The organism is Paenibacillus sp. fava2, assembly GCF_058313675.1.
The window spans coordinates 7,130,978-7,188,648 of record NZ_CM177755.1 but is presented as its reverse complement, the minus strand read 5'-3'; the positions used below and the strand labels follow the sequence as shown (position 1 = coordinate 7,188,648).

43 protein-coding genes and 1 riboswitch (2 of these 44 running past the window's edge) are annotated in these 57,671 nt (G+C 53.8%); of the genes, 18 read left to right on the top strand and 25 right to left on the bottom strand.

All coding sequences use genetic code 11. From position 1 onward, the window contains the following. From AC4G46_RS31645 to AC4G46_RS31630, 4 genes are all read left to right on the top strand, one after another. Positions 1 to 42, top strand: partial view of an L-ribulose-5-phosphate 4-epimerase gene (locus tag AC4G46_RS31645; RefSeq protein ID WP_068729466.1) — the final stretch only. It extends 654 nt beyond the left edge of the window; only the last 42 of its 696 coding nucleotides appear in the window; the start codon falls outside the window, past its left edge; the stop codon is at positions 40 to 42. 54 nt (positions 43 to 96) lie between these two features. Next, complete coding sequence (araA, locus tag AC4G46_RS31640) at positions 97 to 1,524, top strand: L-arabinose isomerase (RefSeq protein ID WP_491126120.1); 1,428 nt, start codon at positions 97 to 99, stop codon at positions 1,522 to 1,524. Between the two features lie 382 nt (positions 1,525 to 1,906). Continuing rightward, entirely contained in the window at positions 1,907 to 3,127 is a 1,221-nt protein-coding gene (locus AC4G46_RS31635) for an MFS transporter (protein ID WP_491126119.1), read from the top strand. A 145-nt stretch (positions 3,128 to 3,272) separates the two neighbouring features. Beyond that, positions 3,273 to 3,352: riboswitch (glycine riboswitch) on the top strand. Positions 3,353 to 3,491: 139 nt separating this feature from the next. Continuing rightward, on the top strand, positions 3,492 to 4,877 hold the full coding sequence (locus AC4G46_RS31630; protein WP_491126118.1) for an amino acid permease: 1,386 nt from the start codon (positions 3,492 to 3,494) through the stop codon (positions 4,875 to 4,877). 78 nt (positions 4,878 to 4,955) lie between these two features. Here AC4G46_RS31630 and AC4G46_RS31625 read toward each other — a convergent pair whose 3' ends face one another. From AC4G46_RS31625 to AC4G46_RS31610, 4 genes are read right to left on the bottom strand one after another with little or no spacing between them, the layout of a single operon-like run. Continuing rightward, entirely contained in the window at positions 4,956 to 5,771 is an 816-nt protein-coding gene (locus tag AC4G46_RS31625) for an ABC transporter ATP-binding protein (RefSeq protein ID WP_491126117.1), read from the bottom strand. After that, positions 5,771 to 6,808 carry a FecCD family ABC transporter permease gene (locus AC4G46_RS31620; protein WP_491126116.1) on the bottom strand — a complete coding sequence of 346 codons (1,038 nt, stop codon included), beginning with the start codon at positions 6,806 to 6,808 and terminating at the stop codon, positions 5,771 to 5,773. Before AC4G46_RS31620 ends, AC4G46_RS31625 begins: the two co-directional genes overlap by 1 nt. Further along, on the bottom strand, positions 6,805 to 7,845 hold the full coding sequence (locus AC4G46_RS31615) for a FecCD family ABC transporter permease (protein WP_491126115.1): 1,041 nt from the start codon (positions 7,843 to 7,845) through the stop codon (positions 6,805 to 6,807). Before AC4G46_RS31615 ends, AC4G46_RS31620 begins: the two co-directional genes overlap by 4 nt. Continuing rightward, complete coding sequence (locus tag AC4G46_RS31610) at positions 7,838 to 8,935, bottom strand: iron-siderophore ABC transporter substrate-binding protein (protein WP_491126114.1); 1,098 nt, start codon at positions 8,933 to 8,935, stop codon at positions 7,838 to 7,840. The genes AC4G46_RS31615 and AC4G46_RS31610 overlap by 8 nt, the downstream gene beginning before the upstream one ends. 241 nt (positions 8,936 to 9,176) lie before the next feature. Between AC4G46_RS31610 and AC4G46_RS31605 the strand changes: the two genes are divergently transcribed. Next, entirely contained in the window at positions 9,177 to 9,902 is a 726-nt protein-coding gene (locus AC4G46_RS31605) for a 3-ketoacyl-ACP reductase (protein WP_491126113.1), read from the top strand. Positions 9,903 to 9,977: 75 nt separating this feature from the next. Here AC4G46_RS31605 and AC4G46_RS31600 read toward each other — a convergent pair whose 3' ends face one another. The 16 genes from AC4G46_RS31600 to AC4G46_RS31525 all read right to left on the bottom strand — a co-directional run bounded on the left by AC4G46_RS31600 (position 9,978) and on the right by AC4G46_RS31525 (position 30,437). Further along, entirely contained in the window at positions 9,978 to 10,217 is a 240-nt protein-coding gene (locus tag AC4G46_RS31600; RefSeq protein WP_491126112.1) for a hypothetical protein, read from the bottom strand. Between the two features lie 475 nt (positions 10,218 to 10,692). Then, positions 10,693 to 12,087: a HAMP domain-containing sensor histidine kinase gene (locus AC4G46_RS31595; protein WP_491126111.1), complete on the bottom strand. Its 1,395-nt coding sequence runs from the start codon at positions 12,085 to 12,087 to the stop codon at positions 10,693 to 10,695. Next, a complete protein-coding gene (locus AC4G46_RS31590; protein ID WP_491126110.1) occupies positions 12,075 to 12,737 on the bottom strand; it encodes a response regulator transcription factor in 663 nt (220 codons plus the stop codon). Before AC4G46_RS31590 ends, AC4G46_RS31595 begins: the two co-directional genes overlap by 13 nt. Before the next feature lie 51 nt (positions 12,738 to 12,788). After that, positions 12,789 to 13,547 carry a lantibiotic immunity ABC transporter MutG family permease subunit gene (locus AC4G46_RS31585; RefSeq protein WP_491126109.1) on the bottom strand — a complete coding sequence of 253 codons (759 nt, stop codon included), beginning with the start codon at positions 13,545 to 13,547 and terminating at the stop codon, positions 12,789 to 12,791. A 1-nt stretch (position 13,548) separates the two neighbouring features. Beyond that, complete coding sequence (locus AC4G46_RS31580; RefSeq protein ID WP_491126108.1) at positions 13,549 to 14,277, bottom strand: lantibiotic immunity ABC transporter MutE/EpiE family permease subunit; 729 nt, start codon at positions 14,275 to 14,277, stop codon at positions 13,549 to 13,551. Next, complete coding sequence (locus AC4G46_RS31575; protein ID WP_491126107.1) at positions 14,270 to 14,986, bottom strand: lantibiotic protection ABC transporter ATP-binding protein; 717 nt, start codon at positions 14,984 to 14,986, stop codon at positions 14,270 to 14,272. The genes AC4G46_RS31580 and AC4G46_RS31575 overlap by 8 nt, the downstream gene beginning before the upstream one ends. Positions 14,987 to 15,121: 135 nt before the next feature. Beyond that, positions 15,122 to 16,114 (bottom strand): carbohydrate ABC transporter permease, encoded by a 993-nt coding sequence (locus AC4G46_RS31570; RefSeq protein WP_491126106.1) that lies wholly within the window; start codon positions 16,112 to 16,114, stop codon positions 15,122 to 15,124. A gap of 3 nt (positions 16,115 to 16,117) precedes the next feature. Continuing rightward, on the bottom strand, positions 16,118 to 16,993 hold the full coding sequence (locus AC4G46_RS31565) for a carbohydrate ABC transporter permease (protein WP_144027102.1): 876 nt from the start codon (positions 16,991 to 16,993) through the stop codon (positions 16,118 to 16,120). Between the two features lie 4 nt (positions 16,994 to 16,997). Then, complete coding sequence (locus tag AC4G46_RS31560) at positions 16,998 to 19,361, bottom strand: DUF5696 domain-containing protein (RefSeq protein WP_491126105.1); 2,364 nt, start codon at positions 19,359 to 19,361, stop codon at positions 16,998 to 17,000. A 15-nt stretch (positions 19,362 to 19,376) separates the two neighbouring features. Continuing rightward, positions 19,377 to 19,991, bottom strand: a complete 615-nt coding sequence (locus AC4G46_RS31555; RefSeq protein ID WP_491126104.1) for a Yip1 family protein — start codon at positions 19,989 to 19,991, stop codon at positions 19,377 to 19,379. Beyond that, the gene (locus tag AC4G46_RS31550) at positions 19,991 to 21,481 is read right to left on the bottom strand and encodes a hypothetical protein (RefSeq protein ID WP_491126103.1); all 1,491 of its coding nucleotides are present in this window, start codon (positions 21,479 to 21,481) and stop codon (positions 19,991 to 19,993) included. The genes AC4G46_RS31555 and AC4G46_RS31550 overlap by 1 nt, the downstream gene beginning before the upstream one ends. Before the next feature lie 11 nt (positions 21,482 to 21,492). Beyond that, positions 21,493 to 22,353: a carbohydrate ABC transporter permease gene (locus tag AC4G46_RS31545; protein WP_491126102.1), complete on the bottom strand. Its 861-nt coding sequence runs from the start codon at positions 22,351 to 22,353 to the stop codon at positions 21,493 to 21,495. Between the two features lies 1 nt (position 22,354). Beyond that, entirely contained in the window at positions 22,355 to 23,320 is a 966-nt protein-coding gene (locus AC4G46_RS31540; RefSeq protein WP_491126101.1) for a carbohydrate ABC transporter permease, read from the bottom strand. Further along, a complete protein-coding gene (locus tag AC4G46_RS31535; RefSeq protein WP_491126100.1) occupies positions 23,317 to 26,310 on the bottom strand; it encodes an extracellular solute-binding protein in 2,994 nt (997 codons plus the stop codon). The genes AC4G46_RS31540 and AC4G46_RS31535 overlap by 4 nt, the downstream gene beginning before the upstream one ends. 98 nt (positions 26,311 to 26,408) lie before the next feature. Continuing rightward, positions 26,409 to 27,830: an ABC transporter substrate-binding protein gene (locus tag AC4G46_RS31530; RefSeq protein WP_491126099.1), complete on the bottom strand. Its 1,422-nt coding sequence runs from the start codon at positions 27,828 to 27,830 to the stop codon at positions 26,409 to 26,411. Between the two features lie 72 nt (positions 27,831 to 27,902). Continuing rightward, positions 27,903 to 30,437, bottom strand: a complete 2,535-nt coding sequence (locus AC4G46_RS31525) for an alpha-L-arabinofuranosidase family protein (RefSeq protein WP_491126098.1) — start codon at positions 30,435 to 30,437, stop codon at positions 27,903 to 27,905. A 698-nt stretch (positions 30,438 to 31,135) separates the two neighbouring features. Between AC4G46_RS31525 and AC4G46_RS31520 the strand changes: the two genes are divergently transcribed. Together AC4G46_RS31520 and AC4G46_RS31515 are read left to right on the top strand one after the other, a co-directional pair. Continuing rightward, positions 31,136 to 33,241 carry a TerD family protein gene (locus AC4G46_RS31520; protein WP_491126097.1) on the top strand — a complete coding sequence of 702 codons (2,106 nt, stop codon included), beginning with the start codon at positions 31,136 to 31,138 and terminating at the stop codon, positions 33,239 to 33,241. A gap of 63 nt (positions 33,242 to 33,304) precedes the next feature. Then, positions 33,305 to 33,730, top strand: coding sequence for a hypothetical protein (locus tag AC4G46_RS31515; RefSeq protein ID WP_491126096.1), 426 nt, complete (start codon positions 33,305 to 33,307; stop codon positions 33,728 to 33,730). On the opposite strand, the gene AC4G46_RS31510 is transcribed toward AC4G46_RS31515, so the two are convergent. After that, complete coding sequence (locus tag AC4G46_RS31510; protein ID WP_491126095.1) at positions 33,716 to 35,362, bottom strand: type 2 periplasmic-binding domain-containing protein; 1,647 nt, start codon at positions 35,360 to 35,362, stop codon at positions 33,716 to 33,718. The two genes, AC4G46_RS31515 and AC4G46_RS31510, sit on opposite strands and share 15 nt — an antisense overlap. Positions 35,363 to 35,405: 43 nt before the next feature. Continuing rightward, positions 35,406 to 37,700, bottom strand: a complete 2,295-nt coding sequence (locus AC4G46_RS31505; protein WP_491126094.1) for an AraC family transcriptional regulator — start codon at positions 37,698 to 37,700, stop codon at positions 35,406 to 35,408. A gap of 207 nt (positions 37,701 to 37,907) precedes the next feature. On the opposite strand from AC4G46_RS31505, the gene AC4G46_RS31500 reads away from it, so the two are divergent. The 3 genes from AC4G46_RS31500 (at position 37,908) to AC4G46_RS31490 (ending at position 41,772) form a co-directional block, all read left to right on the top strand. Beyond that, positions 37,908 to 40,484, top strand: coding sequence for an S-layer homology domain-containing protein (locus AC4G46_RS31500; protein WP_491126093.1), 2,577 nt, complete (start codon positions 37,908 to 37,910; stop codon positions 40,482 to 40,484). Between the two features lie 150 nt (positions 40,485 to 40,634). Further along, entirely contained in the window at positions 40,635 to 41,417 is a 783-nt protein-coding gene (locus AC4G46_RS31495) for a GNAT family N-acetyltransferase (protein ID WP_491126092.1), read from the top strand. Between the two features lie 172 nt (positions 41,418 to 41,589). Continuing rightward, positions 41,590 to 41,772, top strand: a complete 183-nt coding sequence (locus AC4G46_RS31490) for a hypothetical protein (RefSeq protein ID WP_491126091.1) — start codon at positions 41,590 to 41,592, stop codon at positions 41,770 to 41,772. Positions 41,773 to 41,797: 25 nt separating this feature from the next. On the opposite strand, the gene AC4G46_RS31485 is transcribed toward AC4G46_RS31490, so the two are convergent. Continuing rightward, positions 41,798 to 42,589 (bottom strand): AIM24 family protein, encoded by a 792-nt coding sequence (locus tag AC4G46_RS31485; protein WP_491126090.1) that lies wholly within the window; start codon positions 42,587 to 42,589, stop codon positions 41,798 to 41,800. Positions 42,590 to 42,777: 188 nt separating this feature from the next. Between AC4G46_RS31485 and AC4G46_RS31480 the strand changes: the two genes are divergently transcribed. Further along, the gene (locus AC4G46_RS31480; RefSeq protein ID WP_491126089.1) at positions 42,778 to 44,532 is read left to right on the top strand and encodes an Imm51 family immunity protein; all 1,755 of its coding nucleotides are present in this window, start codon (positions 42,778 to 42,780) and stop codon (positions 44,530 to 44,532) included. 186 nt (positions 44,533 to 44,718) lie between these two features. Then, positions 44,719 to 46,230: a malate:quinone oxidoreductase gene (locus AC4G46_RS31475; protein WP_491126088.1), complete on the top strand. Its 1,512-nt coding sequence runs from the start codon at positions 44,719 to 44,721 to the stop codon at positions 46,228 to 46,230. 459 nt (positions 46,231 to 46,689) lie between these two features. Here AC4G46_RS31475 and AC4G46_RS31470 read toward each other — a convergent pair whose 3' ends face one another. Then, a complete protein-coding gene (locus AC4G46_RS31470) occupies positions 46,690 to 47,733 on the bottom strand; it encodes a PocR ligand-binding domain-containing protein (protein ID WP_491126087.1) in 1,044 nt (347 codons plus the stop codon). A 231-nt stretch (positions 47,734 to 47,964) separates the two neighbouring features. Here AC4G46_RS31470 and AC4G46_RS31465 point away from each other — a divergent pair, with 231 nt between their 5' ends. Together AC4G46_RS31465 and dhaK are read left to right on the top strand one after the other, a co-directional pair. Then, a complete protein-coding gene (locus AC4G46_RS31465; protein ID WP_491126086.1) occupies positions 47,965 to 49,101 on the top strand; it encodes a glycerol dehydrogenase in 1,137 nt (378 codons plus the stop codon). A gap of 1 nt (position 49,102) precedes the next feature. Beyond that, a complete protein-coding gene (gene dhaK / locus AC4G46_RS31460; protein WP_491126085.1) occupies positions 49,103 to 50,866 on the top strand; it encodes a dihydroxyacetone kinase subunit DhaK in 1,764 nt (587 codons plus the stop codon). A gap of 84 nt (positions 50,867 to 50,950) precedes the next feature. Here the strand turns inward: dhaK and AC4G46_RS31455 are convergent, their stop codons facing one another. After that, on the bottom strand, positions 50,951 to 52,609 hold the full coding sequence (locus tag AC4G46_RS31455; protein ID WP_491126084.1) for a histidine kinase N-terminal 7TM domain-containing diguanylate cyclase: 1,659 nt from the start codon (positions 52,607 to 52,609) through the stop codon (positions 50,951 to 50,953). Between the two features lie 227 nt (positions 52,610 to 52,836). Here AC4G46_RS31455 and hprK point away from each other — a divergent pair, with 227 nt between their 5' ends. The 4 genes from hprK to AC4G46_RS31435 all read left to right on the top strand — a co-directional run. Continuing rightward, the gene (hprK, locus tag AC4G46_RS31450) at positions 52,837 to 53,754 is read left to right on the top strand and encodes an HPr(Ser) kinase/phosphatase (RefSeq protein WP_491126083.1); all 918 of its coding nucleotides are present in this window, start codon (positions 52,837 to 52,839) and stop codon (positions 53,752 to 53,754) included. 264 nt (positions 53,755 to 54,018) lie between these two features. Continuing rightward, the gene (locus AC4G46_RS31445) at positions 54,019 to 55,755 is read left to right on the top strand and encodes a sensor histidine kinase (RefSeq protein WP_491126082.1); all 1,737 of its coding nucleotides are present in this window, start codon (positions 54,019 to 54,021) and stop codon (positions 55,753 to 55,755) included. Between the two features lie 6 nt (positions 55,756 to 55,761). Continuing rightward, positions 55,762 to 57,342 (top strand): response regulator, encoded by a 1,581-nt coding sequence (locus AC4G46_RS31440; protein ID WP_491126081.1) that lies wholly within the window; start codon positions 55,762 to 55,764, stop codon positions 57,340 to 57,342. Positions 57,343 to 57,488: 146 nt separating this feature from the next. Then, a protein-coding gene (locus tag AC4G46_RS31435; protein WP_491126080.1) for an ABC transporter permease crosses the window boundary here: on the top strand, positions 57,489 to 57,671 show its 5' end (the start). It continues 738 nt past the right edge of the window; 183 of the gene's 921 nt are visible here — the first part of the coding sequence; its start codon is at positions 57,489 to 57,491; its stop codon lies off the right edge, out of view.

The following is a 57,671-nucleotide window of genomic DNA, read 5'->3' as shown; positions in this document are numbered from 1 at the left end:
CTGCGCAAGCACGGCAAGGATGCTTACTACGGCCAGAAATAATATTGGGTACGGATTAGCCTACCATCACAATTTAAGAGAAGAGGATGAATATAAATGACAACAGTTAGTGACAAGCAGTTCTGGTTCGTTGTTGGATCTCAGCATCTGTACGGAGAAGTAGCTCTTGGAGAAGTTAAAGCCCACGCCCAGGAAATGGTTGATGCCCTGAATAACAGCGGCGTTCTGCCTTACCCGCTCGTGCTGCAGCAGGACCTGGCAGTTAGCGCGGACAAAATCACTTCTATTATGAAGGAAGCTAACTACCGTGACGAGGTTGCGGGTGTAATCACCTGGATGCACACCTTCTCCCCGGCCAAAATGTGGATCCGCGGCACCAAGCTGCTGCAGAAGCCGCTTCTGCACCTGGCTACCCAGTACAATGAGAGCATTCCTTGGGCAACCATCGACATGGATTTCATGAACCTCAACCAGGCTGCGCATGGTGACCGTGAGTACGGCTTCATCAACGCCCGCCTCAAGAAGCAGAACAAAGTGGTAGTAGGCTATTGGCAACGCCCTAATGTCCAGAAGCAGATTGCTGAGTGGATGGATGTTGCGGTGGCTTACAACGAAAGCTTCAACATCAAGGTTGCCCGCTTCGGCGACAACATGCGCAATGTAGGGGTTACTGAAGGCGATAAAGTAGAAGCGCAGATCCAGTTCGGCTGGACCGTTGACTACTTCGGCATCGGCGATTTGGTTGCTTATGTAAACGAAGTAACGGAAGAAGAGATCAATGCCCTGTTCGCTGAATATGCAGAGCAGTACGATTTCGATTACGGCAACTACAGCAAGGAAGCATGGGAAGCAAGCGTTAAGGTTCAGGCCAGCTACGAAATCGCCCTGAAGCGTTTCCTGGATAACGGCGGCTACAATGCGTTCACATCGAACTTTGAAGACCTGCACGGCATGAAGCAGCTTCCGGGTCTGGCGGTACAACGCCTGATGGCGCAAGGCTACGGCTTCGCTGGCGAAGGCGACTGGAAAACCGCAGCTCTTGACCGCCTGCTGAAGGTAATGGCCCACAACGTAAACACCGGCTTCATGGAAGATTACACATATGAAATGGCAGAAGGCCAGGAAGCGATTCTGCAGTCCCACATGCTTGAGGTTGATCCAAGCCTGGCAAGCAACAAGCCGAAGGTTCTTGTATCACCGCTCGGTATCGGCGACCGTGAAGATCCGGCCCGCCTTGTATTTGACGGCAAAGCCGGCGAAGGCGTCGTTGTATCGATGGCTGACTTTGGTACACACTACAAGCTGCTGATCAATGAAGTGGAAGCATTTGAGCCAGAGGTTGCAGCTCCTAACCTTCCTGTAGCGCGTGTTCTGTGGAAGGTTAAGCCTAACTTCCAGGACGGAGTGAAGGCCTGGATCGAGAACGGCGGCGGCCACCACACCGTGGTTTCCCTGAACCTGACTACCGACCAGATTGTCAGCTATGCTAAGCTCGTAGGATTGGAATATGTAATTATTAAATAATGCAGTCATAATTGAAGGGCGGGTAAGCGGTAGCTTATCCGCTCTTTTTTGGCGTTTTTAGGTTTGACAGTTTTTACTGCCGATGGTAAGATACGGCTAACTATGAAAAGGAGGCTTGCGGCTATGACCCCATCCATGCGCTTGAGATGAGTACCCGAAAGAGCAAAATTCACCGTTAAGGTGGGCTTTTTTGGGTTGCTTATCTATACGTATGGACATAGGCCGTAATCCTGACGGTTTATATGCAGAGCCTTATTTGGCTATGCCCTGTTCCGACACGTAAAGCAAGCAGACTCAAGCCCACTGGACTTGAGTCTGTTTTTTGATTAACGGCTTGGCTGCTTGAGATATGAAATCCATTTACTTTTGGGAGGTACAAATTATGAATCATATGCACTGGAAGAGGACATTCGCCTTCATCTTCAGCGGCCAGATCTTTTCGATTCTGACTTCATCGATGGTGCAGTTCTCTATTATCTGGCACTTAACAGAAACGACAGGGTCGGCCTCCGTGCTGATGATTGCCGGACTCGTCGGCTTCCTGCCTCAGGCCATCCTGGGACCGTTCATCGGCGTCTGGCTGGACCGCTGGAACCGCAAACTGACCATGATCATCTCCGACAGCATGATTGCTGTCACCAGTCTGATTCTGGGCGCTTATTATCTGTGGGGCGACCCGAGCCTGTGGGTCGTATATGTCGTGCTGTTCATCCGCTCCGTAGCCTCCTCGTTCCACGCGCCGTCGTTCCAGGCAGCTGTCCCGCTGATTGCCCCGGAGGATCAGCTGACCCGGGTGGCAGGCTGGCAGCAGATGGTCTTCTCCGCTTCCAGCATACTGGGACCCGCGCTGGGTATCGCCGTATATTCGGCAACATCGCTGGGAACGGTGCTGCTGCTTGATGTAGCGGGAGCGCTGATTGCAAATGTCATGCTGCTGATGGTGAAGATTCATCAGCCGAAGCCGGAGGTGGTGCAGGCACCCTCGTTCCGGCAGGAGTTCATTCTCGGCTGGAGGACCTTTGTTTCCTCTAAGCCGATCGTATTTATCACCATTGCCATGGCCGGCTTCAGTATCGTTTTTATGCCGCTGGCCATGCTGTTCCCGCTGATGACGCTGGAGCACTTTGGCCGAGGCGGATACAGTGCAAGTATCATAGAGGCGGTATTCGGCATCGGCATGATCCTGGGCGGTGTGCTGCTGTCCGTACTGGGCTCGAAGTGGCGTGACTCCACCTATATGAGCGTAAGCCTTGTTATTATCGGCCTGACCTGCCTGCTGAGCGGGGTTGTCGGCAGCGGAGCCTTTGTAGCCTTTGCCGTGCTGTCGTTCTTCATGGGTGCTGCTGCGCCGCTGTTCAACGGCCCCTATATGGCCATGATCCAGAAGGCTTACGAGCCGGAAACGTTGGGGCGTGTAATATCGCTCGTCTCCAGCATGGGTATGTTGTCTTCGCCAATCGGGCTGGCTCTGGCCGGGCCGGTCGCTGACCGGTATGGAGTACAGGTGTGGTTTTTCTGGTCAGGCATTGTTGTAGCGCTGATCGGTATCGTTGTTTTTCTCAAGTTCTACGGGAAGGCCGGAGAAGAACAGGTACAGGGCTAGGCTGTAAGGATAAAATTGGTATTGAGACTTTTTTCACAGCCCGGATACTCACATCGCGAGTAATATGTTAGAATATTAAAATGCATTAACGCTTCACCAACTTAATACGCTACAGGCTATGAATGCTATGGATCACACTATAGCAGGAGCAGCTTCTGGAGAGACTGCGGGTTACCGCAGCGCCGAAGGGTTCACAATCTCAGGCAAAAGGACAGAAGAGTACTGAATATTTATCTGCCTTGCGGGCTGCTGCCCGCAGGGCGGATAGTGTTTGATATTCTTATGAGCCGGGAGATTGGATGATAGTATCCAGTCTCTTTTTTTATTGGCAGCAACAGGCTGTAATCATAAGGGGGAAACAGGCATGGCAGAGTTAAAAAGAGAGCTGGCCAACCGGCACGTTCAGTTAATCGCAATCGGAGGAACAATTGGAACAGGATTATTCCTGGGATCAGGGCGGGCAATCGAAAAGGCGGGGCCGTCGATCATGTTCACTTATCTGATTGTAGGGATCGCTGTATTTTTTGTTATGAGGGCACTGGGGGAGCTGCTGCTGTCCAAGGCGGGGTACCAGTCCTTTACAGATATCGCTGAGGATTATTTAGGGCCGAAGGCCGCTTTTGTCACAGGCTGGACCTACTGGTTCTGCTGGATTATGACGGCGATGGCCGATGTCATTGCAGTAGGGGTCTATGTGCAGTACTGGTTCGATATTCCGCAGTGGGTACCAGCGGTGATCTGTCTGATTATTCTGCTGGGGCTTAACCTGCTGACCGTCAAAAGCTTCGGCGAGCTGGAGTTCTGGTTCGCACTGATCAAGGTAGTAACGATTCTTGCCCTGATCGGGCTCGGCATTGTGCTGCTCGTCATGGGCTTCAAAACAGATGCAGGAACGGTAACGGTCCGCAATCTGTGGCAGCACGGCGGGGTGTTCCCGAACGGCATCACAGGCTTCCTCTTCTCGTTCCAGATGGTCGTGTTCGCTTATGTCGGTGTAGAGCTGGTAGGGGTGTCGGCGGCAGAAACGGCTGATCCTGAGAAAAATATCCCGTCAGCGATCAACAAAATCCCGCTGCGGATTCTGTTCTTCTACGTAGGCGCGCTGTTCGTTCTGCTGTGTGTTAACCCGTGGACTCAGCTTAGTCCTGCCGAAAGCCCGTTTGTCAGAACCTTCAGCCTGGTCGGCATTCCGATTGCTGCGGGAATTATCAACTTCGTCGTATTGACCTCCGCCGCATCGGCCTGCAACAGCGGAATGTTCTCGACCAGCCGGATTCTTTATAATCTGAGCCGCAAAGATCAGGCCTCAGCCCGGTTCGGCAAGCTGAACAAAAATTTTGTACCTGCCAACTCGTTGTTTGTGTCTACGCTGGTAATCTCGGCAGGGGCGCTGCTGAGCAAGCTGGTTCCGGAGCAGGCCTTCGGCATTGTAACTACGGTCAGCGCCATCTGCTTTATCTGGGTCTGGGGCGTCGTGCTCGTATGCCATATCAAATATAAGAAGAACCGCCCGGACCTGCAGGCAGCCTCCAAGTTCAAGGCACCGTTCACCCCGGCAGTTAACTATATTGTTCTGGCGCTGTTTGCGGCAATTCTGATCATTATGCTGATTGCCGAGGAGACCCGTCCGGCGCTGCTGTTCACTCCGGTTTGGTTCATTCTGCTATTCATCCTGTATTCGGTGAGAAGCAGGAAGCAGAAGAGCAGCCAGGAGATCAGTATTAAGACTGAGGCAGGGAACCAGATCTAGCCTTCCTTCGGAACACAAATAAAACCACTCCGTTAACCGGGGTGGTTTTTAATTTGCATAATAAGCGGTGTACGCTTTTTAAGGAACAGGCACATAATCCGCATGATAACGGCCCTTAGGCACGATCATCGGGGAGCCGGCAACCGGGTCCTTGATTACCGCACAGTCCAGTCCAAAGATGTCTTTGACCAGGGTGCTCGTAATCACTGTATCCGGCGTGCCTTCAGCGACCAGCTTGCCGGAATGAAGGGCAAAGATATGGTCCGCATACCGGGCGGACAGGTTGATATCATGCAGCACCATGACGATGGTAGTGCCGTGCTTGCGGTTCAGGTCTGTCAGCAGATCCAGAATCTCGACCTGGTAGGTGATATCGAGGAACGTTGTCGGTTCATCGAGGAACAGGATATCGGTCTGCTGCGCCAATGCCATAGCGATCCAGACACGCTGGCGCTGGCCGCCGGACAGCTCATCAATATGATGATTGGCGAACTCCGTAATCTTCATAATCTCCATCGCTTCGGCAACGGCCGCGTAGTCCTTTTTACTCCAGCTGCCGAAGAGCGACTGATGCGGGAATCTTCCGCGTCCGACGAGATCGGCGACGGAGATGCCTTCCGGCACAATCGGTGATTGCGGCAGCATCCCGACTATGCGGGCCAAAGGCTTAGAGGCGATTTTGGCAAGCGGCTTTCCGTCAATTGTGATGGCACCGGAGGAAGGCTTGATTAACCGGGCCATCGTTTTGAGCAGCGTTGATTTGCCACAGCCGTTCGAGCCGATAATGACGCTGATCTTGCTGCTCGGCAGCACGAGGCTGACATCCTGAATGACTGTTTTATTCTCATAGCCTGCTACGAGGCGTTCAACTTGAAAAGTATGCGCCTGATTCATTATAGTTCTCCCTTCCGGTTCATCTGGATCAGCAGGTAAATCAGATATGGTGCTCCGAGCAGTCCGGTAATGACGCCGACCGGGAATCTGGTTACGAAGGCAAACTGTCCGATCAGATCTGCAGCCAGAACCAGAACAACGCCGACAAGTCCTGCCGGAATGACGCCGGAGAAGCCGACGCCGACCATTCTTTTGGCTATTGGTCCGGCAAGGAAGGATACAAAAGCGATCGGGCCCGTTGTAGCGGTGGCAATCGCAATCATGCAAACCGAGGCTACAATAAGCAGGATTCTCGTCCTGTCGGTCTGCACACCGAGTGAGGATGCTGATTGCTCCCCGAGCTCCAGTATATCCAGATGCTTGCCCAGCAGGGCAATAACAGGTGCACAGATGAATACGGTAATCACAAGCGGCGGCAGCTCGCTCATCTGCGAGCCGTTAAGACTGCCTGTCAGCCAGCGGATAGCGGTAGGGACATCCTTCTCCGAGCTAATCAGCAGAAGATAGGAAATCACCGCATCCAGCATCGCCTGTACGCCAATTCCGACCAGGATCAGTCGCCCGATGGAGAAGGTTCTTCCTCTGGACAGGATATAGATCAGAATGACAGTAGCCAGACCGGCAAGGACAGCGGCCAGAGAGACGACAGCTCCGCCGGCATGAAGGATAACAATACAGAACACTGCAGCCGCACTGGAACCGGACGTAATCCCGATGACGTTCGGGTTAGCCAGCGGGTTACGCAGCATGGTCTGAAACGTATAGCCCGCGACGCCAAAAGCAAACCCGGCAAACAGGCCGGCCAGCATCCGCGGCAGACGGATTGTACTCACAGCAAAGGAGACGCCTTTAATCTGCTCTCCCGAAAGGGCCCGGATTACCTCCGAAAGCGGATAAATGGTATTTCCGAGCAGCAGCATAGCTATACAGAGCGCACAGGCAAGGACGCCTAAAAGGCTCGTAACCAGTATCCAGCGGCGGTGTCTTTGCCGTCTGCCGGCCATGATAAATTCGGTTGAAGGAAGATGATTTGTCATAAGGACCGCACTTTCGATCTCATAGCTAATATGATTAATATCGGTGCTCCGATGAACGCTGTTACAACACCGACTTCAAGCTCTCCGGGGCTGCCGAGCAGCCTGCCGCCGACATCGGCTACGGTCAGAATAATAGCTCCGGCAATCGCCGACATGGGAATGACAAAACGCAGATCAGGACCTAGAATAAGGCGGATTACATGGGTGGATAGAAGGCCGATAAAACCGATCGGGCCTGCAAGCGCCGTTGTTGCACCGCAAAGGACAACCCCTGCGAGAGCGGCGGTAAACCGCAGAAATCCTGTCTTGACACCGAGTCCGGTGGCGACATCATCGCCCAGGGCCAGCGCATTCAGCGCAGGCGCTGTCAGCACGGCAATCAGCATGCCGGCGATCAGAAAAGGGATGAAGGTGGAGATGTTATCCCAGCTTCCTGAACCGACGCTGCCTACCTGCCAGAACCTGAATTTATCCATAACATAGGAACGCGGGATCATGATGGCAGTGACGAGAGAAGAAAGGGCCGCGCTCGTCGCAGCACCCGCCAGAACGAGCTTAATGGGGGTGGCTCCGCCACGCCCTATTGAACCTATTCCGAATACGAATACTGCGGTAAGCGCAGCTCCGGCCAAAGCCAGCCAAATGAATTGGCTGGCTGAGCTTATGTTTAGAAAGGCAATACCGCACACTACGAATAAGGCAGCGCCGGTATTAACTCCCAGTATACTCGGGTCCGCAATAGGATTGCGGGTGACCGATTGCATAAGCGCCCCGGATACGCCGAGCGCTGCACCGCAGAATAAGCTGAAGACCGTCCGGGATATCCGCTTACGGACTACGTTGGCTCCGAAGGACTGCACGTCCGGATGAAATAAACCGTCGAGCAGCTCTCTTAAGCTGGTCACACGCGAGCCGAGGGCCAGCGAGGCAACAATGCATAAGCCAAGCAGAATGAAGCAGATGATCAGGACCAGCGTGAAATTCCGCGGTGTATGCAGGGCTGGCTTCTTGTATTCAGAAGTTTCCTGATTATTCATTTACTTTATCAAGTGCTCCGCCGATCAGCTTCAGATATTCATCGATAGTGTAGGCGATAGGCAGCGGGTTAGGCGTTCCGGCAGCAACAAGCGGTGTATCGCTGTCGATGAAAGCAACGGAACCGCGCTCAATCGCAGGGATTTTGCCCAGCAGGGAATCTGCCTGGAGAGCCTTCAGCAGTTCGTCATTGCCATATCCGATAATCAAATCTGCATCGTTGAGTGCTTCTACGTTCTCGGCGCTCAGGCTCAGAGAGTAGCTTGTCGGATCCGTAATCTGGCTGGTGATGCTTTCCGGATATTCCATTCCCAGCTCGTACAGGAAGGAGACGCGGGAATCAATTGGCGCATAGATATGCAGCTTGGACAGGTCGTCAGCGGAGAAGTTAACCCATACGACTTTTTTGCCGGCGATTTGCGGATAGGCAGTCAGCTTTTCTTTTACCAAGTCCTCGGTATCCTTGATCAGCTGCTCGCCTTCGGCCTTCATGCCCATGCCTTCAGCAATCAGGTTAACCTGCTCACGCCATGTGGTGGTCCAAGGGGAAACCGGGTAAGCGACCACCGGAGCGATCTGGCTCAGTGTGTCGAAGTCTTCTTGTGTGATGCCGGAGTAAGCGGCAAGAATGACGTCCGGATCAGCATCGGAGATCGCTTCGAAATCAAGGCCGTCTGTATCCTGGAATACGTTCGGATCGGTTACGCCCAGCTCGTCCAGCTTCTGTTTGGTCCAAGGGAGTAATCCGCTGTCGTCCTGAACGCCGAAGTTTGCTGCCGAGAAGCCCACTGGAACAACACCCAGCGCGAGGGCAACGTCCTGATTACCCCATTGAATGGTAACGACACGTTCAGGCTTGCTTTCGATTACAGCTTCACCCAGCGCCGTTTTGATTGTGATCGGATATTGAACGGCATCTGTAGCAGCAGGGGCTTCGGTAGCCGCCGGTGCAGTAGTTGCCGCAGCGTTCGTAGGGGAAGCAGCGTTGTTTGATGCATTGTTGTTACCGCAGCCTACCAGCGCAAGTGTTAGCGCAAGCGGAGCAAGCAGTGTTCTGAAAGTTAACCTTCGTGTTGTGTTCATGTGTTTCATTAGTGTGACCCCATCCTTTATGTAGTGTATTTAACAATACTTGATAACGATTCTCATTATCGAACAATATATATGGATTTACCGGAAGTGTCAATAAAAAAGTGGTAAATTAAATTTGGATTGATGGCATTTATGACAGATTTAAGTTGTCAATATCAACTGCAGCATTTAGCTCCGGCTGTCCGGACATAGTATAATAGAAGAGGATTTTTTAAAGAAAATTGGAGAGGAGCCTGCTTACATGGCACAATCATTGCAAGGAAAAGTAGCAATTGTAACCGGAGCGGCAAGAGGAATCGGAAAGGCAACAGCTGTTGCGCTTGCCAAGGAGGGCGTCAGCGTCGGTCTGCTGGCCAGAAGTGAAGCTGCACTGCAGGCACTGGCTGCCGAGATTGAAGGTTACGGAGTAAAGGCCGCTTATGCTGTCGCTGATATTTCTTCCAAGGAACAAGTAGATGCAGCGGTTGAAGTGCTCAAGAACGAATTGGGAGCAGCGGATATTCTGATTAACAACGCAGGGATCGCTACGTTTGGCACACTGCTGGAAATGGACCCGGAAGAGTGGAAAGGCATGATCGACGTCAACCTGATGGGTACCTATTATGTAACCCGTGCCGTACTGCCGCAGCTTATTGAAAAAAATGCCGGAGACATCATCAACATCTCCTCAACGAACGGACTTAACGGTGCAGCTACCTCGAGTGCTTACAGCGCCTCCAAATTTGCCATGATCGGTTTGACCGAATCACTCGCCCAGGAAGTCCGCCGCAACAACATCCGTGTATCGGCGCTGACTCCGAGCACCATTGCAACAGATCTGGCACTGGACCTGAACCTGATCAAGGAGAACAATGACGCCAAGTTCGTTCAGCCTGAGGATATCGCAGAGTTCATTATCGACCAGCTGAAGCTGAATCCGCGTGTCTATGTGAAGACAGCGAGCTTTATTGCTACGAACCCGTTCTGATTTATCGTACGGATATATAGTTAAAGGCCATCCCGGGAGGGGTGGCCTTTTCTGCTTATCGGCCTGCTGTACGGCTCAGCCTACCCCATCCTTTTCTAATAAGGAGTAGAAGTTGTCACGATCCCGGTCATTGAATCTGCCGAGTGTACTTACCCTGACGAATTCATGTCCGCCATAGATGTCAATTTCCTCACCGTCTTTGGTATAGAGCGCAATCATGTTCCCCTCCCGGTTGAGCTCCATGTAGCCGTAACTGTCTGTTTGAGGAGTTTCACCATAAAAAAGCGTAAATCTGATTTTGTCGACTCTGTGCATGCAGGTTCTCCTTTCCTGTCTCTAATGATCATCCTGGACTAAATTGTACTAGACGATACAGGTGTTGGAAAAAGCGGACAGGCCGCATATTTTGCGGGATTACTTCTTTTAGCAGAGCTCTAATGGGGAGATCCCTGTACTGACGTTTATTTTCTACTTTTTTCTTGACGGGAGGACATTAGGCGGTTAGTATACTGTGCCGGAAAAGCGGCGGGTTATCACTTGGTATCCTTTATTACGGTAAACCGGAGGGTCCCGGCAATTTAGTTGGATTTTCGCTACTTAGATCCGCAGTTTCTCACAATTTATCAACATTAGGTGGAAAATCGCCACTTATTTGGGCCAAAAGCGCTCCGTGTACCTAAATCGAGCAGAATTAAGTAGCTTTTTTCCACCTATCATCTTCATTCAGCGGTTTCCTTCGGAAATAGATGGCGAATTTCCACTTAGTTTGATCCGGTATGTGCCCGGTGGATTAGTTCGAATTCAGGCTGCTATCCGCTATAATCCTCACCGTCACCTTCGCTCCGCCGGAGGGCGACACATTCTCCAGAGTCAGCTTACCCCCATGCTGCTTAGCAGCCGAGTCTGCAATGTACAGGCCCATTCCGTGATGCTTGCCGGAGCTGCGGCTCTGGTCGCCCATATAGAACTGGCTTGCGGCTTCCCGTAATCCGGCCGGAGAGAATCCGCTGCCCGTGTCTGTAACGGTAAAGGAAATTGCGGCAGCCCCGTCCCATCGGACTTCCAGTGCTACTCGGCCCTGCGGCGGCGTATGCTCCACAGCATTTGCAAGAATATTGACAATTCCCCGCTGGAGCAGCTCCCTATCTATGAATATCAATTCAGGCAGCGGGCTGACTGCGATGACCTGCCCAGAAATGTCCTTGCCTGACGATAAGCCCCGTAGCTGACCCTCCAGCTCGGCCAGGAAATCCGTCAGACGCACCTGCGTCTTCCGGTGCCCTGGAGCTGCCTGCAGACTGGACAGATCAATGACCTCTTGCACGAAGTGTTCAATATCCTCTGCGCTCTGCAGAATATAGCGGTTATATTCCCGCTGGGCTTCATCCTGGACGGTTTCCTGCAGTAGTTCGGCGTTGCCCCGGATAATGGTGAGCGGGGTCTTGATGTCGTGGGCAAGCGCAGAAATCTGCTCTCTGCGGGACCTTTCCAGCTCCCACTGGCGCTTCAGTGAGGCCTGCAGCGCTTCCTTCATCTGGTCCAGCGAGGCCAGCATCTCGTCAATTTCCATGATCCCGCTTGGCTGGACGGTGAACGCCAGATTTTCCTGCCGGATGCTGTCGGTCGCCTCCTGTAAGCCGGCCATTTTCTGTGTAAGCCTGCGGCCAAAGCGGGCGGCCAGCACAGCGGCCAGAATCAGTACACCCAGGATGAAGAGCAGCACGGCCAGCAGCTGCGGATTCGGCAGGGTGCTGCGCAGCAGGGGGGAGGCGAACTGCGGGGTTAGCGTATAGCGGAAGATCCAGAGCTCGCCTCCGTGCCGGGTTGAGGTATAGAAATAGGAGTCCCGGTTTTTGCCTGCTTGTATAAGCTTCCAGGCGTGGGCAGCATCCTTCGCGCTTAGACTGCCCGTAAGCAGCTTCCCTTCGGCTGTAAATATGGCGTAGTCGGCCAGCTTCGGAATGACAGCAGCAGCACCTTCGTCACCCGCTTCAAGCGCGTCCTTAACAGCCCCGATCTCCTTCTCCGCATAATTGGCGGGCAGAATCACATTGGCTGAAAAAGCCGCCGTGAACAAGCCCAGCAGCAGGAGCAGCAGCAGAATGGTTCCGGCACTTAGAATCAGAAGATATTGCAGAAAAAAGGTGCGCAGGCGCATCCCTGGTGCTCTTTTTACAGCTTCCACTTGTAACCGATCCCCCAGACTGTCTCAATGGCTTCAATGTCCGCTTTGTTCAGCTTGGCGCGGATATTCTTGATATGCTCTGTGATGGCGCTGCTGTCACTTTCCCCGTCAAACCCGAAGACCGCTTCATAGATATGCTCCTTGGAGAAGACCTGTCCGCGGCTCTTCGCCAGAAATTCGCAGATGTCGTATTCGCTTTTGGTCAGAGGCACTTTGTGGCCGCGGGCCAGCAGCTCTCTGCCGGAGAGGTTGAAATGAACGAGCTCCGAGTACAGCACCTTCCTCCGTTCCCGGGTCTCGCGTCTGAGGTGGGCGTTAATCCGCGCCCGCAGCGCGCCGATACTGAAGGGCTTCATAATATAGTCGTCCGCACCCAGTCCCAGCCCGTACATCAGGTCGGATTCCAGTGTCTTGGCGGTCAGAAAAAGAATCGGGCAGTCCACCGCCGCACGGATCTCCCGGCACAGTGTAAAGCCGTCTACCCCGGGCATCATCACATCGAGCAGAATGAGATCATACGCACCCAGATCGCTCTGGCGCACAATGGTTGAGTCCTGAATTGCCGTTACCAGATGACGGTCAGCGCCCAGGGCACTGCGGATCAGCGCCAGAATGGCAGGCTCATCGTCGACGGCGAGTATGTTGGCCATATGCATTCCCTCTATTAATAGTAATTGTTTATTAAAAAGCTATCTCTAAATCTAATTATCGGCTGAACGTCCTTCCCAGCGCTGAAACCAGAGGCAGGAGAGAGAGGCAGCCAGCAGCGTTGCCGCTGTGCATACAAGGATTGCGGTGTCTGTCTCTGATGCAGCGGATTCCAGCGGAGTGCCCGAGCTGGTGACTGTCCATATTGAAGTGAAGCGGGCTGCCCAGGCAAAAGGGACATACGGCCAGGGGCCCTCACCGAGTCCGGTAAGCAGCAGGGCCGCGATCAGACTGCCTGTAATGCCCGTTCCTATCGACGGGCCCCGGCCAAACCGCAGGCTGATGAATCCATGCAGCAGATAGAGAAACACCGTGCTTCCCGACAGGATCAATGCGCTGCTCCAGTAAAAAGCCATCCCCAGGCTATCCTGCTCCAGTATGTAACGGAATCCGATGCCGAATATGACGACAGCGAGCAGGACGGCGCAAAAGCCATATACCAGCAAAAGCAGCAGCTTGCTGGCGTAGACCTTGACCCGCCGGGCGGGTAACGCCAGTATCCCCTGAAAATGCCCGGCCAGCGCCTCCTGCTCTGCTGTCATCGAGCAGACCAGGGCAATCAGGGTGGGCAAAGCGCAGCCCAGTGCCTGGAGATATGCCTGCACTTTATCGGCTGTGCTCCATGGAGAGTACGAGTAGTAAGCCAGGAATACGGCTGCCGCGATGAGCGGGGCCAGCAGATGAAGAAGCAAAAACGAAGTGCGGCGGGTTTTGAGCAGGTCAGCTTTGAACAGTCCGAATAAGGAGGCCATTTTACTTCGCCTCCTGCCTGCGGAATTGGCGCACAGTCAGGAAGAACAGGCCGCCAAACCAGGCCAGGGAGACCAGCACATCCCTAAGGATCGTGTCTGTGCCTCTCAGCGGGCTGCCTTCCGGGACCGGCAGGCCGTTCGGCAGAATATGCAGCACCGGGCACATCAGCCGGAACGTAATCGTGTAGGGCATGTAATCCCACAGCCCGCCGGTGTCAAAGGTAACAATGCCTGCAATGTTAAAGACCATATTGATCAGCACGGCGGCAAACAGTCCGAACCGTGCGGCCAGGAACAGGCACAGCGGAATCTGCCACAGGAACGTGATGACGATCAGCAGGCTACCGGCTGCGCTGTGCTGCAGCGGAATCGAAGTGCCAAACAGCCAGCCTCCGGATGAGATGCCGGCGAAGAACAGCAGGCCGGCGGCCAGCAGCCAGCCGGTGACGGCAGCGATTTTGGCCGACCAGAGCATCTGCGGAGGAAGGGGCAGCGCCAGAATAGCGCGGTACTTCATCTTGGTATCCTTCTGCACCGCGAGCGCGCAGACCAGACTCAGTGCACCGGGCAGGAGCATTGTATACCACCAGTTATATGCCCCGGTCTGAAAGTAACTCCCGCCCATCAGGACACCGCAGAGCAGCAGCGTAATCAGCGGGGTGATCCACACCAGCTGCGGAATAAAGGTTCGCCGCCATTTCAGCTGCTCCGCGCTAATAAGTCTAAGCACCGGCTTCACCTGCCCTCCGGCCCGCCGCGGCCACCTGCATGAACAGGGACTCCAGCTCCGCCCCATGCGGTGCAGCCCCCTGATAGCCCAGCTGTCCGCCGGCAATAATTCCGATCTGATCGGCCACCTGCTCCACCTCGGAGAGAATATGGCTCGATAGAATGACTGTGATTCCCTGTCCGGGGAAGGAACGGATCAGCTCCCGCAGCTCCTGAATCCCGATCGGGTCGAGCCCGTTCGACGGCTCATCCAGAATGAGCAGCTTCGGCTGGTTCAGCAGCGCAATCGCAATGCCCAGCCGCTGCTTCATGCCCATGGAGAACTGGCCGGCCCGCTTCTTCCCGGTATGGGCCAGATCGACGACCGCCAGCACCTCGGCGATCCGCGACTCCGGCAGCCCTAGCGCCAGCGTACGGACCTGCAGATTCTCCCGGGCTGTCAGGTTCTCATACAGCGGCGGCGATTCGATCAGGACGCCGATCTCACTCAAATCCTTCCGGTCCCATTCATGGCCCTGAAAGAGAATGCTCCCTGAGCCTGGACGCAGCATGCCTGCGATCATCTTCAGCGTCGTCGACTTGCCCGCGCCGTTCGGACCAAGCAGCCCGTAGACGGAGTTCCGGGGCACAGAGAGCGATACGTTGTTTACAGCGGGCTGTTTTTTGAAGCTTTTGCATAGGTTCCTGGTTTCTAAAATTATGTCCGGCATATTATATCATCCTTTCCACTTAGCAGTGTAAAGGGGAGTTATAAGGAAAGGGTAAGGAACCCTTAAACGGCCTGCTGTACCCGTAAAAAAAGGTGCCCCATTCGCCTTTAAGGCTATGGGACACCCGGATGCAGCTTATTCCCCGGCAATACCGGAGCGTTCCACGCTCTCTACGAAGTGGCGCTGCACGAACAAGTAAAGAATTAGTATAGGCAGGATGGTCAGAATACAGCCGGCCATGACCTGATTGAGCCCGGTCGGCGCCATCCCGATGGAGCCGGAGGTCATCTGCGACATTGTCTCGGCTGCCTGGTTGTTCGTGCCATAGAACATCGCCAGACGCTGGGACAGATTATAGAAGTTCGGCGTCGTCAGGAAGGTGTTCGGCTCAAAGCTATCGTTCCAGTGCCATACCACCGAGAACAGGAAGACCGTCAGCATGGCCGGCTTGGCCAGCGGGAACATGATCTGCCAGTAGGTTCTGAACGGGCCCGCACCGTCGATCCGCGCCGCTTCCTCCAGCACGTTCGGCATTCTGCGGTAGAACTGGATAAAGATCAGGACGAACAGCGCACCCTTCAGGCCATGACCGAACATGGATGGCACCACAAACGGCAGATGCGTATTGATCCAGCCCAGATCACTGAAGAACAGATACAGCGGAACCACGATCGTCTGCGGCGGGACCAGAAAGGTGAACAGCAGCAGCACGAAGCAGAGTGTATAGCCGGGGAACCGGTATCTGGCGAAGCCGTAGCCGACCAGCGAGCAGCTGATAATCTGCAGTATCGCACTTCCAAAGGAGATGATTGCGCTATTGGCGAAGCCGCCCCAGAAATTGAGCGAGCGCCAGGCCAGGCTGTAATTATGGAAGCTGAGCGCCTTGGGAATCCATTGCACGGTGGCGTCAGCCACATCCTGGGCCTGCATCATCGACTTGGACAGCATGTAGAGCAGCGGATACAGGAAGACGAAGGTCAGGCTGAGAATCACCAGATAATAAAAGGCAATATTTATCACCTGCAGCGTCCGTTTGACGATTCTGTCCAGCCCGCCGCTTTTCTTCAGACGTCCGGATACCGCTTCGGGCGGGACAGCCCGGGCAGGGCTTACGCTTTCTTTTAACATCGTCTACTTCCTCCCTTCAGTGGTGCTGAGCGATTTACGGAATAAGAGGAACACCAGGCCGAGAATCAGGAAGATAATAACGAAATAAATCCAGCCCATGGCCGATCCGTAGCCGAAATCATTAGTTTTAAATACGACGTTCAAAATATGGGTCATCATCTGGTTATCCGCCTTGGTGAAGGAGCTGACGATACTGAACAGCGTGTTCACCAGCATCATCGGCATAATCATCGGAAACGTGATTTTCCAGAAGCCCTCCCAGGCGGTTGCACCGTCACATTTGGCGGCTTCGTACAGGGTGATGGAAATGGTCTGCAGGCCGGCCAGGAAAATCAGAATCTGAACCCCGGAATCCCACATCACCAGCGTCAGCGATTCTGCATATTGCAGCAGTGTTTCCAGCAGATCACCGGGGATAAAGGCGCTCAGCTTGCTGTACAGGTTCTCGTTATAAAAAATAGGTAAATTCGCCGCGCCCTGGTCCATCAGCTTACTGAGGATTGCCCCGGAAGCAATGATGACAGGGAGGAAGAAGATGCCGCGGAAAAAGGTTTTGCCTACCAGCTTGCGGTTCAGCAGAATGGCGCAGAACAGCGAGAAGATCAGAATCAGCGGCACCTGGGTCAGCATGGACACCATGGTATCCTTCAGCAGCGGCAGGAAGTTAACATCCGTAGTAAACGCCGCGCGGTAATGATCTGTTCCTACAAAAGAGGCGATCAGGCCGTTCTGGCTGACCTGCAGCTTTTGAAAGGAGTAGTAAAGGGAACGCCCGAGCGGAATGGCCATAAACAGCAGGAAGCCGATCAGCCACAGGGAGATAAAGGAGTACCCTTCCATATAATAGCGGGCGCGCATTGATAATCTTGATTTTTTCACTTTATCATCCTCCTGTCACCGCATATCCGTAGGCTTCCACCTGCTGCCCTCCGGCGTTGACAGCGTGATCGTTATAGTTGGTAATGATGCTTATGCCGCCTTCATAGGTGGTTTTGAAGACTTGCGCGTCCAGCTGCTCGTGACCGGTCATTTGCCGGCCGGACACGCTGTCTAACACAGCTTTCATGTCCAGATAGGTTTCTGCAGAAGGCTTAAGCCAATCGTCCACACTGGAGGTGAACAGTCCATTTTCGAGCGTCCGCTGGAGGTCGCTGGTCGCCGCATAAGTCAGCTTATAGCTCGGCAGTGCCCCGTATTCCAGTGCGCGGAGCAGCTGCTTGCGGGAGTCGTCGAACAGATTGACCGGAGCCGAAGTATACGGGATCAGGCCATGCACCACAAGCTGATAGAACGGGATGGCACGGTCGGTATAGACAAAGCCGCTGTAATCCAGCGGTGCCTGATCGATACGGTCTGCGGCCTTAAGTGTGTAAGCATATCCGTAATCCACGGCAGTACGGAGGCCTTCCTTCCGGTATTGTTCCAGTGTGCCGGTATAAGCCTGCTCTGTCTGGCGCCGGTCTGTCTGTGAACTGTTGTCTTCATCGGAGTACAGCAGGCTGCCAAAATGCTCGAAGGCTACGCCGTCAACCCCAAGCTTGCGATAGCTGTCCAGCTCAGAAGAAGCACGTCCGGCAATGACTTCCGGCTTCAGCAGATAAAAGTAGTTATCTGTGTTCCACCCGGATGATAAATAGTAGATATATTGCTTCAGCACCTCGCGGTTAATCCCGCGGACTGCTTCCTTGCCCGCTTTAACGGAGCTGCTGTCCTGATAAGGTTTAACGTAGTTGGCTTTCAGATACAGGCTTACGCCCTTTTCGGCGGCATAGGCCTGCAGCTCCTGGAGTGCTTTGCTGCCTCCCAGATGCTTATCCGCCGGGAAGTGATCCGGCTGGTTGCCCAGCAGCCCGTTCTTGGACCAGCCTGTAACTGTAATATCGAGTTCGCTGATCCCCTCGGCGTTGTAACGGTCAATGATTTCCCGGACTTGCCGGAAGGTCGTCATTTCAACAAAGGTGGAGCCGATGATTTCATCGCGGGAGATGCCGCCGAGCACCTCCAGATACAGCGGAACCTCCGCAGGCGCGGACTCCTGAATCTGCTGGTTGCCCAGCAGGTATTGGCGGTATTCCTTGGCCATGCCCACGTAATCGGCATTGTCTCCCTGCAGCAGCACATAGCGTACAGTCCGGTCGCTGTCGATCAGCTTGCCCTGATAGTATGGAATCTGGCCGGAGCTGCCGACGAAGATGACGTCATCCTTGCGCAGTGTAAATTCGCAGGAAGCGCGGTAGAGCGCAATGGCGCGGATGCCTGACGGCACACCGTTGATCTTGGCATCGGTGTCGCCTTCAGTGACGATAGCCAGATAACCGGTGCCGCCGTGATACATACCGAACACAGGCAGGGCAATATTCTTCTTCAGCGGAGCAGCCTTCTGCCAGAAGCTGTCGGTAATTTCATGATTCTGGGTGATGAAGGTTTCATCACCGCCGTAAATGTACTCCGAATATCCCTTTAAGTAGGCGGGATGATCCGGTCGGAATTCCAGCAGTGCACCGGAGCCGTCAGGCAGCATCATGGCTCCCTGCTCCTGTTCCCCGGCGGCATGAAAGAACGGCAGCACCTCCAGGCTTGTGAACTTCGCATTGCCCGTCTCTTTCAAATATTCGCGCGGAATGGAGGCCTCGAAGCCGTCCTCTGTCAGGCGGTACTCCAGCGCGAAGCCAAGCTGGAGGCTGGCAAAGGTAAATTCCGCCCGCACTACATCCGGCTCCAGCGTCACTTTAACACTGGAATCCTCGTCCTTGAGCGGGTAGACCTGCGTAATATCAGCGCCCTGGGTATATCTGGCGTAGACCGGCACCGCCGTGTATTTGATATTGTTCGGCATGGCTGTCTTCTCCAGCTGCGGAGCGCCCAGCCATTCTGCGCCTGTGAATTTATCGGTCATTCTGATGTTGCCTGTCTGCTCGTTCACATATAGTGTGTAGCGGTCGTTCTCGAGCGCTTTTGTCCCCGGCGCTACCGGCAGCAGCTCCGGTGCAGCTGCGGTGGCATCCGGTGCGACCCCGGCAGTTACCGGGGTTTCGGCCGCGGCTGCTTCTGCTGGTGCTTCGGTTGCCGCAGGAACAGCAGCCCCCGGATCTTCCGCTTCGGCGCTGCTCCCGGCTGTCGCAGGCTGCACTGCAGACCCGCCGGTAGCCTGGCTGGCAGAGCCCTGCAACGGCCGTATGCCTACAACTGCCGTTACCAGAATCAGCAGGATAACGAGGAAGCCGCGCAGCTTGTTATTTATTCTCATTGTGCTTTCTCCCCCTTACGCGCGCAATCGCAGCTCTTTGAGCAGATCGATAATAAATGAAACGAACTGGTTAGAGATTCCGAACAGCAGTATGCCTACGAACCAGATAATGCCGATGCCGGCAATGCTGATCAGTGTGATCATAACGACCTTGCGCAGCTCAAAATCATGCAAAATTTTGACCTTAAGCAGATAGAGCCAGGCTACCCATATAATCAGGAACTGGTGCAGCAGGTTGTAGGTGGATGCTTCATCTAATGCCAGCACCTGTGTCAGCAGCGTCACCGGAACGGCCAGCAGCATATAAGGCGCGAAGGCAAAGGCGCTGCCCACGAAGATTTCCTTGAATTTGCCTTCTCCGTCGAGAATCGTACTGACGCCCCAGTTGGAAATGCACCAGGTCAGCCAGGGAACGGCCAGCCAGATAAATTCATGGAATATGGAGATTTCATGCGGCTCCCGGGTTTCGAACGCATAGCCGGTGATCAGAATGGAGAGGGTTTTGGCGGCAAAGGTCAGAAGAACCATGAGAACCCCCTGATACCAGAAAATCCGCCGTCTGCCCTGAATATCCTGATAGAACTGATAAGGGTGGGCAACCACCTGATGAATCATTTGCAAAGTGTACATTACAGATCCCCCTTTGCAGCAGCGGCCTTAACTGCTGCCTTTTGCCCGTACAGCCATGCCAGGAACCGGCGGTATACCTTCGGCATTCCCCAGTACAGCAGCAGCAGCAGGGCGATGGTTCCGGAGAAAAACCAGGTGAAATGCTCACGGATGAACAGCTTGCGGTACTCGCGGAATGCCGAGGAATAGTCGCCTCTGGAATTAGAGAGCTTGAAGTAATCCATTGCCTCCTGATAATTCTCCGCTTTGTACAGCGCCTTGCCGATGGCCTGATAGGCCATTTCGTAATTGGCATTGAGCCGGAGAACCTCCTGCCACAACGCTTCCGCTTCCTCGTATTTCCCGTCTACATAAAGCAGTGAAGCCTCATGGACCAACTCGGCGAACGGTGTAGCCCGGAACCGGTCGATCCGGCCCCGTCCTTTATCGATCACATAGAGCAGTCCGTCAGAGGTCTGATCCACGGCGGAAGGCGTCACGAACAGCCCGTTCTGCTCACCGATTCCCCCGAAGCTGAACAGCAGATTGCCCAGCTTGTCGTATTGAAATATTTTTCCTGTCTGCAGATCGAGAGCGGTGATGAACCCGTTTTTATCTACACTGATCCCGATAAAAGAAGCCATGCCGAACGGGCCGTCGGTATAATAATCGCCGTAACGGTGATTCCCCGTGTTCAGTGTATCAACGCCAACCGGCGAGAGCCGTTTGATCTGGTTATTCTCTTCACCGAGCGTAGTGCTGTAGATAAAGCCCTCTTCGTCGATATCGACATTGGAGAATTCGGAGGGGCGCACGGAGGCGAGCTGGCTTTGCTGCTCTTTGGTCGCCACCAGCCTGATCAGCAGCCGGCTCCAGGAGAACCCGACATGGTTGGCACCGTAGAAGCCTTTAAATTTTCCCGTAGAATCGATCTGCATCAGCCCCTGGGTATTTCCGTCGCTGACCACATACATATAGTTGCGTTTATCTACGATAAGCTTGGAAGGCGAGTAGGAGAAGTTCGCTCCCAGCAGCGTGCTGTCCGGCTTGGGAAAGTCCTGTACATATTCGCCCTCTGCGTTAAATACAGCGATCCGCTGATTCTTCGTGTCAGCAACATACACCGTACCGTCAGGCTTGACGAAGACCCCTTTCGGCTCCTGTAGCCTGCCGCCGCCCTCGGCATCGCCGATAATCTTGACCGGCTCTCCGCTCTTATCCAGATGGATGATCCGGCTATTGCCTGTATCGACAACATAAAGCGTATCGTCCTCGGCAATGAACAGCGACTCCGGGTTTTTAAGTGCACCCGTTGCTGTACTGCCGGGATCGATGGATGAATCATACATATATCCGTTGATTGAGCTGACCTCGCTGCCGGAGCCGGTCCATGTATATCCCCGGTACGGGGCATCGGCAGAAGCCGTGCCCGAGCATGCCAGGAGGGGAAGGAGCAGCGTGAAGACCAGCAGGACAGCCAGCTTGTTGCCTAATCTGTTGCTTCTGTTCATCATTTCGCCCCCTATTCCTTCAGCCCGGAGTGGGCCATCGTCTGCAGCACCATCCGCTGTGTGATCACAAAGACCAGCAGCGTCGGGATAATCATCAGGAAGCTTGCCGCTGCCAGGGTACCAACCCGGGCGACTACACCGGCTCCGCCGCTGATGGTCTGGATCGCCAGCGGCAGGGTCTTCATCTCCTGCACGGTCGTATAGACCATGGACGGGTAAGGGTCGTTCCACGCCGCGATGAAGCTGAACAGGGCAAAGGTGGCAATGGCCGGCTTCAGCATCGGCATGACGATAACCCAGAAGACCTTCCATTCCGAAGCGCCGTCAATCCGCGCAGCCTCCAGAAGCGCGTCGGGCAGCTGGCGCAGGAACTGTGTCATCAGGAACATCCCCATTGGTGCAGCCAGGTATGGAAGAATCATCGCCCAGTACGTATTCATCAGCCCGCTGCGGCTGATCAGCAGATACTGCGGAATCTGCAGCACGAGCGGCGAGAACATGAGCGCGGCAACGATCATATTAAAGATCGCGCTTTTGAACGGCATATTATGCTTAGCCAGCGGATAGGCTGCCATCGCCGAGATGACCACCCCGCCGAGCACGATGCCGGTGGTTACAATAACACTGTTGAAAATAAACCGTGAAAACGGCACCGCTGAAGTTCCCGTAATCAGCAGCAGATCGCGGAAATTGATCAGCGTCGGATTGACCACGAAAAAACGCGGCGGGAACAGGAACAGCTCACTGGTCGGCTTAAAGGCCGTTACGGCCATATAGATAAGCGGCAATAGCATCAAGAGACCGAACAGTGTGAGGAACAAATAGAGGGCAATGCCTCCGAAATCGATCCGCCGCATTTTGAATTTGAACATTCTAATCCCTCCCCAGCACTCTGAAGATGAGGCGGTTCAGTCCGAACATCAGGAAGAACAGCAGCACGGCAATGGCCGAGGCATAGCCCATTTCAAAGCGGGTAAATGCATAATCGAACAGATGGGCCATGATGGTATGCCCTGCATACAGCGGGCTGGGAAAACCGACCAGCCTCATGCTGACATCAAACACGGTAAGCGAGCTGACCACCTGCATAACAGCCCCGAACAGCAGCTGCGGCTTGACCGAAGGCACGGTAATGTACCACAGCTGCTGCCAGCGGTATTTGATGCCGTCGATGGAGCCGGCTTCATACAGATCGCCCGGGACATTCTGCAGGCCGGCAAGAAAGGCGAGGAAGCCCACGCCCATGTTCATCCATAGGGAAACAATGATAATGACCGGGACAATGGAATCGACATTTTGCAGGAACAGATACGGCTCATTCAGGATGCCGAGCTGGATCAGCCAGTGATTGAGCAGGCCCTTGCGGTCGCCGGCAAAGAAATAGAGCCACACGACAGACATCGCTACTGCGCTCGTAATAGAAGGCAGATAGAAGCACAGGGTATAAAAGAATCTGTACTTCTGCGGAATCTGGCTGATCAGCCAGGCCAGCAGAAAGGCAAGAATGTAGCCTACAGGCCCGGTGATAAAAGCGAACTTCAGGGTAATGCCGACGGCCTTCAGGAAAATATCATCATCCACGAACAGCAGCTTGTAATTGGAGAAGCCGATAAAATGAGGCGCTTCAATAATGTTGTAGTAGGAGAAGCTGAGAATGACAGACATGATGATCGGCACAATGGTAAAGATGGTAAACAGGAGCAGGAAGGGGGCGAGAAAATAGTAGGACACCTTATTTTTTTTGATATCGCCCCATAGCCGGGCCCATTTTCCCGGCGTCCGGGAAAGCTGCAGGCCCGCATCCCCGTTCTCCGCAGTCACAATGATTTCACTGCTCACTTCTGCTCTCCCCCTCCTGACACGCCGGAAGACTTGGTTACATCAAGCCCGAATTCCTCGCGTTTTTTGTTGAGCTCTTTATTAATCTCACGCACGCCTTGTTCCATGGCTTCGCGCGGGTATCTGCCGTTAAGCACAATCTCATTCCAGATATTAGCGATATAGCGGGTCGTATAATATCCGCCGAGTACCACTTCGCGCTCCTTGAACCATTCCCATTGCTCCAGAATGGCGTCGATATCCTGCTGCTGCCACGGCAGCCGCTTCAGCGCTTCAATATTGGCGGTGTTCCAGCGGGCCTCAACCCCCAGCAGCGATTCCAGCTCAGAGCCGAAGCTCTCCTGGGCATCTGCACCGGTCCACCATTTCAGAAACTCCCAGGATTCCTGCCGCATCTCGGAATCGCTGAAAATCATGGCTGTCTGGGCCAGCCCGCCTGTGGAACGGTTAATCCGTCCATCCTCCTGTTCAATGCCCGGCATCGGCTTCATGCCCCACCAGCCGGTCAGCTCCGGAGCCGCTGTAGAGAGCAGGATGTAGGTGGAATAATCGGCCACCCCGATCGGCATTTCACCGGAACGGAAGCGGTTGTAGAAATCCGCCTGCTTCTGCAGCTTGTAATTGGTAAAGAGACCGGTCCAGGTCTTCATGGCCGTCAGTGCTTCCGGCGAATCCAGCGCGGACTGGGTGCCGTTATTCTTATAGAAATCACCGCCGTACTGGAACAGGAAAGGCGCAAATTCATTGATTGCCAGTGCAGGGTTGTTGGGAGCGTGCGGGTAATAGAAATCCATCCCGTTCTGCTGCAGCAGCGGAATCAGCTCCATGACCTCCTGCCAGGTATCCGGAATATCATCTTCGCTGATGCCGAGCTGCTCCATAATATCCTTGCGGTAAAAGAGCATGCTGAAGTTCTGGTTCTCCGGCAGCGCATAGTCACCGCCGTCATATTTATAAGGAATAAGTGCGCCTTCTCTGAACCGTGCGGCAACTTCACTATAATCCGCAAAATCATTCAGATTAACGAGTGAATGACGGACGGCGAAGTCTATGGGCACTTCACCCTCGACGCCAAGCGCCACATCCGGCGCCAGTCCTGCCGTGCTCGCGAGCAGCAGAATCTGCTTCTGATCTGCGGCCACCGTCGGAATAACATTCACATTGACCTTGATGCCTGTATTCGGTGTGAAATCCTCGTCGATCATCTGCTTAATAATCTCCGCCCAGTCGCGTCCGCGGGAGATCCACACCTCAAGCACCTTCTCATCCTTGTAGGTATTGCCGATGCCGCTGTAATCCTTGGTGAAGGAGCTGGCGAAGTCATAAGCCATCGTTCCGACCCGCGTATACCACGGAGCCGCATCTTTTGGCCACGGCTGATCTTCGGATTTCACAACAATGTAATCCATAACAATGCTCTGCTTCATTAAACCGTTGACCCATGTGCCGAGCGAGGACTGCAGGTCTGTAAACTGCTGCAGACGTCCGGGGATGGAGGAAGGCTCCTCAGCCATCTCCAGAAACCGGTCGCGCGCCTCATACAGCGTGCTCAGCTCGGAGCTGCCCTGCTCAACGCCGAAGTCATACATGGCCTGCACGGCCTCATCCAGTGTCCGGGCCATCAGATGCAGGCGGGGAACCAGGTTGGGGATATTCTGCTCAAGCTTCCAGTCTCCGTTCGGGTCCGGATTCGTTCCGGTCACCTGTGTGATTTCCCGTGACAAGAGAGACATCTTCTGCGTCGTGCTCAGCACATCCTCAATCATCGGGCCGACGCTGGATACCTGGACCTCCATCCGCAGCGTATGCTTGCCTTTCTCCAGATAGAAATCATAGGCTCCGTCCTCATTGCCTAGCCGGTTTACCTGCCATTCGGACTTGTAAGGGAATTTTACGGCATTCATCTCCTGAAACGGCACCTGGCCGTCAATCATGATCCGCCGCTCAACCGGAATTCCGTTCAGAAACCATTGTCCAAACCGGATGCCGATGTTATACAATCCGCTCTCCGGCACTTCCATTTCCCACTCGGCCCACTGCCCGCCGGTACGCCAGCCTACGCCGCCGAAGCTATTGAGCACAATTGCATTTTTGTCAAAGGGCTCGGTCAGCGGCTCGCGGTCCTCAATCCGCTTGAGTGTCGGGTCGGAGCGGAGTGTGGACGTTTCGGCCTGCACTTTAATTTGCTGATTATTAGTAGGCTTATAGCCGTTTGCCTGATATTCCTGTTCGACCTCCGCATAAGACGGAAGGGTCTTAGGGGAGAAGACTCTCAGCTCGCTCATTGCGGCAGGCTCACGTATCGCTTCCAGCCTAAGCGTGTGCTCTCCCTTTGTGAGGTAGAAGCGGAACGGCTCGCCCGTACGCGCTTCGGCATCGCGGAATTCGCGGTACTGCCAGCCGCTGATCTCCTCACGCTTGGGATTGAATTCATTTCCCTGATTATCGCGCCATGGCTCTCCGCTCTCGGCCCACATGCGCTGGAACTCCATTTTCTTGACCTGTGAGAACAGATACTCCCCGTCTACTTTCAGGCTGCGGATAATAGAGGAACGCTTGCCCGGGAGCGCGTAGTACTCCATCCCCATCTGATAGAAGCCGTCCGCCGGGACGGTAATTTTATATTCTGCCCAGCTGCCTTCCGTCTTCAGCGCCAGGACAGGCTCCGTCTTCCCGCCGAGTCCGTCCATCAGCTCTGTGCCGCCGGAGCTGACGGCGGAGTAGCCGGCGGCAGGCAGCACAAGGTCAAAGCCCGCTGCGGCGTCTTCACTGTTCTGCTGTTCCGCGTAGTAGCTCGAATAGGACGGCTCCAGCTTGGAATTGACACTGTCCAGCTCCAGAACAGAGCTCTCATCTACACCGGTATACTCGGGAATGCCGGCCATAGCGGCATTGTCAAAGCCGCGCGACTCATTCCACCACACCAGGGAGAGCGCCAGAATCATCAGCACCGACAGGCTTACTTTATATTTTCGCAGTATGCGCAGCACGCATTCTTCTCCTCCCATCGTTACAGGCTGCCCGGTTCACCGGACAAATGCAGGGGACAGCTCCGGCAAATGCAGGCTGCCCCCTGGTATCCTCCTGTTTATTGCTGCATGGCTTGCTTGAAGCTGGCAATTTCCTTGGCAGCCTGGGCCGCTACGTCATCGCCAATCTTTTGTATAACGGTTTTGGAATCCGTATTTTTGGCGAGTGCATCGCCGATGGCGGTGATGAAAATCTCCCAGCTCTTATTGTCTACAGGAGTCAAATGCTTGATAGGAATATCATTGCTGAGCTGTTCATACAGCTTGAATTCTTCCTGACCGCCCAAGTATTCGTTTTTGGTGTTGGCGTACCAGTCCAGGCTGGAGATATCCTTGTAGCCAGGCTGGATGGAGTGCTTGGTCCAGATTTTCCAGGCATTCTCGCTGCGCATGGACCACTGGATGTACGCCCAGGCAGCTTCCTTGTTCTTGCTCTGCGCAGGAATAACGAAGCTTGAGCCGCCCATGCCGACGTTGATGCCGACCGGCAGACGGGTGGCCCGCCACTTGCCGGCCAGTTCCGGGAAGGTCTCCTGCAGTCCGCGTGCGCCGAACGAGCCGGATACGATTCCGACCATGTCACCCTTCAGCACAAGCTGCTTGCCTTCATCGGTGGTATAGCCGAGATGCGGCGCCCATCCGAGCTGCTGTCCGCGCTTGGTAATATCGAGCACCTTGACCATTTTGTCCGTATTGCGCAGCCAGTTCATATCCTTGTCAAAATAGCCGACCTCATCACCTGCCCAGACAATCGGGCCGTCGCTCCATTCCATGAAATACTTGCCGTTAGCTTTTAGAATCTGCACCAGGTTCAGGAAATTCTCTTCGTCCTGCATGTATTCGCCAAGCTCGGTAGGATCACTGGGCAGACCCAGCTCTTCAAAAATATCAGCACGGTAATAATACACGCCCGGCGTCATATCCCACGGCATCCCGAGCAGCTCGGAGCTGTCCGGCGTCATCCAGCGTTCCCAGTTGAAAGGATGGACGAGGTCCTTGTATTGGCCCGCATTATAAGGCTCTTCCAGCAGATTCTCCAGAACATGGCCGGTCATATAGCGGTGAAGCTGGTACATTTCGACTTCAGCCACATCCGGCGCACCGCTGCCTGCCGCAATAGTAGTCTGCAGCTTGTCATGCAGATCGCCGAACGGCATAACCACCGTTTTCAGCTTAATGCCGGGATATTCCGCCATAAAAGCCTGGCCGATCTCATCAAAAACCTGCTCGTTGAACGCCCAGACGGTCACTTCACCGGTGATATCTTTGCTTGGCAGGGCGTCAGCGGTACTGTTTCCCGCAGCAGTGTTATCACTGGCTGCCGGAGCAGCAGTAGCTTCACTTACAGCAGTGTTTGTTGTATTTTGGGTGTTAGATGAATTATTGACTGAAGATGTGGCCGGCGCGCTGCTGCAGGCTGACAGAAACATCATTCCCGTCAGCAATACCGGTAAAGCGAGATTTCCCCTTTTTTTAATCATCAAACAAGCCTCCCCTTATAATGTATAAATGATTGCAAAGTCTATATTGAACGAGCTGCTTCCCCGTATAAGCTACTGCCCTCCTTCCCTGAACCTGAGTACCGTTACTGAAAATTTAGGGAATGCATACTCCAGACTGCCGTTTGTTACCGTTACATCGCTGGTTGCAGGAGCTATTAATTCAGGCTCGGAAAAGCTGTTCTCGTCAACGGGCTGATCAGCTGCAAGGACGATGGCTTTTCCCTGAACCGGACTCACCGGGATGCCCGTAAGCTGCAGCTGTGCGGTCAGTGCCTGCTCGCTGCTGTTGACTACCTTGACAATGATATCGCCTGTAGCCAGCTCGCGGCTCGCCGCCGTGAAGAGCGGTCCGGCAGAGAGCTGATCCTTAATTTCATGCACCAGCTTACCGTCGAGATAGGCGCGGATGGTAGTGCCGGACAGCTCAATGCGGATATCGTACCATTTGCCGGAAGCGATACTTACCGGAACGCTCTGGCCGATTACCGACCGGGTGCCGCCAGCCGATTTCTCAATGGCGCTTACCGTATTGCCCCAGCCTCCGATATTCCACCAGTAGAAGTTGTCATCATCCTTCGCGCCGAACATGATCAGCATGCCCTCGGCTCCGGCGGTCTTTCTGGCTTTAACCGTAAGCGTGTAGTTGTTCCAGGAGGCTTCGCCTGCTATTGCACGGGCATCGATGTCACTGCCGGTCTGCCGCAGCAGGCCGCCGCTGTGCTCCCAGCTTCCGCTCTGCATCTTCCAGCTGCCGGTCTCCTCATCCAGGCTGTCCTCAAGAAGCGTCCTGCTGTTCTGTGTGACAAGCAGGTCGTTATATTCAACCTGTGTTGACCATGAGCCCAGACCGATGGAGCCTTCTATAACTGCCTGCGCAGCCTCCGCCTGACCTTGTGTCTTCAGAGCGGCGGGGAGAACGACATCGCCTTTATTGCTGCCGAACATCTGCTGCACATGATAGGAAGGTGTCCCGTAGCTGGCTGCCGAGTTAAAGACAATGGCATCAGGATTCCAGGTGCGGTCCTTCTCATGGACAAGCAGCGGGGCATAAGAGGACATCCGGACAATATCGGAATTGCGCTCCATGCCCAGCATGAAGGCAGCTTCACCAAGCGCCGCATTCATATTTCCCTGGCCGGCACCCTTGGTTACAGCATACTCACCGACGTATATACCAGGGCCGCTGCGGTCATAAGAGTCATAGCGGTTCGCATTACTCATGAACCATTCCGACGATTCATAATAGTGCTCATCAATAATTTCGATCGGCTCACCCTGCACCGCCATATTGGCAATAATATGGATCTCCGGATATTTCGCTTTGATGGCATCATAGAACAATCCGTACCGTTGCCTGTATTCCGCAGGCTGAAAATTGTTTTCGTTGCCGATCTCCACATAATTTAGTCCGAAGGGTTCAGGATGACCGTTCGCCGCCCGCTTGGCGCCCCACTCACTGCTGACCGGCCCGTTGGCATACTCGATGGCATCAAGCACATCCTGAATCCACGGCTGAATCCCGGCAAGCGGGACGGTATTGGCCTTGGCTACCGGATCGCCGTCATGTGAGATTCCGATATAAGCGACATACAGCGGCTCTGCTTCTAAGTCTTCAGCCCACTGCAGATATTCATGGAAGCCGAGCCCGTCTGAGGAGCGGTAATTCCAATATCCCTGATGGCCCGGTCGGGTCTCAAGCGGGCCGATTGTCGTCTTCCAGCGGTAGGCGCTCTCCGGTGTTTTGCCTTCTACGAAGCAGCCTCCCGGAAAACGGACGAACGACGGCTGCATTGCGGCTACCTTCTCCGCGAGATCGATTCTTAAGCCGTTCTCCCGGTCCTTCCAGGTTGCCGGAAACAGGGAGACCATATCCAGATACACCGTTCCTTGCTGCGATGCCGAGATGAGCATACGCGCATTGGCTGCCGCACCTTTGGATACCAGAGTGTAGCTGTATTGATTCCATCCTTCTTTTAGTGCCGGCACCGGCTGTGCTGCATAAACTTCCTTGCCGTCCGGACTTTCCAGAGTGATATTCAGCGGCATCTGTACTCCGGGCTGCGGCCGGGCGTAAAAAGAAAGCTGGTATTCCGCCCCCTCCTGCAGCGCAATTCCCCAGTAGCCGTTATTCACGGCCGCTACCTGGCCGCCTTCTGCTGCATCGGCTACGGTTAATGCCAGCGCGCGGGTCTGGGAACCGTTCAGCAGCTCCGTCTCACTAAGCGCTACTGTTCCCCGGCTCATGCCGCGTTCTTCTACCCACCAGTTGAACAGCGTCTCCGGATTATCCTCAAAAGAACGGTTGGAGATCAGCTCGGCATACAGCCCTCCATCCCCGGCGTGGTTAATCTCTTCAAAAAATGCCCCGTAAAGCATCGGGCTGATTGCCGCACCCGGGGACGCTGTATCGACGGTCAAGCTGTATGCGGCAGGGCTGCTGCCGGGAGGGGTATCCGTTGCCTGCGGAGGCCTGTCTTCCGGCTCATTCAGTTTAGGCAGCTGCGCGGCGGGCTGTTCTGCCGGCGGCGTCCCGGAACGGTTTGCATAGTATAACGCTCCGCCGGCAAACAGCAGGACAATCAGCAAGGATAAAGCCAGCGTTTGTTTTTTTCTCTTCAGAAATGCTCCCCCTTTTCTCCCTTGGTGATCGGTTCAATTCCAGTACTTGTTTTAAATAAATCTAAAAACATTTCCTAAAAAGTGGCTTGAATCCGTTTACAAAGCTAAATTAACACAATAAAAAACACTTGTAAATAAATAATACTAAACCATTTCATACTTTAATGAATATAAAGGGATGGAAAATATGCTAAATACGTGAAAAATATATAGTTTGTTAAAATAAAGAAAAGTAAAAAAAGATGCACTTTTAAATTGATTTAAAATAAAGGTTTATTTTCCAATGAAATCGCTTTATTTTGTCCAAAAAAAATTCCTTTGTTTTAGTTTTCTTTTTTTTATTCAATTTATTTAGAATCAAAATTTTTTTTGAAATTTTTTGGCACAGCCTCACCGTTTTTGTATTGTCGTAATACTTCCGCCCTGTTTACACTCCTCCCCGTATGCGATGATAAGCACATCAAACGGCCGGGTTCACCGGAACCGGGACGCTTGGCCTTCAGGCTATTGCGGTTCTTCCTTCTAACTCACTGTAAATGACATAGGGCCGCAGCTTTCCTGAAGGATGCTTATCCAGAGAGGAGGCGTCCAGGCTATCGTATTCCTTCCTTCTAAACCCAGAGGATGATCTAAATAGGGATACGGCTTTCCTGGACACTTTTACTATGAAAATAAACACGGTTTACTTACAAAGAGCACGAAAGATCATTGTTGATCAATATGACGGAATTGGACGATTGCCGGAAGGGTATTTGGCGGCGGCGGTCCGCAATCTGGAAGCGCTGGGCTTTGCTTTGTCCCCTGCATTGTTCCGCGCGGTGCGCGGGCTGCCGAAGGAAGATTTTGAAGTGCTGTACCAGCAGCTGGTTGCAGATTTGAAGGTGATGGCTGGTGCGCATGTAAAATATACGCCGATGTATCCCGGGTTTCCGGAGCAGGTGATGCTGGAGCATGATGCCATCCTGTACCTGAATGCCATGTACCATTACTACACCTGGGATCTTCCACAATACGATGGGGCCGTAAAGAGACCGCCGCTGCAGGAACAGGGAATGCTGAAGGTGATTGAGCTTGGGGACAAAGAGGATTTCTGCCTGCTGATCGGCCGGCTGATCCAGGCCAAAGGCTCGATCTCTGCAGCCGATAAAGAGGATATTGATGCTGTAATAGCGGTGTTTGAACCTGAAGAGCTGGATGCGGTTCTGCCGGCGGATATTCCGTTCAAGGAAAATGCCGCGTTCGTGGCTTCAGCGCTCCTGAAGCATGACAAGGCTAACCTGACGCGGCTGGGCCGGTATTTCAAAACAGCTACCGATGTGCTGCGCCTGGCCGTAGCCTGGTCGGACGGCGATGCCAGCCTGGCGGTACCGGCGCGTTTCCGTAAATTCAAGCGAAGTGAGCGCCGTCTGCTGCTTGGGTTACTTGAACAGTGCCATCCGATTACCGAGGATATGCTGAGACATAAGGACCGCTGGATCCGCCTGGGTGAAATCCTGCACCCGTCTGAATACAAGCAGCGGTATTCGCGCTGTGAGGAAGCCTTTGATATTCTGCGGAATAACAAGCCGTTTGCAACCTTTAACAGCAGTGTGGAGCTGGCGATCCAATATAAACAGGTCTGGGATGCGCTGGATCTGCTGATCAAACGCCCGGGCGAATTGGCCCGGAGACTGGATCATCTGCTGCGCGGAACGGAACATACAGAGTACGTTGTGCTGGCTTTTGGCGAGGTGGCGGGGCAGGTATCGACTCCGGTGCTGCTGCAGGTGAAGAATCACTTTGCCCATCGGCTGGAGGAGCAGGAGCTGCGGGTCTTTTTCCCGAAAGGAAATGTAGCGAAAGCTTTTGCAGTCCCTGATATGCTGCCGGATATTGAAGCCGGGACCTGCCAGGATATTGTAAACGTATGCGAGCAGGCGTTAATTGGGCGATTCGCAGCGCTGCCGCCTTTAGGGAATGCTTACGTGGATGAGCGGCTCAAAAGCTATATGGTTCCCTTTTCTCAGAGATCGGCCAGCAAAGCGCTGCATACGCTTGTCCGGGGAAGCCGGCTGCCGATGGGGGAGGGGGATACGGTCCGCTTTTTCAGCTGGTGGAAAGAGGGGAAGGTTAACGGGGTTTCTACAGGCCGGGTTGATATTGATCTGTCTGCGGTCATGTATGACCAGAACTGGAATTATGTTGAGCATATCTCGTACACGAATCTGCGCTCGTCCAACTATCTGGCGACGCACAGCGGAGATATTGTATCAGCGCCTCACGGGGCCTGCGAGTTCATTGACCTGCATATTCCCTCTATCGTCGAATATGGCGGAAGATACGTGGTGGCGTCGCTGAACTCTTTCACGGAGCAGCCGTATTGCAATCTGCCGGAATGCTTTACCGGCTGGATGATGCGGAAGAAGCCCGGTTCGGGGGAGGTATTTGAGCCTTCGACCGTTGCTAACAAAATAGACGTTACAGCGGATACACAGATAGCGATCCCTGTTATATTGGATCTGGTTGAACGGACGGTCATCTGGACCGATTTGTCGCTGACTAGAGCTCCCCAGTACTACAATAATGTGGAGGGTAATCAAAAGGGAATGGTGCTCATCGGCAAAGCAATGACTTCGCTCAAAAAGCCCGATCTGTACGATCTGTTCATGCTCCACGTCAAAGCCCGGGGACAGCTAGCCGAATCGCCGCGCCATGCCGATACTGTATTCTCGGTAGAGCAGGGAGTGACTCCGTTTGATATCGAGCAGATTATGGCTGAGTATATGGTGTAGCACATACAAGTAACAGCGGCTGCCGTATAATGATCAGCATAACTGATGAATCGGAGCGTTGTGATGGATGTTAAAGAAATATTAATTATTGCTGTAAGCCTAATCCTCTTTGTCGTTGCCGGAGCTATCATTAATAAAGCGGCGGACAATGATCATCTGAGGTTATTGAAATGGTGTTATCATGTGACGATTGCATTATTAATGATAAGCCTGCCAGTAAGCTTGTATGGAGACTACCATAACGATAAAGCTTTCGATTTTTATGCTTTTGGTGTACATGACAGTAAGGAATTTTTTAATGACTATTTCTTCGTAGGCTTCAATTTCTTCTTTCTGCTGCTTAATATACTGATGAAGAGAGTCGTGCATCGCAGAGGCGTAGCCAATGCTACAATGGAACAAAAGCTAAATATGTATATAACAGCGTCTCTGGCCGTATTTCCGTTACTGCATGTATGGGGTTTTGGCTATCTGTTAGGATTCTGGTAGTCCGTTCGCCTCCCGCAGCACCTCAGCCCCGCCCGCTGCCATAAATTCCTTAACAAAGCTGTCGAACTCCTCAAGCGGACGTTCGCCGGTAATGAAGGCGATGTAAGCCTCGTTCCGCAGCTGGATCAGCTCCGGCCCGTTTTTGACCAGGGAGGGCGTGGCGACTTCCAGGGCATTGTAGATTCCGTCCTTGTCGAGATCCAGCGTCGCCGCCCACTGCTCCCTGCGGTCGCCGGGCATAACCGGCACCGTCATCCCAAGACCGGCACCGATGGTATTCTGGTAGCTGAAGGTCTGGTCATACGGCGGCAGCACCACCACCTCTTTGTTCAGGCTGTCTGCCCACTCCCAGTGCTCCCCCTGAATGCCGAATTTCATTGCTGTGTCCTCCTGCGGGTCGGGATTGGCGCTGACGTAGTCGAGAATCTGCAGGATGGTCTCCAGCTTGCCCGGCTCCTTCACGGCATCCGCACCGATAGCGGTGAAGCTCATCAGCATGTCGTAGGCTTTGGAGCCGCGTTTGCCGTCAGGCCCGCTTACCGGCCGGCCGAATACAATCCGCGCCAGCGGATTTTTTGCCGTTAGCTCCTTCACATTAAAGGTGGCGGCAACCGGCGTTTCCACGGTTTTTCCCAGCTCATCCGTTGTCCATGTGGAATAATCCCCGTTCTGAATCCAGTGGTAGTAGTTGCCCATGGAGGTCATGCCGATCCGGCCGTTAATAAAAGCATGGGAGAGATGCTTGTAGCCGCCTTTATTCTCCCCGGTGATAAACTCCGGATCAATAACCCCGTCCTGATACCACTTGCGCAAATAGCGCAGCGCCTCCTTCATTTCCGGCTGCAGGGCACCGATAACCAGCTGCTGATCCTGCCTGCTGAAATAGAGCTGGTCGGCAAAAACAATCTGCCCGAATGCCCCAAAGACAACATTCATCCCTTCCAGGGACAGGCCGTACGTATCCTTGATGCCGTTGCCGTCCGGGTCCCTATTCGCGAATGCATAAATCACCTTCTCAAAATCAGCCAGCGTATCAGGTACAGACAAGCCGAGCTTATCCAGCCAGTCCTGGCGGTAGACAACAGGAATCCGGTAGATGTTAGTCGGGTTAACAACGGGAATGCCGTAGTAGGCGCCGTTAATGATGCCCGAATCCTGATAAGCAGGAGCATTCTCCCGGATCGCCTTCATGATATTAGGCGCATAGGTGTCCAGCACCTCCTGCGGAATTTCCGCCAGCACGCCCTGCTGCTGGTACTTCAGCAGATCCTGGGTCTGCCTGATCCGGAACAGGTCCGGAATCGCCCCCTGCACCAGCTTCAGCTCAAGCAGAGATTCATATTTGTTGTTTTCCAGATTCCAGACGTCGAGATCGGCGCCGAATTTCTGCTCGACTTCCCGGATCACCGCCGCATCCTCAGGAACCGGCAGGTTCTGATGCATTGTCCACGAGATCGTGTAACCCGGGGCAGAGGAATCTGCGGTATCGCCAGCCGCCGGTTGTTGTGCCGAAGCAGCGGACGGGTCTGCAGCCGTTACAGCTGCCGGATCACAGCCGCTGAGCAGACCCAGAGCCGTGAAGATAACGGGTACTGTCAGAAGAACGGCACTCCAACGGTTGTTCATTCTCATCCGGGTTTTCCTCCTGTCAGCTATGCCGGCGGCCGCTTCCGGACTAACCCTCATTAAGGGTACGCAAATAGTTGCCGGGAGTGCAGCCGTACATTTCTTTGAACCGTTTGATAAAATAAGCCGCCGTCCCGTAGCCCACGCTGCCCGCGATCTGCTCAACGGTCATGCTGCTTTTCTCAAGCAGTGCTTTGGCATGCTCCATCCGCCGGGTGGTGACATAGTCGGTATAGGTGACTCCAAGCTCCTCTTTGAAGAGTCTGCTTAAATATTTCGGACTGATATACACCTTGGACGACACGGCATCCAGTGACAGATCCTCTGCCAGATGCTCTGCGATATATTGCCTGGCTGCTTCAATCGTAGACACAGCCCTGTCGCTGTTACGCTTGTCTGTCTCATTAATGAAGGAGGTCAGCGAGCCGGTGAGCCAGCTCTGAAAGCTGAGAATGTCGGGCATTCCGATATACTGCTGATAAAGATCGCCGGATTTATAGCGGACGCTCTTCAGATAATCCGAGTAGATAAACACGGTATTTCCCAGAATAAAGTGGCAATAATCCGCCGGATACATACCTTCCCGCATGGCGGTGACAAGCTGCCCGACAATGGCCGTAAGCTCATCCGGCTGGCGGGATTGCAGCTTATCTTTGAATTTGACAAGCAGCTGCTGCGGAATTTCATCCAGGCTGCTTTCCCGCTCCAGCAGGCTGCTGCCCTTCAGGACAGACTGCTCCGGCAGAAAATAGGCATACTTCATCAGTAGCTGTGCTTCAGAATAGCTGTTGTGGAGGCCGGTAGCCTCCCGCACCCAGCAGCCCCAGGCAAGCTGGACTTCTGCCTGAAACGGCTGTCTGCCTTCCCTGGTGATGAGCTGCGAGAGCTGGTCCAGCAGACTGTCCGAAGCGCTGCCCGCACACACGATGACGGCAATCCGCTTATCCGGCAGCTCCTCGGCAATGATCAGGCACTCCGGCAGGCGGATGGCCTCAAGCGCTCCGATGATGGTGCTCATCATAGTCTGGATATGCGCTGAGCTCATGTGGGTCCACGCTCCCTGCGTATTTACAAGCAGGCAGCAATAGTAATTGTAAGCCCGCGAAATATTCAGACATTGAAGAGCCTCGGCTTTCTCCTCCCGGCTGGAGCTCATGTGCAAAAGGCTCAACACAGCATTATGCTTGAGCACCGGCGCGCTGGCCTGCAGACTCTCTTCCAGGCTGCTGACCTGCTCGCTGAGCCGGGTAAAGGCGGTGTCAATCAGCCTGTACTCATTGGCCGCCGGTTCAGGCGCATGGCCGGAGAGGTCCCGGATTCTGCCGACGAGCCTTTTGATTGGCGTATAGTTGGCTTTGGCCAGAATCCCTGACATAAACAGCCCAAGCAAGATGGCAAGCAGGCATAGTACCGCAATCAGCTGCTGCATCCCGTTAGAAGGCGCATAAAAGAAGCTGGAAGGCACAGCGCTGACTATTTTCCAGCCGGCAGCCGGCAGAGTCTGATAGGAGATGACATAGGGAGTACCGCCAAGCTTGCTGTCGAAGCTGCCGGCCTCTGCCGCAGACTCAAGCGGCACGCTGATACTGGAGCTATAGCTGCTCACCTGGTCTGAAGAGGTATCCGGAATGACCATCAGGCCGTTAGGGTCTACAATAAAAGTCCCTTCATATTGCATGGGCATCATATTCTGAATAATAGCGCTGACCGCGCTCTGTTTAATATCAATAGCGACAATCAGATCACTCTCAGCCCCGGAGGACTGAAAAGGATAGCTATGGGCATAGGTAATGAGCGTATTGTGCTTGCCGCCCGGCACGCTGGAGTAAATATCTTCAGGCACTTCGCGGGCCGTAGTCCAGAGACTATTGCCGGAGTTATTACGCATTCCGCCGATCCAGTCCGTAAAAGCTGCGGCGCTGTCCCCCTGGTCAGCCTGGTATCTCAGCCCATACAGCGATGACAGCATGACCTGCTGCTGCGGAGCATACAGATGAACCGCCTGGATGAGATCGGAGTTGCCGGAAACCTCGGTTTTCAGCAGATTTTGCAGCCCGCTCACTTTGCTTAGGTTATGCTGAAAGGAAGTATCACTGAATAAACGCAGGGCTGAAGTTCTATCCAGAGAGAGCTCCAGATAGATCTGCTGAACCCGCTGAAGCACCGAGGTTTCAATGGTCCGCGCGGTATTCTCCAGCACCAGCCGGTTGCGGCTGCGCAGCTCTTCTTTATAATGTCCCGAGAAATAGACAGAGAAGACGGAGCAGAGCAAGAGAACAATAACCAGAACAACGGACAGATAGGAAATAGCGAGGCCGGTAAATGCTGAGTTCCATTTTTTCATGGCGTATTCTCCTCCCAGGCGGATTATACACTACCCTCTGACAAGCCTATTCACGATTTTTGTTAACAGAATATTAAATCAGAAGATCTGCCCGTAATGCTCCCAAAGTGATACAAAAGAGAAATCGTCTTATTGCCGGTTAGCGCGGCCTGATGCTACATTGAGACCGATTCGAATCGACTACAATTGACGATAGGAGCCAATCACTTGAAAACAAAGACTGCCAAAAAGCTGTTATCTGTTGCTGCCGGTCTCGCCATCCTTAATAGCTCTGTAGCGCTGCCACCCGCAGCGGCTGCTCCCGCGGATTCATCCATCCCGGTGCCTGCCGCTCCCGAGTGGGGACATTTCGTAGACAGCTACAAGAACAACACTTCCGTTAATCAGGCCGTTTACGCCAATCCTGCCATCGGCATCCTTTCCGGATTTCTGGAGCTGTGGACGCCGGGTACCTCCTGGAACAACGGCACCAAGCTGAACAGCAGTGTGCTGGACGCCAACATTCAATATGTAGCCAACGTTGCAGCCACGCGGACCAAGGCAGAGGAAGATAGGGCCTATTTCGATGACCGGCGGAATCAGACTTACGGTGCTGCTGACGGCCTGGGTTCCCTCTCGGAGGTATACCGTGCGAAATCAGGGACGTATACGACGATTACCGAAATTCCGGCCGATGCTACTTCAGTGAAATACACGGACGGCAACGGCTCGAACAAAGCGGGAGACTCCGGCTCCGAGCTGGGCAAAATGGTTGACCTGATCGGCGTGATCCGCGGCAATTATGCTTCAACCAATCCGTCAAAATCGTTCTACAGCTATATGCGTCCATTTCGCTGGCTGGATACCTCTGTCATTGTGCCTACGCTTGTGCCTGCGATGAGCAGCACGCCTGCTACGGACGGCGGGTTCCCGAGCGGCCATACCAATGCCTCGTATCTGGCTGCACTGTCGCTGGCCTATGCGGTGCCTGAACGGTTCCAGGAGCTGCTGACACGCGCTTCGGAAATGGGGAATAGCCGGATTGTTGCCGGCATGCACTCCCCGTTTGATGTAATGGGTGGCCGTGTATTGGCAACGGCACTGGCAGCGGCAACCCTGGCTGATCCGGATAATGCGGAGCTGAAGAAGGCTGCTTATGATCAGGCTCATGAGAAGCTGCTGACCGAAACGGGAACGGCAGAGGACCGGTTCAGTGATTATGCCAAAAATAAAGCGCAGTTCACCCAAAGGCTGACCTACAACTTCCCGCAGATTAATTCTACTGTTAAGCCTGCCGTGGTTCCCAAAGGGGCGGAAGTGTTGCTGGAGACCCGCCTGCCTTATCTGAGCGCAGAGCAGCGCCGTGCGGTACTGGCTACAACTGCAATCCAGTCCGGCTATCCGCTGCTTGATGATCCGGAGGGCTGGGGCCGTCTGAACCTGTTCGCTGCAGCTGACGGCTACGGCGCATTCAACAGCGATGTAACGGTATCCCTGGATGCGGCAAAGAGCGGCTTCTACGCAGCCGACCGCTGGCGCAATGATATTTCCGGTACAGGCGGACTGACCAAGGAAGGGACCGGAACGCTGAAGCTGACCGGCAGCAATTCCTATTCGGGCGGCACCGAGGTGAAGGCGGGTACGCTTGAAGGCGATTCAGCCACAGCCTTTGGCAGCGGCGATGTTGTGAATACACATGGCTCTGTAGTGGAGAATGTCTATGGCAAAATAACAATCGGCGGAGCATTCACACAAGCGGCTGAAGGTACGCTGGAGCTGAACCTTACCGGAGCGGGCGATGTGCTCGACGTCAAAGGCAAAGTAGCAGCAAGCGGCAAGCTGCAGATTGATTTCGAGAACAGCTACGTGCCTGCCGGCGGTTTGATTCCGCTGATCACACATGGCGACAACCAGCGGTCCGGCCAGTTTACTTCTGTCCAGATTAACGGTCTGCCGGGCACACGCAGCGCCCAGGTCGTATATCAGTCCAACCAGGTTGCCCTGCTGGTTACAGATACAACAAGCGGCAGCAGCTCCGGCGGCTCCCTGCCGGGCGGCTCGAACAATAATACTGGCGGAACAACAGGAGGTACTTCAGGCGGAACAACTGCACCTGTGACTCCAAGTGAACAGCCGGGCACCACTAATCCGGTAACAGCCCTGAATCCGTTCCAGTCTGCTGTAATCAGCCAGGAGACCGTGCTGAAGACGGTGAGCGATGCCATCGCCAGAACACAGAACACGAATACGTCGTTCAGTGATACTGCAGGGCATTGGGGCAGTAGTGCCATTGCGGCGGCTGTGAAGCTGCAGATTATCAGCGGATATGAGAACGGCTCCTTCCGGCCGGATGCGGCAGTCAGCAGAGCGGAGTTCTCCGCTATGATCGCCCGTGCCTTCGGACTGGCCGGGAATCCGGCTGCAGCCGGATTCAGCGATACCGGCACAAGCTGGGCTGCCGGATCTATCGGTGCCCTGGCCGATAAAGGGATCGTAACCGGCTATGCAGACGGCAGCTTCAAGCCGAATGCAACCATCACCCGTGCGGAGATGGTGACGATCCTCTCGCGCGTGCTGAACTTCGGCGTGTTGGAGAGCGGCGGCGCGGCTGATTTTACCGATGTAAGCAGCAATTATTGGGCTGCCGCAGCCATCAAGCAGGCTGCTTCGGCCAAGCTGGTGCAAGGGGTGTCGGCTTCCTCGTTCGCACCGGGCCACAATGCGACCCGTGCTGAAGCTGTAACGCTCATTATCCGCGCCCTGGAGACCGACAGCTCGGTCAAGGCATTAATCGCAGGACTGTAACAGGAAACGGGAATCGTATAGGGTAGTTAAATAGCGCGTTTTGCAGGAGAGCGGTACTTCCTCTTTTTTTGAGGCAGGACTGCTCTCTTGTTGTTATGTAATTGCTGGCGTGTTGGCATTATAATGAGGCAGAGAGGAGAGGATCGTACGGTGAAGCCTTTGGATTATGTGAGGAATATTGAACGGATTGAGCTTGAGCTGACCCGGCTGAATGCGGCGCGTTCGCTGGTTAATATACCGCGTCAGCTGGAGGTGCTGCCTGCAGGCGGTGCTGTTCTGCTGCGTGACCGCACGGATGCAGGTTCAAGCTACTATAACCGGATCAAGGGATTCGGCCCCGGAGATCTTGCTGCGCTTGATACGCTGTTAAGCCATTATCCTGAGGCAGCCCCCTGCTTTGATATGGCTCCCCATCATATGACGGAAGAGGTAGGACGGGCGCTTAGTGATAAGGGGTTTATTCCCGCGGAACAGCTTGCTTTCTTGTATGTCAATCTGCACGATAGGACTGAGCAGGCTCCGGGCTTTCAGATTGAGAGGGTGACGGAAGAAACAGCCGAACAATTTATTGAATGGATCAGAAAATCTGCCGGCGGGCTGAGGGTTACCAGGGAGATGATCGCGCGGTCGCGGGAGTATTTTTACAGGGAAGATTTCCTGAATTATATGTTAAGCATAGACGGAAAGCCTGCTTCGATGGGCTCGCTGTTTCTGAGCGGAGAAGAGGGCTATCTGGCTAACGACTATACGTTTCCGGAATACCGGGGCAGAGGCTGCCAGTCCGCACTGATTAAGCACCGGCTCACGGCAGCTGCTGAACGCGGCGCTACAACGGTGTATACCGATGTGGAGTTCGGCTCAGCCAGCCATGCCAATATGGAGCGGGCCGGGTTCAGGATTGCTTTTCTCAACACGTATTGGATTACCAAATAAGGCCTGCGGGCGGGCTGCAACCTGCGGTTGCCCCTTGATGCGCCTAGAACTGTGTGTACTTAAAAAGAGGGCAGCCCCATCAGCCGTTATCCGGCCCCGGGACTGCCCTCTTTGCTTCATTTGTGTTGATTAAATGGTAATTAATGTTAAACTACACTCAGGAGGTGGAGATATGCTCAAACCGGTTCTCGGCGCGGCCGTTTACTTCATTGCTATGCTGCTTATAGGGTATTATTTCGTAAGAATGAGCTTGATCATATCTTTGCAGATGGCAGCTTCTATTACAGTTGTTCATATTCTCATGCAGCTGACCGACAGATTTTATAAGAATAAGAAACGTACTAACAAGCTATGAATATATCAGGTCTGTTGATTATCCGTTAAGCATTAGGTGTAAAGATGCTGTTCTTGTACTGCATCAGCGGTGCCAGCCAGACCATGCCGGTCCCGCGGTAGACGTTAACCAGGCCTTCGCCGGAGGCGGCAGAGCCGAGCTTGGTTTTGCCGGATTTTTCTACAGTGAAATCAAGGGTATTGGACCACATCAGCGCAAAGTTTCCATCGACCTTCAGCACGTCATTGTTCAGTTCAACCACAACCGCTTCTTCAGAAGGGATCGGTGCTTCCAGTGCCAGGATGCCTTTGCCGCGGGCGCTTAAGTTGAACAGGCCTTCGCCGCCGAGTGCGGCCGAGGACAGATTTTTGCGTGCAGAGACAGAAAGCTCAAGTGAGCTCTCACAGGCCAGGAACATGCCGTCATCAATAACAATATGATCATTGTCGACATCAATCAGCCACAGGTATTTGTAAGTGGTCTCCAGCAGAATCGTTCCGGTTCCTTTATATTGCGGCCTGATGGCTGTGGTTCCGGTTACTGCACTGGACATGATATTGCGCATCAGCCCGCCGACACCCTTCACACCTGAGGTCATTTCAATATTCCCGACCATATACTGCATAGCGCCTGCGCTAAGCACAACCTCGCTGTTATTCAGCTCAATCATCAGCTGCTTGTTGCGCATATTGCTTCTGCTCATGAAGTAGTTTAATTGCGCCTCCATCATGCTGGTGCTGCTCAGATCCTCTTTATATTCAATCACTGTAAAACCGCCAAGCTGCTCCTTGATAACAACGTTGCTGTTGTCTTTGAGATTATTAATGGTAAAAGCCATAATGAGTCCTTCCTCCTGTCGTGTTCATTGTGTAGTTGCTGGTTCTAGCAAAATCCGCGTTCAGGCATAACTATTCGACAAAACGGCCTCATTAACCTTTAGCGCGGCGGCAGCCCGGTTTTCATTCTCTGTTCCCGGTCTGGTAGAATAAGAGTATCACATTTTCACTGGGAGGCAGGCCGCAGACTATGGATAGAGATCTAAGCGCACAACTGGCACAGTGGCATGAAGACGACGAGCATCAAAAAATAGCAGATACAATCATGGAAATCCCTCCGGCAGAGCGCGGTTACGCAATCATCAGCAGCCTCGGGCGGGCATATAACAATTTAGGCCGGTATGAGGAGGGGCTGGAGCAGTTCCGGCAGGTTGCGGCAGAAGGGGAAAAGGACCCGCTGTGGCATTTCCGCACCGGTTATTCCTATTACTATCTGGACCGGCATGAAGAGGCTGTTCAGGCGTTCAGTACAGCGCTTGCGCTTGATCCGGGCGATGAGCAGTCCGCAATGCTGCTGGACTGGAGCCGGCGGAAGCTGGAGCAGGAGCGGCAGATCGCGGCTAACCGGGAGCGCAGCAGGGCCGGGGAGCGCCAGGGTGAACCTTTTGAAGGGATGGACCTGGCAGCGTTCTGGGATGACAGCGATTATGCGCTGGATGCTTATGTTCTGGCGCCGCCGGACGATGAGCTGATCGCCTCGGTGGAGGAAGAGCTCGGCTACAAGCTGCCGGCTTCTTATATTACGCTGATGAAGCAGCATAACGGGGGTGTACCGCACAACACCTGTTTTCCAACCCTAGTGCCTACCTCATGGGCAGATGATCATGTTGCCATCACCGGGATTATGGGGATCGGGCGGGACAAATCCTATTCCCTGTGCGGTGATCTCGGCAGCCCGTTCATGATTGAAGAATGGGGTTATCCAGATATCGGAGTGGTTATCTGTGACTGTCCGTCAGCCGGGCATGATGTCATTATGCTGGATTACCGCCACTGCGGAAAAGACGGGGAGCCTGAGGTCATTCATGTGGACCAGGAAGCGGATTACGAGATTACGTATCTGGCCCCGGACTTTGAGACGTTTATCCGCGGGCTGGTGCATGAGGAGTTATACGATACATCTGCAGAGGACAGGGAAGAGGATCTGCGCAAGGTAAAAGAGGGCGGATTCTCGCCTTTGCTTACTGAACTGTGCAGCAGGCAGCCTGATCCGGAGCAGCTGGAGAAACAGCTCCGGGCAGTATGTACCCGTGTAGTCCGCGAGAAGGGTTATTTCTCCTTCCATGCGGATGAGCTGTCACTGCTGATGTACGATGTCCAGTTCTGGCTGTATACGGATAGCTATCCGCAGCCGACCCGGGACGAATATCTTGAGGCCTATCCGAAGATGATTGCCTTCGGCGGCGCGTTCGGGCAGGGCGGCTATGCTCCCGGGTTCATCAGCGACTGGCTGGACCGGCGGATCAAGGAGGGCCAGATTGTGAAGTCACATGGCAAGCTGGCCTTCACTGCCGAAGCGCGAAGCCAGGTAAAGGAACGGCTGGAAGCGGCAGCATTGGCGGCGGAGCAGCCGGAGGAGCTTGCGGCGGGGTCAGAGAATCCGGGGACGGCAGCGGAAGTTGCCCCCTTTAAGCTGATCGAACAGGCTAACGGCGGAATGTCGGTCATTCTCGTTGTCGGCAGCTACATGCAGGAAGTGTTTGCTGCGAGGGCCGGCGAGGGCTTTGAAGGCAACGGATACGACTGGGCTTCACTCGCCGCAGTATTCCTTGAAGAGCAGCTGCCGCAGCTGCAGGAGCAGATTCATTTTGACCCGGAAGCGGATATGTTCTGTGCCTATTCTTCAGACGGAGCTGCGCTGAAAGAATTCATCACCGGATTTAAGCGGGCCTGCGAGAATGCGGAGCTGATCCGGGACCTGTTTTCCCGGGCGGAGCTGGATTAAGGGCTGTCCATTTTCCCTACGGCCCGCGTGAAGTTTTGATTTTTTATTTGCTTCAAATTGTATATAATTATCTGATAACAGCCGATGAACATTTTAATAGATTTCCTGAGTGGAGCCACGCGTCCTGCAGCCTTCAAAGCGGCCTGGCTCTTTTGGCAAATTCAAAGAGATAAGGAAGGTTTTTTAATGAGCAGCGAACACAAAAAAACAGACGTTATCTTGATTGGTGCAGGAGTCATGAGTGCGACTTTGGGAGCCCTGCTGAAAGAGCTGGCACCGGACTGGAACATTAAAGTGTTTGAGAAGCTTGCAGGCGCGGGAGAGGAGAGCTCCAACGAATGGAATAATGCGGGCACCGGTCACGCGGCACTCTGTGAGCTTAATTATACCTCCGAAAAGCCCGACGGGTCGGTTGACATCAGCAAAGCGGTCAAAATCAATGAACAGTTCCAGCTGTCCCGGCAATTCTGGTCTTATCTGGTCAAGCATAAGCTGATCCGCCGGCCGCAGGATTTCATTATGCCGATCCCCCATATGAGCTGGGTCGAGGGCGAGAAGAATGTGGCTTTTCTGAATAAGCGATTTAAAGCGCTCTCACAAAATCCGCTGTTCCAGGGCATGGAGTACTCCGAGGATCACCGGAAGCTGAAGGAGTGGGTTCCGCTGATGATGGAGGGCCGTACCTCGCAGGAGCCGGTTGCTGCCACGCGGATTACTTCGGGGACGGATGTTAACTTCGGTGCGCTGACCCGGCTGTTGTTCGACCATCTGCAGAGCCGGAAGGTCGAGGTTCACTACAGGCACGCCATTAAAGACATCAAGCGTACCGGCGACGGTTTATGGAAGGTTAAGGTGCATAATCTGAGCAGCGGGCAGACGGAGGCCCATTCCGCCAAGTTTGTTTTTATCGGCGCGGGAGGCGGGAGTCTGTCTCTGCTGCAGAAGACCGGGATACCGGAATCCAGGCATATCGGAGGCTTCCCGGTGAGCGGACTGTTCCTGGTCTGCGACAATCCGGAGGTTGCGGAGCGGCATCATGCCAAGGTATACGGCAAAGCCAAGCTGGGCGCTCCGCCGATGTCGGTGCCCCATCTGGATACCCGCTACATCAATAACAAGAAGGCGCTGCTGTTCGGGCCGTTCGCCGGCTTCTCGCCGAAGTTCCTCAAGACCGGCTCGAACCTGGACCTGATCGGCTCGGTGAAGCCGAACAATCTGTTCACGATGCTGGCAGCCGGCGCCAAAGAAATGGCGCTGACCAAGTACCTGATTCAGCAGCTGATGCTCTCCAGCGAGCAGCGCATGAATGAGCTGCGCGAGTTCATTCCGAACGCCAAAAGCGGAGACTGGAAGGTGGTCGTAGCCGGCCAGCGCGTGCAGGTCATCAAGGATACACCTGACGGCAGGGGGACGCTGCAGTTCGGTACCGAGGTGGTCAGTGCCGCCGACGGCTCGGTAGCCGCCCTGCTCGGTGCATCCCCGGGCGCATCCACTGCGGTTCATGTCATGCTGGAGGTGCTTAATAAGTGCTTCCCGCAGCACATCAAATCGTGGGAGCCGAAGATCAAGGAGATGATTCCTTCCTACGGTATCCCGCTGGCATCCCGCCCGGAATTGCTTGAAGAGATTATGGCCTCGGTGGACCAGACCTTGGGGCTTGGCGAAGAGGAGCCGCAGAAGCAGGCTAATTTCAGATGAAATAGATAGAGGCAGGTCCCTGTTGAAAGGGGCCTGCCTCTGCTGCGTCACTGGGGCTGTGAGCTATGGCGGTAAGCTATGGGCTATAAGCTGTCTGTGAAAAGGGATAAGACCTGAGTTGCCGATTTGGAAGCTGTTGGTTTGGGAGCGTTAGCGGCCGCCTTTGTCACTGCGGACAGCGGGAAGCCGGTTAGTTGGATTTTCGTCACTTATTTTTGGCGCTTCCCGGCATTTCCGGCTATTAGTTGGAAAAACATCATCTAAATTGGGCCATTTACTGCTCCATGAGCGATTTTAGCCGAATTAAGCAGCATTTTTCCAATAAGTTTCCCGAGAGCAGGGTTTACTGAAGAAATAAGTAGCAGATTTCCACTTAGCTATGCGCAACGCACACGTTAGATCTACCAATCTCCTGATTTTCCAGGAGCGGGGCCACTTTCCCCTCCCCCGGGAAGCCTGCTATTCCTCCTCCCGGTACCTGTTGCGGTATACAGCAGGCGTAAGATGCTCAAACTTCTTAAAGGTCTTGATGAAATAGCCCGCATCGCAGAACCCGAGTGCATCGCTGATCCGGTTAACGGGCTGCTCCGTAGCCTTGAGCAGCTGTTTGGCCCATTCGATCTTCAGCCGCGGCGCGAACGCGGAATAGTTCTCGCCGGTTTCCCTGGTGAAGATCCGGCTGAAATAGCTTGGGCTAATGTGGCATTGTCTGGCCAGGTCAGCCAGGGTCAGATTTTTGTTCTTGTGCTGGTAGAGATAATCAAAGGCCGGCTGCAGCAGCGGATTGGCGGCGCGGTATTGGCTCACGCTCAGCTCTTTGATCGAATGCTCGACCAGTGTGTTGGACAGCTCGTTCTGTATCGCCTGCAGACTGCCGACAGCCGGCACGGGAGAGACGGCATAATCAACTGCCGGGCTCAGAGGCGCCTCGGGGAGCAGTGTTTTTTTGTACATCTGAATGGTGGCATTCTTGGTGATCGCTTCTTCAACTATATAATTGCAGAGGTGAAACAGCATGTTGGCGGTGGTCGCTACTTCGTCATAGGTCAATGTGGGCAGCGAGGCATATTCAGCTTCAAGTGCCTGGAATTTAAGCTCCGTATCGGCGCTGGGCGGCCGGGAGACCAACTGCTCAAGCTGCTGCTGGTCCGAGTCACGAAGCCGGATCTGTCCGGCCATCACCGCTCCTATGTATTGATTGTCTATTATGATCGGCACGGCAATATCAATAATATTGAAGTGGCATTTGTAGATATAGGGAGCATTGAGCCGGACGGCTTCCAGACCGCCTCTGGCATCGCATTTCTGGCAGAACGGCGAGAGGACATCATCCTTTCTCACGCCCTGGCAGAAGGGCTGGCAATAGCTGTGCCTGCTGACCGGAATCCCTTTGTAATTGACCGTGATGATCGCCATTTTGGTAACCAGTGCGAGGGAGTCCTGAAGCACATGCCATTTCTCGAGGTCTATAATGTTTTCCAGCTTGAACAGCGGATTGCTCATGAGTGTAAGATCCTCCTATCCGGCAACGAGTGCAAGATAATACTATTAACTAAGTATACAACAAGAAAACACAATGTGAAAACGCTTAATGTAGCAGGCAGAGTACAATGCTTAAAAAGAATGGGCAGACTATACTTGATTTATATATGAATTAAGCGGATGCTTCCGAAGCCGTTTTTGCACGGGGATTCTCGGATAGTACAGCTCACCAAACTTTTAGGAGGAATTAAGATGAGAAAAGCCTTTATCAGCCCGACCAAATACGTGCAGGGTGAAGATGAACTGCTCAACCTGGGTTATTTTGTACAGACCTTCGGCCAGTCTGCACTGCTGATCGCTCACCCGGATGATGTGAAGCGTGTTCAGGCCAAGCTGGATTCCACAGCCGAAAAGTTTAAGATTACGCTGGTCGAGAGCAACTTCCGCGGCGAATGCTCGCGCGAGGAGGTTGCCCGCCTGAAGGAGCTGGCCCGTGAGCATTCCTGTGCCTGTACCATCGGACTCGGCGGAGGCAAGGCGATTGATACAGCCAAGTGTGTAGCTGAAGGTGAAGCGCTGATTATCGTGCCGACAATTGCGGCGACTGACGCACCGACAAGCCATTCGGCAGTTCTTTATACTCCGGACGGACAGTTTGATGATTATGCCTACTTCAAGCAAAGCCCCAGTGTAGTTATGATTGATACGACTGTAATTGCCAATGCGCCGACACGGTTCCTGGTATCCGGGATGGGGGACGCGCTTTCGACTTATTTTGAGGCGAGAGCAACAGCAAGTTCCTACTCCAATGTCAACGCCGGCCTGCCGAGCGGTGTGCGTGAGGGCGTGTGCGGACCTGCAAAGGGAACCAATACGGCATTGATGATGGCTAAATTCTGCTATGAGACTCTTCTGAAAGACGGATTACATGCGAAGGTGGCCAGTGACTGCAATCAGGTGACGCCTGCACTGGAAAATATCATTGAAGCCAACATTCTGCTGTCCGGACTGGGCTTTGAAAGCGGCGGTCTGGCGGCAGCCCATGCGATCCATAACGGCCTGACCTCGCTGGAAGGGACGCATCACTACTATCACGGGGAAAAAGTAGCCTTCAGTACGATTGCCCAGCTGGTCCTTGAGAACGCGCCTGCCCAAGAACTGAACGAGGTGATGGATTTCTGCCTGTCGGTCGGCCTGCCGGTCAGCCTTGCTGATATCGGAGTAGACAGCATTTCGCAGGAAGAGCTGCTGGAAGTTGCAGGCAAGGCCTGCATTGCGGAGGAGTCGATCCATTCCATGCCGTTTCCTATTACGGTAGAGGCTGTAGCCGCAGCAATCCGGGTAGCCGACCAGCTCGGCGGGAACTACAAGCAGAGCAAGGGGGCATAACATGAAGAAAATTATCAACGCACCCGAGACGCTGGTACGGGAGATGTGCAGCGGGCTGGTGCTGGCCCATCCGTCCCTTGTTTTCAACAGTAAGCACAAGGTTATCCAGAAAAAGCAGCTGAACCCGGAGAAGGTAACGCTGATCAGCGGCGGCGGAAGCGGGCATGAGCCTGCCCATGCCGGCTTTGTCGGCAAAGGGATGCTGGATGCGGCGGTCTGCGGCGACATCTTTGCTTCACCGTCCCAGATCCAGGTGTATCAGACTATCCGTTCTACAGCGGGACAAAAGGGCACGCTCCTGATCATCAAAAACTACAGCGGCGATATGATGAACTTCAAGAACGCCGCCTATCTTGCCGGCGAAGACGGCATTGAAGTGGATTATGTGAAGGTCGATGATGACATCGCTGTTGAAGACAGCCTGTATACCGTCGGCAAAAGAGGCGTAGCCGGCACGGTGCTGGTGCACAAAATTGCCGGTGCGGCGGCAGAACGTGGCTTATCGCTGGCTGAGGTTAAGAGTGCTGCTGAGAAGGCAATCGCAAATATCCGCAGCATCGGTTTTGCTTTCACTTCGTGTACAGTACCTGCTAAGGGAACACCGACCTTCCAGCTCGAGGATAACGAGATGGAATATGGAGTCGGCATTCACGGCGAGCCCGGCATCCGCAGGGAGCCTGTAGTTACTGCTGATGAGCTGGCGGCCCGGATGGTAAATGCACTGCTGGAAAGCCTGGCGGTTTCAGGCGGGACGGGATCGCCAGAGGTGACCGTGCTGGTCAACGGCTTCGGCGCAACGCCGCTGCAGGAGCTGTACCTGCTCGGCAACTCGGTGATCCGCGAGCTGGATGCCAAAGGGGTTACCGTGCATAACGTGCTGGTCGGAAACTATATGACGAGCATTGATATGGCCGGAGCCTCCCTGTCGCTGATGAAGCTGGACGATCAGCTTAAAGAATTGCTGGCCGATGAATGCCATACGCCTGCACTCGTGCTGCAGGGGCCGTTCGAGCCGGTGCAATACGCCGAGGTCGTCCTGAAGCCGGAAACGGAGCAGGAGGTTTCCTTTAAGTGCGATACCGATGCTGCACATGCCAAGGTTACAGGGGACACTTTTACGCTGAATAACATGGTATATGCCATTGATAAAATGAGCGAGATCATCATAGAGAATGAGGTTCCGTTCTGTGAGCTGGACGCCCATGCCGGTGACGGCGACTTTGGCATGAGCGTAGCCAAAGGGTTCAAGCAGCTCAAAACCGAATGGGCGGAGATTACGGCTAATCACGCAGCTGATCTGGGAAGCTTCCTGGATGCCTGCTCCCTGGTCATTATGGAGCACTGCGGCGGCGCCTCCGGCCCGATCTGGGGCTCCGCGTTCCGGGCGGCCGGCAAATATGCCGGAGACCGGAAGGGGTTGTCCATGCAGGAGCTGGCCGAGATGCTGGAGGCCGTGGTCAAAGGCATTCAGGATACCGGGGAGCGTGCCTTCGGCAGAGGAGCGGTAGTCGGCGACAAGACACTGATTGATGCGCTGGTTCCTTATGCGCAGTCATGGAAGGACAGTGCCGCGCAGGGCGTTGACTTCGGCACGGCTTCAACCAATGCGGCTGCGGCTGCCGTTGAGGGGGCACGCCAGACCGGCGAGATCGTGGCCCGGATGGGCAGAGCCGGTACAGTCGGCGAGCGCAGCCTTGGATATCCGGATGCCGGCGCTTATGCGCTGGGTGTGATTTTTACCGGGCTGGCGGAAGCGATGCAATAAGCTTGGTATTAATAAAAAGACCGTTCCCGGGAATACTTTTCCGGGAACGGTCTTCTTTGCATTTCAGCCAGGGGCCGGCTCTGCCTACCGCCGCACCGAAACAATCCGGTTGCGGCCCTGATGCTTGGCGGCGTAAAGCGCCTTGTCGACGGTTTTGAACAGGTCGTTCAGATAGGCGGATGCATCCTTGGGCTGTCCGGCCTTAAAGTCGGCGATGCTCAGCACTCCCATGCTGATCGTAACCGATACAGGATGCTCTACGTTGTCAATGCTCATTTTATTGGCGGCCACAGCGGATTTCAGCTGCTTCGCAATAGCGACTGCTTGCGCCTCCTCCGTATCCGGCAGGTAGATGATAAATTCCTCGCCGCCATAGCGGGCCAGAATATCCTTCTCCTGCAGCGTTCGCTGGAGTATCTCTACCGTACCGCAGATGACCAGATCGCCGGCCAGATGGCCGTACCGGTCATTGACTGCCTTGAAGAAGTCGATATCAATCAGGATCATGGCCGAAGGAAACGGGTGCTCACGGCTCTCCGTTACTTCCCTCTCCAGCTGCTGTGTGAGATAATGCCGGTTATAGCATTCAGTGAGGCTGTCGGTAATGGCCATCTTCGTCAGCTTGCGGTTGGTCTGGAATAGCTCCTCCTGAACCTTGATCAGGGATTCATTTCTTTCCTGAAGAATGGTATTCTGATGATTGGTCTCATCAACAAGCCGGCGGAGCTCGGTAATATCCTGAAAGGTAATGGTACGCCCTACTCTGACCGAGCTGACCATGATGGGGGCAGCATGAATGCTAATGTACAGGCGGCCGCCGGGATGCAGGCATTCAATCTCGGCCATCTCATCCGGGTGCTCCCGGTAACGGTGTAGAAAGTGTCTGATGGCATCGGTTGTACCCGGCAGAAAATTCTCCATCTGGAACCGGTCCCCGGGCTCAAGCCTGGAGTAAGGATCAAGGGCCTGATTCATCTCGACTACCCGTTCATGGTCATCCAGCACAAGAATGCCGTATTCCATCGTATCAATGATATCCTGGTGGGCAATCGTTACAATATCGAATACTTTATCCTGATGAATGGTAATCACAAAGAAAATAGCCGAAATGACGATGCCCAGCGAAGTGAATCCCGGAATGACCGGCAGGTAATCATCAAGGACGACATTCAGCAGGATGTCGAGCAGCAGAAATATCGTAACAGCCAGGATCCCTCTGAGCATGGACATGATCTGGTTCTTGATCCGGGAAGCCTGATCGGACACCAGTGCAACATAAATAATATACAGGGACACAAGGGCATGAATAACCAGAATGAAAATGTTGATCCAGAAAATAGGGCCGTAGATTCTTTCTACATATCCCCCGTTTACCGGGCGGACGAACCATTCATGCGGATTCAGGATGACGGCAACCGACGAGAAGACCGCCGGAAGGAACAGCAGGATTAAGATTTTCCGTTTCAGGAACTGTGACTGGCCGGAGATCAGAATGATGAAGAAGATCCAGCCCGCAATCAGCAGGGAAGCATCGACGAAGGCCGCTTTTACATAAAATAGCTGAAAGACCGGGTCGTCCACGGTTTTGATGGCGAACTGGCAGTAAGGCCACACCATCATCGAAAAGTGAAAGCCCAGATACACTTTGTGTAATCTGGTTATGGTTACAGAAGCAAATATGTATATGAACAGCAGGAACAAGACAAAGCACATGATTAGATCAATCCACGATCCCAAATCCAATACGCCGCACCTTCTTGCATTAATTGGTAGATTATGAATTTCTGTGGGTCTTAAGACTTAGGTAATATTTTTAACTATATAATCAGCATTGCAAGAATACAAGATTTTTAGAGGAATCTATAATAAAGAGAAGGTAGAGTTACCCCAGCCGTTGAATATAACCGTCAACCATACTATTCCATTTCAGGCGTATCCGGGATACGCCTTAGCTGCAGGAGGAGAACCCCATGAAGTCGATCACCGTTCAGAGCCTTACTGATAAATTCCAGCTGGAGGTGCTTGCAGGAGCCAGCCGGATGGACCGCATGGTCACACGCCCCCGTACACACCGGCCCGGGCTGGAGTTTGTTGGGTATTTTGATTTCTTTCCTATGGAGCGGGTGCAGGTGCTCGGCCGCAAGGAAATTAATTATCTGCTTACGCTGAGCGTAGAGGACCGCGTGCTGCATATCGGCAACATCGTCAAATATCATCCCCCGTGCTTCATTGTAACAACCGGACAGCAGGAAATTCCTTATCTTACGCATTTCTGCGACCAGGAGGGAATCCCTCTGCTGCGCACAGCAGATACGACCAATGAGTTCATAGCTAAACTGGACAGCTATCTGGTGAAGGCGCTGGCCCCCGAGCTGTCGATTCATGGCGTATGTGTTAACGTATCCGGCATCGGCATTCTGCTGCGCGGCAAATCGGGCATCGGCAAAAGCGAAACCGCACATACGCTGATCCGCAGAGGCCACCGGTTCGTAGCAGACGATATTGTGGTGCTCAAAAAGCTGGGGCCGCATACGCTGCTTGGTACGCATAACGAGACCACACGCGAGTTCCTGGCGCTGCGCAGCATCGGGCTGATCAATGTGGTCCGCCAGTACGGGCGCAAGGCCTTCCAGGATGAGACCCGGATTGTGCTCGATATTGAGCTATGTCCCTGGAGGGAGAATGCACTCAACAATGAGCTGGAGCTCGTTCCCCAGTTCACCGAATATCTCGGGGTGCAAATTCCGCATATCGAGGTTCAGCTTCAGCCGGGACGCGATGTTGCCGGATTAATCGAAGCAGCAGCCAACAACTGGTACCTGAAGCAGCTGGGCTACAGCGCTGTTGAAGAATTTATGAAACGGATCGAGGACGGAATGCAGACGTAAGCGCCGTAGCGTTACCCGTCTGGAATGCCGGATCAATGAACGAAACAGGCCATCAATAATAATTCTATCAGATAGTGAGGCAATGCGGCACTCCAGAAAAGGATATATACAACTACTTTCTATTATGGTACATGAAGGGCACCGGCCAGAGGCGGCTGATGCCTCTCTTTTTTGCGCAAAAATAGTAGTAACCGCTTACACTTCGTTGTAGAATGGATGAAAACAGCGGACAGCTGCTATTAAGCATGCAAGGGAGCGCCGGATATGGAGAAATTTTCACCGGATAAAAAGTATATTCCGTTCACCTACAAAATGATGATTCCTTATCTGGTGCTGGTCCTTCTGACAGACCTGCTGGTCGGCTATATAGCCTACACGATGCTTGTTGAGTCCAGAACTGAGATGGCGGAGACGAATGTGCGGACGGCCCTCAAGCAGACGAGGAGCAATATCGAATACCAGACCGACGAGATCAAACGGATGAGCAATTCACTGTTTCTCAATACGAACTTTCAGAATGCGCTGCAGTTCAGGGGCAGTCCGCTGGAGAATATGCTCAAGATGCGGGATGATATTGTCCCCTATATGAAGGCGCCTCTGCAGTTGTACGGGAACAAGCTTCGGCTTGCGCTGTATACGGCTAATGAGACCATGCTGGAGATTACCGGAGACGATATGACGGTGCCCATCGGCAGAAGCGATTACTATGTGCTCTCGGGCCGGGTTATTGAGGACAAGGAATGGTTCCGGTCGATCGTGATGAATAATAGAGACAGCCTGTGGCTGCAGGCGGACAGTGACAGTAGGCTGGGCAACATTTCGTATTTCCGCAAGCTCGTTGCTTCCAACGCGGCTCCGTCAATCATCGGGTATATCCGGGTTACGGCGAGAATAGACGAGCTGTTCGGCAGCTTTGATACGTTTCCGGTTGATCAGGGGCTGGAGCTGCGGCTGGTTGACAGAGCACAGGGGCAGACCATTTATGAGCAGGGGGCTCCGGACAAGCCGGCTAAGCCGGACGATTATCTAATAATCAGCGAGGAAATTCCGATACCCGGTTATGTGATTGAGGCGCGGGTGCCGCACAGCTATCTCAACAAGGATGCAAGCAGAATGCAGAAGGCCATTGGCGCAGTCTGCACGATCAGCTTCGTGGTTATGGCGGCGATTGGGTTCCTTGTAGCCCGTATATCCGGCAAAAAGATCAAGCGTATCGTCTATCTGGCCCGTTCCTTCCAGGAAGGGAACTTCTACAAGCGGATCGGGTTCCCCGGGAATGATGAGTTTGTGTATATCGCCAACAGCTTTAATCAGATGGCGGCGAGCATTCAGGAGCTGATCCGAAATGTCTACGTTCAGGGTCTTCAGAAGAAGCAGGCCGAGCTGGATGTGCTGCAGGCCCAGATCAGCCCGCATTTCCTGTATAACACCCTGTCCACCATCGGCAGCCTGGCCAATCTTGGAGAGGTCGGGAAGGTTACGCGGATGGTGAAGGGGCTGTCCAAGTTTTATCGGCTGACCTTAAACGAAGGGCGGGTCTATATCTCGATCGAAAAAGAGCTGGAGCAGGTCAAAATGTATCTGGAAATCCAGCGGGTGAAATATGCCGACGCCTTTGAAGTCTATTATGATATTGATCCTGATATTCTGCAGGTTCCGGTCATCAAGCTGATCCTGCAGCCGTTCGTGGAAAATATATTCAAGCACGCCTGGTTCGGCGAGAGTATTGCCATCCGGATTACGGGCCGGAGGCTTGGTGACCGGATTGAGCTGAAGGTGATTGATAACGGTATCGGCATGCGGCCGGATACGCTGCGCAGCATGCGCGCAGGCTCCTTTCAGCCGGGAAGCTATGGCCTGAAGAATGTGGAGGAACGGATCAAGCTGAGATACGGCAATGATTACGGGATTCAGATCGGCAGCTATTACGGAGCCGGAACGGCGGTGCAGATTGTCCTGCCGGTTGAGAATGCGGAGATCCGCGAAGTGAGGGGAGAGTAGAGGATTATGGCCCTGGAGATAAATATTTTGCTGGTGGATGATGAGGCCATTGATCTGGAATGGCTGAGACGGCGTGTGGCCGGAAGCAGCCGCTTGCCGCTGCATAGTGTCAGGACGGCTGCCAGCGGCTTTGCCGCACTCAAAATAATGGAGCAGCAGCCTGTCGATATTATTCTTTCCGACATCCGGATGCCGATTATGACCGGGGTGGAATTTGCCCGCAAGGCGAAGGAGCTGAACCCGGAGGTTGAAATTGTGTTCATCAGCGGCCATCAGGACTTCAGCTATGCCAAGGAGGCGATCCAGCTGAATGCCTCCGATTATCTGCTGAAGCCTGTGGACGATGAGGAGCTGTACAGCATGCTGGAGCGGCTCTGCGTCAAGATCGAGAAGGAGCGCAAGCAGCATACCTCCTTGACGGAGACACTGTCTCTTGTCAATCAGGAGCTGCTGCTGCGCTGGTTCAGTGAGGCCGCGCCGGGACCGGCGCAGGCGCATATTCTCGGCGTGCTCACGCCTTACCTGCAGGCACTGTCGGCTGTTGCGATTGTGGAACTGGACGATATCGCCTGGAAAATACGCGGCTGGAGCGAAGAGGAACGGTCTGCCTGGAGCAGCAGTGCCGGAGGGTTTATCCGGGAGTTCGCCCGGGCGCATAATCTGGGTATGGTGATTACCGGCTATGACTATCACTTTATCATTCTGGCTGCGGTTCAGGAACAGCATTTCACTGCCTTACTGGAGGAGCTGATCCGTGCGTTCTATCAGGAATTTGCCTGCTCCATTACCATTGGCAGAGGCATGTATGCTGCCGGGCCGGACAAGCTGCATGACTCCTACCGCCAGGCTCAGGCCGCGCTCAGCATCAAATGGATTGTCGGCAAGAACAGGCTCATTCAGGACGCATCGGAGTGGCACCCCAAAGAGAAAATCGCTTCCGATCTGGAGGAGATTGTTGACCGGATGCTGAAGGCAATGCTGGACTATGACCTAACGACTGTCGATGACTGCCTGCTGCAGCTGTTTGCCGGGGACAGCCCGATCTCCCAAAAAAATGATATCTACGATATCATCATCCGGATCACCTCCAAGCTGCACGCTGACCTGCGGCAGATGAACGAGCATCTGTACGAGATTCTGAACTGGGATGCCCATCAGCCGTTCGTGCTGTTCCAGTTCGAGACGGTGCATGATATCCTCTCCTGGCTGAGACGGCGGTTCTTCGAGCTGTCGGAGCGTCTGTACCTGAAGCGCCAGCGGCAGAAGCGCAAGCTGATTGATGAAATTACAGACTATGTGAAGGCGAGGCTGGACCAGAAGATTACCCTTAACGAGGTAGCGGCCCACTTCGACTTTTCGCCTAACTACCTGGGCCACCTGTTCAAGGTGGAGACGAACAGCCTGTTCAGCGACTATGTCGGCGAGCTGCGGATGAAGCGGGTCTGTGAGCTGCTGGAGGACCCGACCAAAAAGGTCTATGAAATCGCCGAGCAGGCCGGCTATAAAAATATCATCTACTTCAACCGGCAATTTAAGCAGTATATGGGGATGTCGCCGGGCGAGTACCGGAAGCGGAATAAAATATAATGCTGCGGCCTCTGTCCTGACGGGACGGGGGCTTTTTTTTATATACTAAATCGTTGAATTAGTATTAAGTTTAGTTGTTTCGCTGAATTATGCCGGAAGCACGCCCTGCTTATAATGTGAGATATAGAGAAGAGAGGGGTGCAGAAATGAAAGGGCATACATTCTGGAGTGATTTAAAAAATTATAAGGTTCTCTTGCTGATGCTGTTACCGGCGGTTGCCTTCTTCCTCCTGTTTGCTTACATCCCGATGGCGGGGATCGTCATCGCCTTTAAGAAATACGATTACGCCGGAGGGATCTTCGGCAGTGCATGGAACGGGCTGGACAAC

Excerpts from the sequence above, each read along its gene's own strand:
- AC4G46_RS31600 (WP_491126112.1), bottom strand. The coding sequence starts at position 10,217 with ATGCACAGAGTCGACAAAATCAGATTTACGCTTTTTTATGGTGAAACT.
- AC4G46_RS31485 (WP_491126090.1), bottom strand. The coding sequence starts at position 42,589 with ATGGCTTTTACCATTAATAATCTCAAAGACAACAGCAACGTTGTTATC.
- AC4G46_RS31470 (WP_491126087.1), bottom strand. The coding sequence starts at position 47,733 with ATGAGCAATCCGCTGTTCAAGCTGGAAAACATTATAGACCTCGAGAAA.
- AC4G46_RS31635 (WP_491126119.1), top strand. The coding sequence starts at position 1,907 with ATGAATCATATGCACTGGAAGAGGACATTCGCCTTCATCTTCAGCGGC.
- AC4G46_RS31530 (WP_491126099.1), bottom strand. The coding sequence starts at position 27,830 with ATGATTAAAAAAAGGGGAAATCTCGCTTTACCGGTATTGCTGACGGGA.
- AC4G46_RS31570 (WP_491126106.1), bottom strand. The coding sequence starts at position 16,114 with ATGTTAAAAGAAAGCGTAAGCCCTGCCCGGGCTGTCCCGCCCGAAGCG.
- AC4G46_RS31445 (WP_491126082.1), top strand. The coding sequence starts at position 54,019 with ATGGAGAAATTTTCACCGGATAAAAAGTATATTCCGTTCACCTACAAA.
- AC4G46_RS31555 (WP_491126104.1), bottom strand. The coding sequence starts at position 19,991 with ATGTACACTTTGCAAATGATTCATCAGGTGGTTGCCCACCCTTATCAG.
- AC4G46_RS31550 (WP_491126103.1), bottom strand. The coding sequence starts at position 21,481 with ATGAACAGAAGCAACAGATTAGGCAACAAGCTGGCTGTCCTGCTGGTC.
- dhaK (WP_491126085.1), top strand. The coding sequence starts at position 49,103 with ATGAAGAAAATTATCAACGCACCCGAGACGCTGGTACGGGAGATGTGC.
- AC4G46_RS31545 (WP_491126102.1), bottom strand. The coding sequence starts at position 22,353 with ATGTTCAAATTCAAAATGCGGCGGATCGATTTCGGAGGCATTGCCCTC.
- AC4G46_RS31440 (WP_491126081.1), top strand. The coding sequence starts at position 55,762 with ATGGCCCTGGAGATAAATATTTTGCTGGTGGATGATGAGGCCATTGAT.
- AC4G46_RS31510 (WP_491126095.1), bottom strand. The coding sequence starts at position 35,362 with ATGAGAATGAACAACCGTTGGAGTGCCGTTCTTCTGACAGTACCCGTT.
- AC4G46_RS31490 (WP_491126091.1), top strand. The coding sequence starts at position 41,590 with ATGCTCAAACCGGTTCTCGGCGCGGCCGTTTACTTCATTGCTATGCTG.
- AC4G46_RS31620 (WP_491126116.1), bottom strand. The coding sequence starts at position 6,808 with ATGACAAATCATCTTCCTTCAACCGAATTTATCATGGCCGGCAGACGG.
- AC4G46_RS31465 (WP_491126086.1), top strand. The coding sequence starts at position 47,965 with ATGAGAAAAGCCTTTATCAGCCCGACCAAATACGTGCAGGGTGAAGAT.
- AC4G46_RS31585 (WP_491126109.1), bottom strand. The coding sequence starts at position 13,547 with ATGGCCTCCTTATTCGGACTGTTCAAAGCTGACCTGCTCAAAACCCGC.
- AC4G46_RS31615 (WP_491126115.1), bottom strand. The coding sequence starts at position 7,845 with ATGAATAATCAGGAAACTTCTGAATACAAGAAGCCAGCCCTGCATACA.
- araA (WP_491126120.1), top strand. The coding sequence starts at position 97 with ATGACAACAGTTAGTGACAAGCAGTTCTGGTTCGTTGTTGGATCTCAG.
- AC4G46_RS31480 (WP_491126089.1), top strand. The coding sequence starts at position 42,778 with ATGGATAGAGATCTAAGCGCACAACTGGCACAGTGGCATGAAGACGAC.
- AC4G46_RS31605 (WP_491126113.1), top strand. The coding sequence starts at position 9,177 with ATGGCACAATCATTGCAAGGAAAAGTAGCAATTGTAACCGGAGCGGCA.
- AC4G46_RS31625 (WP_491126117.1), bottom strand. The coding sequence starts at position 5,771 with ATGAATCAGGCGCATACTTTTCAAGTTGAACGCCTCGTAGCAGGCTAT.
- AC4G46_RS31560 (WP_491126105.1), bottom strand. The coding sequence starts at position 19,361 with ATGAGAATAAATAACAAGCTGCGCGGCTTCCTCGTTATCCTGCTGATT.
- AC4G46_RS31520 (WP_491126097.1), top strand. The coding sequence starts at position 31,136 with ATGAAAATAAACACGGTTTACTTACAAAGAGCACGAAAGATCATTGTT.
- AC4G46_RS31505 (WP_491126094.1), bottom strand. The coding sequence starts at position 37,700 with ATGAAAAAATGGAACTCAGCATTTACCGGCCTCGCTATTTCCTATCTG.
- AC4G46_RS31630 (WP_491126118.1), top strand. The coding sequence starts at position 3,492 with ATGGCAGAGTTAAAAAGAGAGCTGGCCAACCGGCACGTTCAGTTAATC.
- hprK (WP_491126083.1), top strand. The coding sequence starts at position 52,837 with ATGAAGTCGATCACCGTTCAGAGCCTTACTGATAAATTCCAGCTGGAG.
- AC4G46_RS31475 (WP_491126088.1), top strand. The coding sequence starts at position 44,719 with ATGAGCAGCGAACACAAAAAAACAGACGTTATCTTGATTGGTGCAGGA.
- AC4G46_RS31575 (WP_491126107.1), bottom strand. The coding sequence starts at position 14,986 with ATGCCGGACATAATTTTAGAAACCAGGAACCTATGCAAAAGCTTCAAA.
- AC4G46_RS31610 (WP_491126114.1), bottom strand. The coding sequence starts at position 8,935 with ATGAAACACATGAACACAACACGAAGGTTAACTTTCAGAACACTGCTT.
- AC4G46_RS31590 (WP_491126110.1), bottom strand. The coding sequence starts at position 12,737 with ATGGCCAACATACTCGCCGTCGACGATGAGCCTGCCATTCTGGCGCTG.
- AC4G46_RS31515 (WP_491126096.1), top strand. The coding sequence starts at position 33,305 with ATGGATGTTAAAGAAATATTAATTATTGCTGTAAGCCTAATCCTCTTT.